Source organism: Streptomyces lanatus, from assembly GCF_014655715.1.
Classification (GTDB): Bacteria; Actinomycetota; Actinomycetes; order Streptomycetales; family Streptomycetaceae; genus Streptomyces; species Streptomyces lanatus.
In genome coordinates this window covers 95,570-153,240 of the sequence record NZ_BNBM01000010.1, presented here as the reverse complement: position 1 = coordinate 153,240, position 57,671 = coordinate 95,570, and the positions used below count along the sequence as shown (strand labels likewise).

Genomic DNA, 57,671 nt, shown 5'->3' with positions numbered 1-57,671 from the left:
ACCGTGCGCGCACTGGGTTCCATAGAGGCCCAGGTCATATCCGGGGACGCGTTCCGCCGCTATCTCGCCCTGCATCCCCGGGTGAGCGGTCTGGTGATACGCCAGCTCACCTTCCGGCTCCGCAGCGCCGACCAGGAGCGGTCCGCGCTCGCCTCGCTCACCGTGCTCCAACGCCTGGCCGGCCGCCTCGTCGAACTCTCCGGCCTCGACCCCTCCGTGCCCTACGCCTCCGGCCCCGTCGTCCATCTCGCCCAGGACGAACTCGCCGCCACGATAGGGGCCACCCGCGAAGCCGTGGCGAAAGCCCTACGGCTGCTGCGTACCCAGAACATCGTGCGCACCGGCAACCGGATGGTGGAGATCCTCGACCCCGGACTGCTCACCCTCCTCGCGGACGGGCATCAGGAGTAGACCCATGCCCCGCCGTGTGTAAACGGCTACAGACGTCCCTCGCCCAGGGCCCGAACCTGGGGGGACCAGCACCAGCACCTTCTCCGGGTGGTCGGGCATTCCCTCGAACCGCCTCTTCAGCAGCGAACAGAACACGCAGGGGGCACGGGTGAACCAACACGCGGCGGACGACGCGGCGGAACTCGCCGAAGCGCACTACGAGTTGGTGATCAGCGTCGACGCCAGACGTTCCGGCGAGTACGGCGACGTCGACAAGCCGCGCATGCGGGCCCGGATATATCGGGTGCTGGAGTCGGCGTTCAGCCACGCCAAGGTCCCCCGGGACGCCGTACATCTGGAGGACCGCGGCGACGGCGTGCTGGTGTCGGTCGCGGGACGGGTCGCCGTGACGCGGCTGCTCGGGCTGTGGATGGTCGAGGTGCACGAGAACCTGCGGGACGAGAACCGTGACCTCGCCGTCCCCCTCGGGCTGCGCATCGGCATGCACGTCGGACCCGTCCGGCACGACGCGCGGGGCATCAGCGGACGTGCCGTCGACCTCGCCTGCCGGCTCGCCGACTCCTCCGTCGCCCGCCGGCTCCTCGACACCGAGAAGGCCGACCTCGTGCTGGTGACCTCGCAGTCCTTGTACGAGGACGTGGTCGACGCGGGCGGCAAGTTCATCGAGCCCGCGCACTACGCGCCGGCCCGGCTGGAGCTCAAGGAGGGCGAGGTGACGGCCTGGTTCCGGCTGCCGGGGCGGCCCGCGCCGGAGATCGCGGGGGACGGGGCGGTGGCGGCGCCCGTCGGTGACGGTTTCGGCGGCGAGGGCGGCGAGGGCGACGAAGCCGATGACAACGACGAGTTCGAGGTCGTCGGCGATCAGATGTCCGGCCATCGGCCCGCCCACGGCGGGATTCATTACAACGTCATCGGCGACCTGTCCCATAACCACCACAACGACTACCGGGGTGACGTGCACATCGGCCGGAACACCGACCGCGACGCCGAGAAGGGAAGGGGCTGAGCCGGGTGAGCGACGACGAGCAGGCGGGCGGCGACGGCCCCGACGAGCCGCGTGGGGGACGGTCGTCCGACGACGGTCCGAAGGGCGCGGACGAGAGGAAGGCCGAGGGCGGCAAAGAGGACCGGGACGACCGGGAGCGCGACGACGAGAAGGAGCCGGGCGACGAGAAGGCCGACGAGGACGAGGAGGCGGACGAGCGGGAGAAGGAACGCGAGCGCGCCGCCGGGCGGTTCAAGGCCTACACCCGCGACCCCCTCGCTGAGGACGAGGGCGACGACTCGACCACCGACCTCGCCGCCGCCGCCCGCACCCGGCGGGCCACCCGGCTGCTGTTCGACGTCGGCGGGGACCTCAACCGCTTCGACCGCACCTACTTCAACCGCGCCCACATCGGCGACAACATCAACCTCCTGCTGGGCGCCCGCCGCCCCGGCGCCGGTATGCGCAGCGGGCCGGTGCCCGAGGAGGAACTGCGCAGGCTGCGCCGGGCGCATGTGGCGCCGGAGGGGTATGTACGGCTGCGCAACGCGCTGCGTGCCCGGCGGCTGCTGGTGCTGGGCGCCGCGCCCGGCACGGGACGTACGAGTACGGCGCTCTCGCTGCTCGACGAGGTCACCACCGCCGTGGCCGACGGCACCGGCACCGAGCCCGCCGCGCGGATCCGCCGGGTCGACTCGGACGGCGGGGTCCGGCAGCTCGCCGAGAGGCTGGACGGTGAGGGCGGTCAGGAGTGGCGGGGGGCCGGTCTGCTGCTGGAGCTGTCCCTGGACCGGGCCGACGCGTTGCCCCCGGACGAGATGGACCTCGATGAACTCGCCGCGGCCCTCGCCCGCCGCGAGGCCTTCGCGGTGATCGTCGTCACCGTCGGGTCGGCCGCGAACCCGCTGCTCGCCGGGCGCTACGGCATGCTCTGCCCGCCCGCGCCCACCGAGGAACTGCTCACCACCCGGCTGCGTGAGCGGCTGGAGGAACGTGCCGCGGAGGCACGGGAGGGCGATGCTCCCCTGGCCGAGTTGCTGGCCCGCGCCGAGGAACTCGCGGGCGGGTCCGAGGTCACGGACGCGGTCGGGCTCGACGATCTGCGGCCCGCCGAGGCCGAGTTGCTCGCCTCGCTGCTGGCCGGGCACGTCCTGGGCGACGTCTCCCGCGACGATCTGCTCTCCGGGTGCCGGAGCATCGCCGCCGAGCAGGCGCACGAATGGTTCGCCGGCGTGGACCGGGCGCTGACCGCGCTCACGGCCCGGCCGGACGCGGCCGAGCGGGGCGCGGTGCGGTCGGGGACGGCCACGCTGTTCCACCCCGTCGCCTTCCGGATCGCGCTCGCCGTCCTCGGCGGTGCCTCGCACAGTGCCGTGGCCGCCGCCGCGCACCTGCTGACCTGGGAACTGTCGGTGCAGTCCGACCCGGACCACACCCCGGCCCGCCCCCTGTTCTGCGACGACCCGGAAGCCGATGTGGCGCTCTCCCGCGCCGAGTTCACCGACGGCAAGGTCGAGGTCGACGGGCACGACGTGCCCGCGCGGCTGATCTACTACCGCGGCAGCGCCCTGCCCTCCGCCGTGCTGACCGAGCTGTGGGAACGGCACTTCCCCGTGCGGGCACCGGTGGTGCGCTGGCTGCGGCTGCTCGCCGACGACCCGCGCGACCAGGTGTGGATGCGCGCCGCGGTCGCCGCCGGGGAGCTGTGCGTACGGGACTTCGACCACGGTTACACCGAACTGATCCGCCCGCTCGCCGAGGCGACCACACACCGCCGGCTGCTCTTCGCCGCGACCACCCTCGACCAGGCCGCCGGTCATGACTCCCACCGCAAGGCGGTGCACCGGCTGATCGGCGACTGGAGCCGCAAGGGCACCCTGTCGCAGCGCTGGACCGCGGCCTGGGCGCTGGGCTACGGCAACGCCGCGGCCAGCACCGACGACACCCTGGACGCGCTGGCCCGCATCGGAGTCCGCGACGACGACGAAGGGCTCGGCAAGGTCGCCGCCTCCCACAACGCCGTACGGCTGCTGGCGCGGCCTGACGCGGCGGAGGTGCTGGCGCGGATGGCCGACTGGACCCACCACAAGCGTGAGCCGTACCAGGACCTGGGGCTCGCGGCGACGGTACGGCTCGCCGCGACGACGGTGGACGAGCTGCTGACGGACGATCCCGACGCGTTCCTCGACGGCGCCGACTCGCCGTGGGGTGACCGCGGCGACTGGCCGGTGGCGCTGGCGCTCGCCGCCGTCCGGCCCGAACTCGTCGAACCCATGGCCGACTTGATGTGGACCGCGCAGAACACGGCCCGCTCCAAGGACGTGGCGATGGACTCGCTGGAGGACCTGCTGCGCTCCGTCGAGCGCAAGAACGGCGACGAATGGACCCGGCCGGGGCTGGCGGCGCTGCTGCCCGCGCTGGCCACCGAGGAGCACGACCGGCGACGGCTGGACTGGCTGCTGCGCCGCATGATGAACGACCCCGAGAAGCCGCTCCCCGAGCCGAAGGCGCGCCAACTGTGGTGGCTCGCCGTCGAGCCGGAGGACAGGTCGCGCCGGTCAGGGCCGCGTCGGGTACGCACGCGCGAGGAGGAGAGGCATGGCTGAGAACGACGACGAGGCGGCGGGCGCGGAGGGCTCGGAGGGCGCGGAGGAGCAGTCCGAGCAGGAGCAGCCGGCGGGCGCCGAGTCGGACGCCCCCGCGGGGCCGTTCGTACGGGACTTCAACCCGATGACGGACGGGTATCCGCGGGTGAGTCCCCGTTCCGCGATGGTGCAGTTCTACCGGAACGGCGGCTATACGGTGACGCGGGCCACCGGGGTCCAGCACGTCGACAAGCCGATGCTGGCCCGGGCGCACAGCATCTGCGAGATCGCGCTGGGTACGTATGTCACCCCGCTCCAGATGGAGTTGCCCGCCGCCGGTGGCACGACCTTCTTCAAGGCCGAGGTGGACATCCAGTGGACCGTGACCGACCCGCACCTGGCGGCCCTGGAGGTCGTCACCGACGTCGCCAATAGGCTCACCGCGCCCGTCCTGGAGCGGCTGCGCGAGGTCACGACGACCTATCGGGTGACCGAGGCGGAGCAGGCGAACCGTGCCATCACGCGTGACTGCAGCGGGGGGCGGTGGGCCGACCTCGGCTCCGAACTCGGGCTGCGGGTACGGCTGTACGTGCGGCTGCGGGTGGACGACCGGACCATCGAGCACGCCGACGAGGAACGGGACGCGCACGCCCAGGCCAAGGTGATCCGGCTGCGGCAGGAGTCGTACCGGCGCATGCTCCAGGGCGGGGAACTGGAACAGCTCAGCTTCATGCTGGCGGCGGACCCCGAGGGCGCCAAGGACTTCCTGGAGAAGATCCGGCAGGAGGGCCGCCAGGACGAGAAGGAGCGCGTCGCCCGCCTCTTCGCCATGGCCGCACGCGGCGAACTCGCCACGGTGGATGTCGAGACCCAGGTCCTCAACCTCCTCAACCAGGGCGACGGCCGCCCCATGGTCGGCCCCATCGGCACGATCCCGGCCCGCCGCCCAAGTGAGCTGAGCGCGGGATCGGGCGCCGGCTTCAACCCGGACTGGGCATCGGACGAACCGCCTCGACGGCCGTCGCGGAGGGGGGAGAGGGCTCGGGGGGAGTCCGGGCGACGGGGGGAGCCGTACCCGGGGGACGACGCCGACTACGACGAGCCCCGCGCCCGTCGGCGGACGTATCGCTCGGATCATGACGATGAACCGCCGCGCCCTCGCGACGGACGTCGGGCGCACCGTCCGGAGTTGGATGCCTCGGGGTCGCCGGGGGCGTACCCGGATCGGGATCCGGAGCCGGATCCCGATGGCGAACCGCGCTCCCGTGACCGGCGGGAGGGGTTCGGCTCCTCGGGACCGGTCCCGGGTGGGGAGCGTGAGGATGGGGTTCGCTCCGGGGACCGGCCCCGGACCTACCGGCCGGAGCCGTACCACCCGGATGACGAGCGGGAGCGTCCGCGGCGTCGTAGACGGGGTGGGGACGAGGGCTGGTCCTGGGCGGAGGAGGACCGATGAGCGCCGATGGCGCGGCACGGACTTCCCCCGACCCGGTCGTTCCTGTGCCGGACGGGGGTCGGCACGACGATGACCGGGCGGGGGAGCGCATCGTCGCCGAGAGGTTGCTGGCGACGGTGCGGGAGGATCTCGGGCGCGCCGACTCCAAGGCGGCGGTACTGCTGTCGGGGACGCTCGCGCTGCCCGCGTTCCTCGCCGGATGGCGCGGCGCGCCCGGCTGGGACGGGCTCGCCGATGTGACGCTCGTACCGGCCGGGTTGCTGTGGGCCGTCGCGGTCGCCGCACTGGTCGCGGCGCTGATGCCGCGCACCGGCACGGTCCGCGGCGGGGACGGGGTGACGTACTTCGGTGACCTGGTGGCCTCCCACGACCTGGAGCGGCTGACCGCCCGGGTCGTGGAGGCCGGGCGCGACCCGGCCACATGGCTGCTGATCCAGGCCGTGGACGTCAGCTCGATCCTGTCCGCCAAGTACCGGGCCATCCGCTGGGGGGTGGGTTCGCTCGCCCCGTCCGCGGTGCTGGCCGTCGTCTGGGGTCTGACCTCGGGCTGATCCCGGACCGGCGCACGCGACATCGGCGTACCACCGCACACACGCCAACGCACCACCGCACAGCACAGGCGCACGCACCAGGCAGAACGCGGATGCGTCACCACCTACACGCCACACGCGCAGCAGCAACCTCAGGCACGCATGTCGAACACCAAGAAGACCAAGGGGACGGCCGTGGGACGAGTCACGGGAAGACGGCAGACAGGAAGGCCCCGGGTGCGCCGCGCCGTGGCCTCGGCCCTGGGCGGCGCCGCGGTGTTCGTGTCCCTGCTGGCACCGGCCGGTCAGGATCCGGTGCCCGCGGCGGACTCCGCACCCGCGTTCCCGGCCGTCAACTACGCGGTGGCCGTGGACGAGTCGGCCAGTCTCGCGCCCGCCGACATGAAGGCGGAGAAGGCCGCCGCCAAGCGGATCGCGCTCGGCGACGTCTCCTCGGCCTCGCACGTCACGGTGTTCGGCTTCGCCGCAGCCGAGGCCGACGACCAGCGCGCGGTGGATCCCGTGTGCCCGCGCACCACGCTGGACCGGGCAGGACGGGAGACCGTCGGCGACTGCGTCGACAAGCTGCGCAGCCGCAAGGAGAGCCAGGGCACCGGGACCGATCTGCCGAGCGCCATCCGGCAGGGCGTCCACGACCTGACCGATGGGTCGGATCCGTCGGAGCCCCGGGTGCTGTTCCTGCTGACCGACGGGAAGATGGACGTCGAGGACAGCCCCAAGTACGGCGATCCGGCGCACCGCAAGGCCGAGGGCGAGAAGCAGCTGAAGGAGGCGCTGAAGGACGCCGCCGCGCAGAACGTGCAGATCTGGCCGCTCGGCTTCGGTCCCGACCCGGACAAGCGGCAGCTCGACCAGATCGCCGCCGGCGGGTTCAGGAAGGGCTGTGTCGCACTGCCTTCCGCGACACCCCGGGCGCACAAGGTCTCCGGCGCCGACGACGTCGGCACCACGCTGGAGAAGATCTTCGCCGCCGCCCATTGTCTGCGGCATGAGGAGGGCCCGAGCAAGCGGCCCCCCGCCACCCTGGAGATCGGCATCTCCCCGCTCGCGACCGTCGGCAGCATCGTCGTCGACAAGGGCGACCCCGAGGTGAAGATCACCTACATCGACCCCAGCGGGGATGAAATCCCCGACACCTACGGGACGTTCAAGAAGTCCCGCTTCGAGCTCGCGGGCGGCTCCGGCACCGTCGAGGCGCTGAAGATCGTCGACCCGCTGCCCGGCGTCTGGAAGGTCAAGGCCGAGGCCCCGGAGGGCCATCGCTCGCTGCCCGTCGCCGTCAGCGTGCTGTGGCAGGGCGAACTGCGCGGCGCCCTCACCATGGACCCGCCCTCGCCGCAGGCCGGCGAGAAGGTCACGGTCACCATGCGGCTGCAGACCCGCGAGGGCTACGAGATCAAGGACCCCAGCGACTATGCGGGGCTGCGGGTGCGTGGCGAGCTGGCCGGGGACGGCTTCTCGCCGCTGCCCATCGATCTCGCCGACCGTGGCAAGGGCGCCGACCCCGAGGCCGGCGACGGCTCCTTCACCGGCACCGTCGAGGTCCCCGAGGACGCCGACGGGGCGCTCAAGGCCAGCGCCACGCTGACCGCTTCGGGCCTGCGCGCCGACACCCGCGACGAGGACGGCGTCGTGGCGCCCGGCGAACTGCCCGTCACCGCCGCCCTCGACCTGCCGGACGCTGACACCAACCCCGGCGACACGGTCACCGGCAGCCTCGCCGTCCACAACACCACCGACAGCGAGCACAAGCTGCGGCTGTCCCTCGCCGACGTCAAGGACGGGCTGCTGTCCGTCGAGCCCCACGAGATCACGCTGAAGCCGGGCGAGTCCGGCACCCGCGAGGTGAAGGTCCAGGTCGCGGCCGACGGCGCCTTCGGCGACCGGCTCGGCGACGACGGGCTCGACCTCGCCGGGACCGTCACCGTCACCGACACCACCGACGACGACCGCGCCCTCGAACGGGAGCCGCTGTCGGTGCGGGTCACGCCGGAGCCCGGTCTCTGGGAGAAGTACTGGTGGGTGGTCGTCGCCGCCGCCGTCGTGCTGGTGCTGGCCGGCGCGGCATTCGTCGCCTGGCGGCGGCTGCGGAACAAGCGCAAGGACCCGTACGGCCTGATGCTCCAGCTGCTCTCGGAGGACGGCCGCGTCGTCAACGAACATCCGGCCGGACACGGCAACAACAAGCAGTGGTACGAGTTCACCGTCGTCGAGGCCCATCGCAGCCCGCGCATCGAACGCCGCCCGCACGGCCAGTACGCCGTCCAGCGCAGCCGCGAGGGCGGGGCGGTGCTGCGCAGGAAGGGCAGCGGCCGTACACCGCTGGTCGCCGGTGGCCAGGTCCAGCTGACCGAGACCCTGAGCCTCGCCCTGGGCGAGGACACCAGGCCGAGCCGCAACAGCCGTGGCACCCGCCCCAGGCCGACGACCGTCGGCGCCGGCCCCGGTGACAGCGGCAACGACAGCCCCTTCACCCCATACCTGTGACGCACGAACCTGCGGCCGCCGCGGCCGTGTAGCGGGGAGGAACCCATGAAGATCTTCCAGCCGATGCTCTTCGTCGGCCTGGGCGGCACCGGCGGACTGGTCGGTGCCGAGCTGGAACGCAGACTGCGCGCCGAACTGTGCGGCCCGGACGGCATGGCGCTGCACCGGCAGAACGGACAGGCCCCGTTCCAGCTGCCCGACTGTTTGCAGTTCGTGTACGCGGACTACAGCGAGAGCGATCTGCAGCGGCTGCCGCAGTTCAACGTGGACCCGTCGCTGCGGGCGGCGTACGCCCGCACCTCCCGGGCCACCCACAATCTGCTGCCGAACTTCGACGCCTCCCCCGAGGTGACGAAGATGCTGCGGGCGGTGCTGCGCGACGAGGTCGCCGACTGGCTGCCGCCGCGCATCGACGAACCGAAGGTCACCCCGCTGCACACCGGCGCCGGCCAACTGCCCACCGTGGGACGCGCGGCACTGTTCGCCACGCTCCGGCACGGCCTCGCCCCCGTCCTGGAACCGCTGCTCCAGGCGATCGACGCCATCGCCAAGTCGGCCGGTGAGCTGAGCGAGCTGGGCGGCGGCAAGGTCAACGGCTGTGATGTGTTCGTCGCCTTCTCGGTGGCGGGCGGCACCGGCGCCGGGATCTTCCTGGACTACCTCCACCTCATCAACCACGCCTTCCAGCTGCGCCGCTTCGACGGCGTGAAGATCTACCCGCTGGTCGTCATGCCGTCGTCGTTCTCCGCGGCGACCGGCGGCGGACGCGAGGCGGAGCTCAACGCGGCCCGCTCCCTGGTCGACCTGTTCCGGCTGGTCGACACGCAGAACGCGCCCTCCGAGGGCCATGAGATCGGCGACCTCGACCAGGAGCTCGGGCTCGGCGTCCGCTACCCGGGCACCACCCCGATCCGGCTGCGCACCGGCATCCTGCCCACCGCGTTCCTGTTCAGCCCGACCGCCGGCATCCGCCCCGACGACCTGCGCCGCTCCATCGTCTCCCTGGTGATGTCGCTGATCGGCACCGAACTGGGCGACGGCGGCTCCCGGGGCCGGAAGATGGCCGCCGACGACGACTTCCAGACCTTCGCGGCCAGTTTCATCAACCGGGGTGTGCAACGCAGCGCCGTGTCCCCGACCGGCATCGGCCGCCAGGGAGTCTCCACCAGCCTCGTCGCCTCCATGACCGCGCCCATGGACCAACTGGCCGACCTGGTCGCCGGACGGCTGCTGCGGCTCGCGGTCACCGATCTGGTGGAGGCGCCCCGGGTGGCGCTGCGGGACGAGGCGGTGCCGATGATCCGGCAGCTGTTCGCCGACTCCCACCTCGAAGAGCTGTGGGAACGCAGGCAGTTGCCGGTACCCGAGCCCGATCCGCTGCCGCGCGGCGGCCGCAGCATCGAGCAGGCGCTCGGCGAGCGCATCGCCGACATGCAGCGGCTGCTGTCCGATCTGCGGGCCGAGGCCGAGCGCGCGGTCATCGCGATGGCCGACCGGTTCGCGCCGCGTCCCGCCATCGACAAACTGCTCCAGACCGTGGACCCCTTCCTCGCCGAACGCGTCGTCAGGGGCGTCCCCGACAGCGAGGAACCCATCGCCCGGCTCGGCTTCCTCGGCATGCTGGACCATCGTGCCCGCACCCCGCAGCGCCCGCCCGGGGTGACCGAGCTGCCGCCCAGGATCCCGCGCATCAAGGGCCAGTTGGGCGGTCTGGCGCCGGCCCGCTGGGGCGACGACGACGTACAGGCGGCCATCCAGGAGCAGGACGCCTGGTACCAGTGGCGCTGCCGGACGGTGTGGCACGAGGCCTGGCGCGAACAGCAGATGCACTGGCAGCCGCAGGCCGACGCCGCCGGAACCGACCTCGCGCGGCTGGTGGGCGCCTTCCGCCGGCACAGCGACCAGGAGAGCAAGACCGCCCAGCAGAAGGCGCACGAACTGTACGAGGACCGCACCGGAATCTCGTACCTGCTGCCGCCGCAGCGCACCCTCAACCATTTCTACGAGGACGTCGTCAACCGGCTGATCCGCCGCGAGGGCCTGCGCGACAACGACGACGAGGCGGCGCTGCTGCTCAAGCTGGTCGACGGTGACACCTGGCGCGGCGTCCACGCGCAGAGCCGGCGTGACCCGGAGGGCTCGGTCGCCCGGGTCAAGGGCCGGCTGGAGGCCCGTATCACCCGTCTGTTCGCGGAGAGCGGGGCACACCTGGAGGAGCGGCCGCTGCTGCCGTCCATGGGCACGCTGCTGGCCGCCGCGGCGGGCGACGGGGACGCCAAGGACCAGGTCAGCAAGGAGGCCCTCGACCTGTTCAGCCGCAAGCTGACCGGGCTGCTGCCGGTCGGGTTCACGCCGGAGGGCACGGGCCTGCTGCGCGTCCTGGTCACGCACCCCCGGGTGCAGGCCGTGGAGGAGGTGCAGGAATTCCTCGGCAAGACGCTGCGCCTGCCCGCCGACGCGAAGAACTCCGTCGAGTACCGGGGCGTGGAGAGCGACTCCATCACCGTCGTCCTCTTCCGCAGCGAGATGAGCCTCACCCAGGTGCCCGAGGCCCGCAAGGTGCTCCGCCAGTGGGCCCGCGCGAAGGACTCCGAGCAGGCCCAGGACGTACTGCGCTGGCGGCAGCGGCTCGGCTACCGGGACAGCTGGATGGTCAGCGGCGAGGAGGACCGGCGCGTCATCCTGCACCGACTGCTGTGCTGCATGTGGAACGGCCAGGTCGACATCGTGGACGGCGACCCGGCCTCCCCGGACCGCATCCGGCTGCGCCTGCACCCCGAGAAGGGCCCGAACGTGCCCGGCGTACGGCTGCGGCTCGGGGACTTCCCCGGGGGCGTGTCCAGCTGGGCCGAGCTGCTGCGGTCGTACGAACGCTGGACGGTCCTGGACGACGAGCGGATCGTCGAGGACTACTGCCGCGAACTGATGGGCGCCCAGCCGGAGGGCCTCGCCCGCGCCGGCAGCGAACCGCACCCGCTCTTCGTCGACCTCGTCGAGAAGGTCGCCCCACGCCAGCTGGAACTCCTCGCCGAACGCAGGCAACAGGGCGGCGAGCGCGTCGAGGGCTGGGTGCGCCCGCTCTGGGAGTTCTGGGCGGAGACCCTGCCCGCCGCCCTGGACACCGAGTTCGGCGACCAGCGCGCCATCCAGCCGACCCTGCGCACCCTGCTGGAACACATCCGAGGCGGCACCCCCACCGCCCCCCGCACCCGCGACGACTTCAGCCCGCCCCGCCGCCCGGCACCGGACGAGGACGACTGGGGGACGGCACCGGTGACACCGCGGGCGCGCGACGACGCGTACGAGAGGCCGTACGGCGACGAGCGTGGGGGGAGTGCGGCCGGGAGGCGTGAGGACTACGACGACTACGGCTCCGGCGGTCGGCGCGGTGACTACGACGACCACGTCGATCCCGACGCGGACGGCAACGGCGGTCGGCCGCGGGTGCCCTGGGACGGTGACGTGCAGTGAGCAGGGGTGAGTCCTTCGGGACCGTCATTCGGCTGGATCTGCGGGCCGGGGCCGCGGCGTTGCATGATGGGGCCGCTCTGCGGGGGCGGGTCGCGCAGGAGTTGGGGCGGGCCGGGTTGCCGGATCCGGATGATCCGCTGTTTCTCGTGGTCGACACCCCGGCGGGGCTCAACGACCACCAGACGCAGTACGAACTGCTCACCGGTTACCGGGCGGTGGGCGAGGTCAGGGTGCTGGTGCTGCTGGTGGGCAGCGCGCCGGGGGCGTTCGCCGGTGAGGAGGGGGACTTCCAGCCCGACCGCCGGCTGCTGCGGCCGTCCGTGCTGCGGGGCACCGGCACCGGGCTGCTGTGGGCCGGCGATCTGCGGTCCGCCCGCACCGCGCTGGAGCAGCCCGCGCCCGACGACCCGGACGCGCTGGCCGTCCTGGTGGACGTGCTGTCGGTCCCGGACGTCTACCTCAGCGTGCTGGACACCGTCCAGGCGCTGCCCGGGTCCGTCGCCGCGCCCGGCGTGCGGCTGCTGGAGCAGGACCTGCCGGCGGAGGTGCGCGACCGGGCCTGGCGCGACGCGCTCACCCGGTTCGCGGGCGCGGACGACGAGCTGGCGCCGGACGTGGTGCTGACCGCCTCCTCCGGCGCCGATCTGCCGGAGCCGCTGCGCGGGTTGGTGGCGGGCCGGTCCGGCCGGGACCTCGGGCACCGCGAGCCCGGCGGCATCGCCGACGACGCCTACCGTGCCTGCGCGAACGCCCTCGACTACGCCGACGACGCGATGACCGGGCTGCGCACCCTGCCCGGTCTGCTGCGGCCCTCCCGCCGGGAGGCGTTCGAGGCGGAGGTCGAGCAGGCACGCGAGTCGCTCGACGAGTACCGGGACCTCGTCGCCACCGCCCTGCGCAGCGGCGGCGGCACCGCACCGTCCGCCGCCGAGTCGGCGACCCGGCTCGCGGCCCTCGGACTGCGGGTGCCCTCGGCGGAGGGCATGGGGGAGCGGATCGGGGAGGGGCTGCGGGAGTTCGCCCTGAAGCTGTTGGGCCAGGGGCTCGCCCTCCGGTCCGTCGCCCAGCGTTTCACCGGGCTCGCCGGGCGGGTGGAGCCCGTGCCGGGTACGGCGTTGCAGCGCAGACTCGCCCCCTACTCCGCCGAGTCCGTGGCCCGGCAGACGGCGGGCGCGGCGGACGCCGAGGTGCCCGGGCTGCCGGTGACCGGACCGCTGGCGGCGGCCGGGGCGGGGCTGCTGGGCGCGCTCTGGTCGGGCCCGTTCCTCGCCCTCGGGCTGCTCGTGCCGCTGCTGTTCGTCGGCATGGCGGCGCTCGGCGCGGCCCGGCTGCGGGGCGCGGGACGCCCCGGCCGCTGGGCCGTGGCCCCGAGGGTCGCGGCGTTCTGCGGCGCCGCCGTGGGGGCGGGCGTGGGGTATGCGACCGACTCGCCGGTCTGGGCGGGCACGGTCTGTCTGCTGGTCGGCCTGGGGATCGCCGTCGAGACGGTACGCCGGCTGTGGCGGGCGGCGGCCGCGTCCTGGGCGCCGGGCCACACCATCGCCGTACTGCGTCAGGCACTTGAGGGTCTGGACGCCCTGCTGGCCGAGGCGGTGCGTGAGCACTGGGCCGTCGAGGAGCGGCTGTACTGCGCCGACGCCGCCCGTTCCGTCGCCGGCATGCTGCGGGCGACGGCGCACGCGGCGGAGGCGGAGGCCCTGCCCGAGCCCGCGCGGCTCGCGACGCCCGGGGCGGCGGTCGACGCCGAGGACGACTGGCTCTCCAGCGACCCGGACCTGGAGTCCGACGACGGCCACGCCGGGTCCGACGACTCGGAGAGCGACTGGGCGAGCGTGTACGCCTGGGAGGACGGCGACGGCTGGGACGAGCCCGCCGAGGAGAAGGTCCGTGAGCCGGAGCGCGCCGGGAGTGCTTCGGCGAACCGGCCCAAGGCCGTGCCGCGCTGGCTGGAGCGGGAGAACGGTGAGGGCGGGCCCGAGCTGGTCGCCACCCTGTCCGCCGATCTGACGGACGCCGCCCTCGAAGCCATGAAGCACTACTGGGGCGCCGTCGAGCGCGGCCAGGCCGGCGCGCGTGCCGTCCGCCGCACCGAGGAGCGGGTCCACGAGCTGCTGTCCGCGGCCCGGCATCACCTCCAGCACAACGGAGTTCTGGCCCCGCCGCCCTTCGCCGCCCCGCACCGCCTCCGCGCCACCTCGGCGAACCTCCTCGGCACCGACCCTTACGGACTGGCCGAACTGGTCGGGGCGGACGCCGACCGGCAGGCCGTGGTGCAGTTGTCCACACCCGAGCAGGGCACGCTGCTCAGCCGCGACCCGGCGGCCGCGGTGTGGCTCAGGTTCGCGCCCAGGGCCGTACGCGATGAGGTCGAGAAGTCCTGGCGGGCGAGCGGTTCGGTCCACCCGGACGAGGTCCTGTGGACCTCCACGGGCCGCTATGCCGGGCTGGTGCGGCTCACCCCGCTGCGGATGGGCGTGGTCCACACGATCCGGGCCCGGCACGGCTCCGAGTCCGGGTTCGAGGGCGCGGACGCGATCGCGTACGACCGGGCCGACGCCGACGACTGGGCGGCCTCCGACTACCGGGCGGACGGCGACCGCTGGTGATGGGCACCTGCCGTACGGGCTCGCCGCACAAGTACGAACGAAAGGACCGCCGGTGACCAGCACCACGCACTCCCGTCCGCCGGGGCCGGGCGGGCCGGGCCCGGACAAGCTCGCCTTCACCGTGCCGTCGGGGCGGCGGCGCGTCACCCCGGTGCGGTTCGGCCGGGAGTTCCGGCGCGACAAGCTGCTGCCCCAACTGCTGCGCAAGGCCGTGCTCGACGACGAGGGACAGCAGTGCGTCCAGGTCCGGCTGGGCGCCAAGGACGCGGCGAACCCGGCGGCCCGCGCCCTGCTGGACACCGAGGCCGGCACCGCCGTACACCTGAACCAGGTGCTCGGGGACACGGAGTACGCCGCGCTGTTCCCCCGCCTCATCGGCTACGAACTCGACACGGCCGAGCCGTTCCTGCTGTACGACCCGCCGCGCGGCACCGCCGTCTCCCGCATCCATGTGATGGGCGCCGCCGACCAGGAGATCTTCACCCGGGATCTGATGCAGGCCCTGTGCGTGCTCCAGGGGCAGGGCCTGGTGCCGCGCGGCATCTCGCCCGGGACCGTGCTCTGGGACGGTGCCCGGGTCCAGCTGTGGGGTCTTGAGTCGATGACCCGGATCGGCCGGCCGAGGCGCCCCTGGGGCCGGTCCCCCTACTGCCCGCCAGAACAGCGCGGCGGCGAGGGGCTCACCGATCCCCGGGACGCGGTGTGGAGCGCCGCGCAGGTGCTGTACCGGCTGGCGACCGGACGGCCCGGCCCCGCCGACCGGCCGCCCCCGGATCTGGGTGAACACCGCAAGCTGGACCAGACGTTGCGCGACGCCTTCGCCCCGGAAGCGGCCGGTCGGCCCACGCCCGCGCAGGTGCTCGACCTGGTCGCGCCGGGTGCCGCCCGCCGTGTCCGCCTCGCCGTGCCGCCCGACGAGACCCGCCCGCACCACGAGGCCTTCGAGGAGGCGCTGCGGCTCAAACGGCAGGCACCGGCCGGGACCCGGGCCGAGCAGACGGACGGCGGGGTGCTCTGCCCGTACTGCCTGGAGACGATCCAGCTCGACCTCTCCAAGCTGTTCGTCACCGACAGCCGTATGCAGTACAAGTCGCTCGACGTGGGCGGCATCAACAACCCGGTGCGCCGCGCCGACGTCATGCGCGGCGCCGTCCAGCGGTGCACGGCGGACCCGGAGTTCCCCGCGCACCACATCCCGGTGCCCTATCTGACGTACGGCCGCCCGCTGACCGTGGCGATGGTCGGTCAGTCCTCCACCGGCAAGAGCCATCTGCTGACCCAGATGATCGCGGCGATCACCGACGGCGGTCTGGAGCCGTACGGTCTGAAGTGGCAGTCCGTCAATCCCGAGCAGCACGCGCGGTTCGTACGGGACCGGGTGCAGCCGCTGCGGGGCGGCAAGGTCCTCGACCACACGGCGGCGCTGGGCATGGACGACTTCGCGCGTTTCGTGGAGTCGCTGCTGATCACCGACGCACGGGGGCAGGTGCGGCCGGTCGCCTTCTTCGACCTCGGCGGCGAGGACCTGGTGCGGACCGATGCCGCGCTGCGGTTCCTGCTCGGTGTCGACGCCCTGGTGTTCGTCGTCGATCCGGCGCTGGCCCTGCCGCTGCCGCAGCTCGACCACGCCAGGCAGCGCTGGGGCGTGGAGGTGAACCGGGACGGCGACCTCGCCTTCGGCACGGTCCTCGACCGGCTGCCGAAGAACGGCGGCTATCTGGACGTGCCGGCCGCGATGGTGCTCGGCAAGGCCGACCTCCTGCGCTTCCAGCCGCCCGTCGACCGCTGGCTGACCCGGCCGCCGTCCGCCGCCCCGGACCCGGCGCTGACCCGCGAGGAGAGCCGGGACGTGTACGGGCTGCTGCGCCGGCACGCGGGCCAGGCATGGCTGCGGCCCTTCGACGCGATCCGCCGCTGCACCCTGCACATCGCGTCCGCCACCGGCGGCCAGGAGGACCAGGGCCGCTACCCGGCGGGTGCGGGACCCCGAAGGGTCCTGGAGCCGCTGCTGTCGCTGTTCGCCATGCACGGGCTGATCGAAGTGCCGGGCGGCGCCGACGCGTTGGCGCTGGGGGAGGCGCCCGCGCTGGAGGCGGTGCCGTGGAGCGGGGACGAGGAATTCGTCGGGCCGGAAGGGGCCGAGGAGCCCGAGGAAGCCGAGGGAGGGGAAGTCCGGTGAACGACTTCGAGAGCCGGGGACCGGTGCAGCAGGTCGTCTACCGCTGGGACGGCAACCACGGCCGCCAGGGCACCGGCATGAACGCGGTCGCCCACTCCTGCGACGCCGAACGCGCCGAGGAGATCGGCCGGGAGCTGGGCCCGCTGCTGTGGGTGTCGGGCGCGGCGGCCGCCCGCCCGAGCGTCGTGCGCACACTGTCCCGCGACGGCGACGTCCTGCTCGTCCAGCGCTGGCCCACCGTCGACCGGGGCGGGCGGCCCAGCACCGTCAGCCATGTCCTGGTCGGGAACCGGGCCACGCTGAAGGTCCGGCAGTGCCTCGGGCTCGCCGACGGCGGCTGGCGCCGGCAGGAGAAGGCCGAGCAGGCGTCGGGGCGGCTGCCCGAGTTCGACGGCGCGTTCCTCGACGAGCTGGCGTACGACCGGCTGCCCGGCATGCTGGACCGGCTGCCGCAGGTCGAGCACGCGCTGATCCTCGCCACGGCGGAGCTGCTCCGCGATCCGACACAGCGGGTGTCCCTCCTCCTGGAGGACGAGGCCCCGCGCGACTGGCCCGACCGGGACGCGGTGCCGGTGGTCTACCTCGGGCTGTTCCTGCTCTTCGGTGACTGGCTGGGCCAGGAGTGGACCTTCGCCACCTGCGACACCCTCGACACCCATCCGCTGCGGCTGATGGCCGTGCCGCGCTGGGAACCGGACACGGGCGGCTCCGGCCCACTGGCCCGGGTCATGGGCCGCAGGCAGGCCCGCCCCCGGTTCGAGCACCGAGCGGCGGCCCAACTGGTCAAGCACCTCCTCGCCCACCGCAAGGCCCGCCCCGGAGTACCGCAACTGACCGAGGCCCTCCCCGGCGGAGCGACCCTGGACTGGGAGCACCGCCGGGCCCTCCTCCAGCAGACCCTCGGCACGGACCGGACACCTCCGGCGGGGACGCGGCTGCCGGATGCCGGGATCGGCCCGATGGACGCGGGGGTGACTGCCGGGCGGGACGCGGAGCCCGAGCCCGAACCGGCCCGTACGGCGGTGACCTCGGAGCCGTATCCGGCGGCGCATACGGACCCGTACCCGGAGCGCCACGGAAGCCCCCCGCCCCCTCCGCGCCCCCTCTTCGCGCCTCCCCAGCAACAACCCACCCCCGCCCTGCACCAGCACCTCCGTGGTCACCGGCGCGGTGACGTCATGGGGCAGAGCGTTCTGCTGGCGGAGTTGCGCAGACAGCCCGACGAACTGCTGCTGCGGGAGCTGCGGTCGGGTGAACTCCCGGCGGAGGCGCTGGAGTTGCTGCTGGACGAGTTGGGGTCAGCGCACCGGGTCCAGGTGCGTTCGCCGGAGGTGCGGCATGAGTTGTGTGCGGAGGTGTTGCGCAACGACCTGTACTTCACGCCGCACGGACCGGGCGTCGACGGCCGCTCGGGAGCCGACCGTGCCTCGCGTGCGGCACGCCTGTTCACCTGGGCCGTCGCGCCGCTGGCCCGGGACGAGCGTCATCAGCTCCAACTCCAGGAACTGCTGTACCGGATGAGCCGCGACCCCCACCCCACCACCGGCAACTGGCTCCGGCAGAGCATCATCGAGCCGCCGAACGGCCAGGTCCCCGACCTGCCCCCGGTGGTGTGGAGCCGGCTGCTGGCGAACGCGCTGGTGGGGAACGGCAAGCCGACGCAACCCCAGACCACCCAGCCGACGCCTCACAGCACCCCGGCCACTCCCCAGGTCCTGCCGAGGCCCCACACCTCCCCGGCCCCCATGACATCGCCCCCGCCGAGGTCGTTCGCGGCGAGGCTCACCGGCCGGCACGGCGCCGCGGGCTGTCTGCTCGCGGGAGGCCTCGGCTTCTGTGTCGTCGTCATGGGCATCGTGATCGTGTGGTTCGTCAGCTGACGGGGCGGTCCCCCCGGGGCGCCAGCCGCTTCTCGAACCAGTGGCTGGCGTAGACGTTGTCCTCGTACGCCGGGATGGCGGTGTATCCGCAGGCCCGGTACATCGCCTGTGCCTCGGTGAGGACGGCGTGCGTGTCGAGGCGTACGACGGTCAGGTCGCGGGCGAGGGCCTCCTGTTCGAGCGCGGCGAGGAGCCGTCGGGCCAGGCCGAGGCGGCGGGCGGCAGGGTGCACCCAGACATGGCGGATCTCGCCGACGCCGTCCGCCAGGCGCCGCAGCGCGCCACAGCCCACCGGGCGCCCCTCCTCGTACGCGACGAAGAACGCGCCGGCCTCGCCGGACACCTCCCTCGGCCGCACCAGGTCGGCCTTGTCGAACCCCTCGGGGAACCGCTCGTCGATGTCGGCCGCGTAGGCGTCGAGACAGGCGCGGGCGTCCGGTGCGGCGCCGTCGACGAGGTCGACGGTGATGCCCGCGAGGCGCAGCAGGCGGTGCGCGGTGGCCATCGCGCCGGTCAGTTCGGCGCGCTGCGGCTCGCTGAGGCCGTCGAGGACGTCGGACACGACGACGTTCGCCCGCCGGTTCTGCTCCTCGACCTCCGCCCGTCCGGCCGGGGTCAGCCCGATCATGCGCAGCCGGTTGTCCCGCGGGTGCGCGCTCAGCCGGACCAGGCCCTGGGCCTGGAGCGCCTTGGCCATCCGGCTCAGATACCCGGCGTCGAGACCGAGCCGGCTCCTGAGCTCACGCAGGGACGCGCCGTCCCCGACCTCGAACAGCAGCCGTGCCTCACCGAGCGGGCGGTCCTGGCCGAGGTAGTGGTCGTCCAGGACGCCGATACGGCGGGTGAAGTAGCGGTTGAAGCGACGGAAGGCACTGACATGGTCCTGCTGGTCGGTCGATACCTGCTCCATAATCTTTGACTTTAGTCAAAGGTGTCGGGGGAGTCCATGGTTCCGGCCGCCCCTGCCAGCCGTCTCCCCAGCGCCAGCGCGGCGTCCCGCAGCTCCGGTGGTCCGACGATGCGGAACGGTGCCCGGATCGCCGTGAGCCGCTCGGCGTACCAGTCGGGTTCGTCGGTGGTGGCGAGCAGCCGGGTGGTGCGGTCGTCGATCGGTTCGGGGCGGCCGAGGCTGCGGGGGAGCCACTCGGTCACCTGCGAGACGGGCGCGTCGATCACGATCTCCACCTCGTGGCTCCAGCCCTGGGAGAGGTGCTCCTCAAGGGTCTCCAGGGGGCGCAGTCCGTTCGGCGGCTCGAAGGTGTCGGCGAGCACCGCCACCGTCGTGACCCGGTCCACGCGCAGGACCCGGCGTGCGTCGCGGGTGTGCGACCAGCACAGCAGATACCAGCGGCCGTGGTGGACGACGACCGCCCACGGGTCGACCTCCATGGTGCGTTCGCCGCGCGGGCCGAGCCGGTACCCGAGGCGCAGCCTCCGGCGCTCGGCGGCGGCCTGGACGAGGGTGGCCGTGGTGTCGGGGTCGGGGCGCGCGGCGTCGCCGGGTCCGCCGCGGGCGCTGACCCTGCGCACCGCCTCGGCGGGATGGGCGACCGGTTCGGGCAGGGCGCGCAGCAGCTTGCCGAGCGCGCCGCCGACCGGGCCGGACGGGTCGGCCGCGTCGTGATGGCCGTCCAGTACGGCCATGACCAGGCCCAGCGCCTCGGTCGGTGTGAACATCAGCGGCGGCAGGCGCAGCCCCCGGCCGATGCGGTAGCCGCCGTACGGACCCCGGGTGGACTCCACCGGGATGCCGGCCTCGCGCAGGATGCCGACGTAACGGCGGGCGGCCCGCTCGGAGACGCCGAGGCGACCGGCCAGGCGCTCGGCGGTGATGCCGGGGCTGCCCTGGAGCAGCTCCAGGAGCAGGAGGGCGCGGGCGGTGGGGCTCTCGTCGTGCCGCTTCATGGACGCACCGCACCTTCGGCTCCGTATTCCGGAAGCAGATCGACCGGAATGGTTCCTAGTCTGCCGCCATGACTGACGACATCGAAGAGCCGGTCCCCACCGAGCCACCCGTCGCGGGCAGCGAGGTCGACACCCTCGTCGGCTCGCTGGAGCGGCAGCGCAGGATCTTCGCCTGGAAGTGCGAGGGGCTGGACGCGGTGGGCCTGGGCGCGCGGCTCGCGCCGTCCGCGCTCACGCTCGGCGGCCTGCTCAACCATCTGGCCCTCGTCGAGGACGAGTACCTCACCCGGCGGCTGCTCGGGTTTGAGTTGCCGCCGCCGTGGGACGTGGTGGACTGGGATGCCGACCCCGACTGGGAGTGGCGGTCGGTTGCGGGGAACGAGCCGGAGCAGTTGTACGCACAGTGGAAGGAGTCCGTGGCCCGCTCCCGGGCGAATCTGCGGAAGGCGCTGTCCGAGGGAGGTGTGGACCAGCCCGTCCGCCTGACCTGGCCCGATGGCCGGACGCCCAGTGTGCGGCGCGTCCTGATCGACCTCGTGGAGGAGTACGCCCGCCATGCCGGGCAGGCCGACCTGATCCGCGAGTCCATCGACGGCCGGGTGGGCGAGGATCCGCCGGCCGATTTCCGAACCCCCTGATCCCTCCCCGTAGTCGTGACCGTTCCGTCCGGTTTGTTCGCATGTTCAGTGACACAGCCCACTTTCGGCCATGGATCGCGCATGCATCCGCAGGCCGGGGGCAGGCGCACTCGGTCCCCTGGGTGACACACGTGTGACACAGGGGCTCTGAACAGGAACGGAAGGCAACACCGATCATGGCGGAAAGTACGGAACTCAAGGCGCGCGGCACCATCCACGTGGGAGGGGAATGGCGGGCGGCCGTCTCCGGCGCGACGCGTGAAATCCTCGACCCCGCGGACGCGGCGCCGTTCGTCGTGGTCGCCGAGGGTGACGAGAAGGACACCGATCTGGCCGTCGAGGCCGCCCGCCGTGCCTTCGACGGCGGCCAGGGCGAGTGGCCCCGCACCCCCGTCGCCGAGCGCGCCGCCCTGCTGCGCCGTGTCGCCGATCTGCTGGTGCGCGACCGCGAGGAACTCGGCCTGCTGGAGAGCCGCGACGCAGGCAAGACCCTCGAAGAGGGCCGCGTCGACATCGACTGCGTCGCCGACGCCTTCCGCTACTTCGCCGACCTCGTCGCCGCCGAGGCCCCGGGCCGGGTCGTCGATGCCGGGTCGACCGACATCCACAGCGTCGTCGTCCATGAGCCGGTCGGCGTGTGCGCGCTGATCACCCCCTGGAACTACCCCCTCCTCCAGGCCAGTTGGAAGATCGCGCCCGCGCTCGCCGCCGGCAACACCTTCGTCGTCAAGCCCAGCGAGATCACCCCGCTGACGACCATCGCGCTCATCGACCTGCTCGTCGAGGCGGGCCTGCCGGCCGGCGTCGCCAATATCGTCACCGGCCCCGGCCACTCCGTGGGCGCCCGTCTCTCCGAGCACCCCGACGTCGACCTCGTCTCCTTCACCGGCGGTCTGATCAGCGGCACCAAGGTCGCCCAGGCCGCCGCGCCCACCGTGAAGAAGGTCGCCCTCGAACTCGGCGGCAAGAACCCCAACGTCGTCTTCGCCGACGCCTGCGCCACCGACGAGGCCTTCGACACCGCCGTCGACCAGGCCCTCAACGCCGCCTTCATCCACAGCGGGCAGGTCTGCTCGGCGGGCGGCCGCCTGATCATCGAGGAGTCGGTCAGGGACCGTTTCGTCGCCGAACTGTCGCGCCGGGCCTCCCGCATCAGCCTGGGCCGCGGCACCGAGGACGGCGTCGAATGCGGGCCGCTCGTCTCCGAGCAGCAGCGCGCCAAGGTCGAGGCGTACGTCGAGTCCGCGCTCAAGGAGGGCGCGGTGCTGCGCTCCGGCGGCAAGCGCCCCGAGGCCGACCGCACCCGGCCCGCCACCGGCTACTTCTACGAGCCGACGGTCCTCGACCACTGCCACCGCGAGATGCGCGTCGTACGGGAAGAGGTCTTCGGGCCGGTCCTCACCGTCGAGACCTTCCGCACCGAGGACGAGGCGATCGCCCTCGCCAACGACACCGAGTACGGCCTCGCAGGCGCCGTCTGGACCGCCGACGCGGGCCGCGCCCGCCGCGTCGCCGGCCGGCTGCGGCACGGCACCGTCTGGATCAACGACTTCCACCCCTACCTCCCCCAGGCGGAGTGGGGCGGCTTCGGCAAGAGCGGCGTGGGCCGCGAACTCGGGCCCGCCGGCCTCGCCGAATACCGCGAGGCCAAGCACGTCTACCAGAACCTCGCACCGAAGCCGGTGCGCTGGTTCACCGGCTGATCCGGCTCCCCAGCCCCTCTCTCGCAAGACTTTCCCTGGAGTACCTCCCCATGTCCCAGAACCCCCCTGTCTACGACTACGTCGTCATCGGCGGCGGCACCGCGGGCTCCGTCATCGCCTCCCGGCTGACGGAGAACCCCGACACCACGGTCGCCGTCATCGAGGGCGGCCCCAGCGACGTCGGACGCGACGACGTCCTCACCCTGCGCCGCTGGATGGGCCTGCTCGGCGGCGAGCTGGACTACGACTACCCGACCACCGAACAGCCCCGCGGCAACTCCCACATCCGGCACAGCCGCGCCCGGGTCCTCGGCGGGTGTTCGAGCCACAACACGCTCATCGCCTTCAAGCCGCTGCCGTCCGACTGGGACGAGTGGGAGGACGCGGGCGCCAAGGGCTGGGGCCCGGTGCCGATGGAGGCGTATTACGCACGCCTGAAGAACAACATCGTCCCGGTCGACGAGAAGGACCGGAACGCCATCGCCCGCGACTTCGTCGACGCCGCGCAGGAGGCGCTCGACGTCCCGCGCGTCGACGGCTTCAACAAGCAGCCCTTCACCGAGGGCGTCGGCTTCTTCGACCTCGCCTACCACCCCGAGAACAACAAGCGCTCCTCGGCGTCGGTGGCGTATCTGCACCCCGTGATGGACGAGCGCGAGAACCTCACGATCCTGCTGGAGACCTGGGCGTACCGGCTGGAGCTGAACGGCACCCGCGCCGAGGGCGTGCACGTGCGCACCAAGGACGGCGAGGAGATCCTGATCCGCGCCCGGCGCGAGGTCGTCCTGTGCGCGGGCGCCGTCGACTCGCCCCGCCTGCTGATGCACTCCGGCGTCGGTCCCAAGGCCGACCTGGAGGCCCTCGGCATCCCGGTCGTGCACGATCTGCCGGGCGTCGGCGAGAACCTCCTCGACCACCCCGAGTCGGTGATCGTCTGGGAGACCGACGGCCCGATCCCCGACAACTCCGCGATGGACTCGGACGCCGGTCTCTTCGTGCGCCGGGACCCCGAACACCAGGGCCCGGACCTGATGTTCCACTTCTACCAGATCCCCTTCACGGACAATCCGGAGCGACTGGGCTACGAACGCCCGGAGTTCGGCGTCTCCATGACCCCGAACATCCCCAAGCCGAAGAGCCGCGGCCGGCTGTACCTGACCAGCGCCGACCCGTCCGTGAAGCCGGCGCTGGACTTCCGCTACTTCACCGACGAGGACGACTACGACGGCCGCACCCTCGTCGACGGCATCCGCATCGCCCGCGAGATCGCCAAGGCCGAACCGCTCGCGGGCTGGCTCAAGCGCGAGGTGTGCCCCGGCCCCGAAGTCACCGGTGACGAGGAGCTCGGCGAGTACGCGCGCAAGGTCGCGCACACCGTGTACCACCCGGCGGGCACCTGCCGTATGGGTGCCGCCGACGACGAACTGGCCGTGGTGGACCCGCAGCTGCGGATCCGCGGCCTGCAAGGAATTCGCATCGCCGACGCCTCCGTCTTCCCGACGATGACCGCCGTGAACCCGATGATCGGGGTGCTCATGGTCGGTGAGAAGGCCGTCGACCTTATTGGAGGTGAGGCGTGATGAGCACGACGACCAGCACCGCGACCCCTGAGACCCGCAAGCCGCCGACCGAGAACCCGGTCTTCTCCGTCGAGAACCTGTGGAAGGTCTTCGGCCCCAAGGCGCACACCGTCCCCGCCGACCCGGACCTGGCCGCCCTCGACCCCGCCGGGCTGCGTGAGCGCACCGGCTGCACGGCCGCCGTCCGCGACGTCTCCTTCGACGTCCGCAAGGGCGAGGTCTTCGTGGTGATGGGCCTGTCCGGCTCGGGCAAGTCCACCCTGGTCCGCTGTCTGACCCGCCTCATCGAGCCGACCGCCGGCACCATCGCCATCGACGGCGAGGACGTCCGCGCCATGGACAAGACCCGGCTGCGCGAACTGCGCCGGCACCGCGCCGCGATGGTCTTCCAGCACTTCGGCCTGCTCCCGCACCGCACGGTCCTCGACAACGTGGCGTACGGCCTGGAGATCCAGGGCGTCGGCAAGGCGGAGCGCCGTGAGCGGGCCGCCGAAGTGGTGGCCAAGGTCGGCCTGGAGGGCATGGAGCACCGCAGGCCGGGCCAGCTCTCCGGCGGCCAGCGCCAGCGCGTCGGCCTGGCCCGCGCCCTGGCGGTGGACCCGGAGGTCCTCCTCTTCGACGAGCCGTTCAGCGCGCTCGACCCGCTGATCCGGCGGGACATGCAGGAGGAGGTCGTGCGCCTGCACCACGAGGAGGGCCGCACGATGGTCTTCATCACCCATGACCTCAGCGAGGCGCTGAAGCTCGGCGACCGTATCGCCCTGATGCGCGACGGCGCCGTCGTCCAGCTCGGCACCCCCGAGGAGATCGTCGGCTCCCCGGCCGACGACTACGTCCGCGAGTTCGTCCGCGACGTCCCCCGCGAACAGGTCCTCACCGTCCGTACGGCCATGCGCACCGCGTCGGCCGACGAGGCGGGCAGCGGGCCGGCGCTGGCGCCGGAGGCGACCGTCTCCGAGGCCATCGAGGCGGTGGCGCGCAGTGGTGCCCCGGCCCGGGTCATGGAGAACGGACGCTGCCTGGGCGTGGTCGACCACGAGCGGCTCATCGGCGTCGTGGCGGGGACGGAGCGGCCCGTCGCAGCGGGGACGGAGCAGGCCAAGGAGGTCGTGTGATGGCCACCGTCACCGCTGCCGCCCCGCGCACGGTCGTGCCCGGCTTCCTCAAACGCCCGGGCGCGCGCAAGCTCCTTGCGCTCGCCCTGTTCGCCGCGATCCTCGTCCCCCTGGCCGACGCCCACTGGGCCAGCGGCACCTGGCCGGGCGCCCTCACCGTCGACGTCTCCGAGCCGCTGACCAAGGTCAGCGACTGGATCATCGACAACCGCGACAGCCACCCGCTGTTCCTGTACTTCTTCGGGCACATCAGCAACGCGGTCGTGCTCTGCGTACGCGCCGTGTACCTGGTGCTGCTCGCGGCCGGATGGGCGGGCGTCACCGCCGCCGCGTCCCTGGTCGCCTGGCGCGTCGCGGGCTGGAGACTGGCCGCCGGTACCGGCGTCGCGTTCCTCGCCTGCGGGCTCCTCGGCATGTGGGTGCCGACGATGCAGACCCTCGCGCTCATGGTCGTGGCGGTGCTCGCCTCGGTCGTCGTCGGCGCCCTGCTGGGTCTCGCCGCCGGCCTGTCCGACCGTATGGACCGGATACTGCGCCCCGTACTCGACACCATGCAGGTGCTCCCGGCCTTCGCCTACCTGCTGCCCGTCGTGCTGGTCTTCGGCATCGGCGTGCCCGCGGCCGTCCTCGCCACCGTCGTCTACGCCGCCCCGCCGATGGCCCGCCTCACCGCCCTCGGACTGCGCGGCGCCGACAAGGAGGTGCTGGAGGCCGTCGAGTCGCTCGGCACCACGGCACGGCAGCGCCTGCTGACCGCCCGTATCCCGCTGGCCCGCAAGGAACTCCTCCTCGGCCTCAACCAGACGATCATGATGGCGCTGTCCATGGCCGTGATCGCGTCGGTCATCGGCGCCGGCGGCCTCGGTGACCGCGTCTACCAGGCGCTCGCCTCGGTCGACGTCGGCGCGGCCCTCGCGGCCGGCATCCCGATCGTGCTGCTCGCCGTCGTACTGGACCGGGTGACCGGCGCGGCGGGGGAGAAGCTCGGCGAGGAACCGCAGCCGAACAACCGGACGCTGTGGCTGTACGCCCTCGGCGGCACCGTCGCCGTGGCCGTCGCCGGACGTCTCGCGGGCCGCCTCGACTGGCCCGACGCCTGGACCGTGAACTTCGCCGAGCCGGTCAACCGCGGCGTCGACTGGATGACCGACCACCTCTACTCCGGCGTCCCCGTCGTGGGCGGCACCGCCGACTGGGCGGGCCACTTCACCACCTGGGTCCTCGACCCCCTGCGCGACGGCCTGCAGTGGCTGCCCTGGTGGTCGGTGCTGCTGATCGTGGCCACCCTGGCGTGGCTGATCGGCACCTGGCGCACGGCCCTGACCGCCGTACTGGCGATGGCGGCGATCGGCGTACTCGGTGTCTGGAAGCCGTCCCTCGACACCCTCTCCCAGGTCCTGGCGGCCGTCGCCGTCACCCTGGTCCTGGGCTTCGCGACGGGCATCGCCGCCGCGCGCAGCGACCGCGTCGAACGCCTGCTCCGCCCCGTCCTGGACGTCTTCCAGACGATGCCGCAGTTCGTGTACCTCATCCCGGTCGTGGCGCTGTTCGGCGTCGGCCGTGCCCCGGCCGCCGCGGCAGCCGTGGTCTACGCCCTGCCCGCCGTCGTCCGCATCACCACCCAGGGCCTGCGCCAGGTCGACCCGGCGGCCCTGGAGTCGTCCCGCTCGCTCGGCGCGACCCCCTTCCAGCAGCTGCGGCAGGTCCAACTCCCGCTCGCCCGCCCGGCGTTGCTGCTCGCCGTCAACCAGGGCGTCGTCCTGGTCCTCGCCGTCGTCATCATCGGCGGCCTGGTCGGCGGTGGCGCGCTCGGCTACGACGTCGTCGCCGGCCTCGCGCGCGGCGACCTGGCCACCGGTCTGGTCGCGGGTGCCGCGATCGTCTGCCTCGGCCTGATGCTGGACCGGGTGACGCAGCCGACGGAACGCCGTACGAAGAAGGGAGCGTGACATGCGTATCCGCACCACCACCGCTGTAGTGGCCGGCGTGTCCTCCCTGGCCCTGCTGACCGGCTGCGGCGCGGCCGACATGACCAAGCAGTCCTCGCCGTTCGCCAACGCGCAGGGCGCCAAGACCGTGACGCTCTCCATCCAGTCCTGGGTCGGCGCCCAGGCCAACGTCGCCGTCGCCCAGTACCTCCTGGAGCACGAGCTCGGCTACCGCGTCGACACCGTCCAGGTCGACGAGATCCCCGCCTGGGACGCGCTCAGCCAGGGCCGGGTCGACGCGATCATGGAGGACTGGGGCCACCCCGACCAGGAGCAGCGCTACGTCAAGGACAAGAAGACGATCGTGGCGGGCGGCGACCTCGGGGTCACCGGGCACATCGGCTGGTACGTCCCGACGTACTTCGCCAAGGCCCACCCCGACGTCACCGACTGGAAGAACCTCAACAAGTACGCCGACCAGCTCCGCACCGCGGAGAGCGGCGGCAAGGGCCAGCTGATGGACGGCTCGCCGTCCTACGTCACCAACGACAAGGCGCTGGTGACCAATCTGGACCTGGACTACCAGGTGGTGTTCGCCGGTTCGGAGGCCGCGCAGATCACGCAGATCAAACAGTTCGCCAAGGAGAAGAAGCCCTTCCTGACGTACTGGTACGAGCCGCAGTGGCTGTTCAAGAAGGTCCCCATGACCGAGGTGAAACTGCCCGCCTACAAGGAGGGCTGCGACGCGGACCCCGAAAAGGTCGCCTGCGCCTACCCCCACACCCCCCTCCAGAAGTACCTCAACGCCGACTTCGCACGCAGCGGCGGCGAGGCGGCCTCCCTGCTGAAGAACTTCAAGTGGACGACCGAGGACCAGAACGAGGTCTCCCTGATGATCGCCGAACAGCGGATGGCGCCGGAGGAGGCCGCGAAGAAGTGGGCCGACAGCCACGAGTCGACGTGGAAGGCGTGGCTGTCGTGACCCCTTAGTTCAGGTGGGCGGCGATCTCCCGCAGCGCCTCGGTGGCCCTGCGCTGGAGTCCCGGCCCGAACGTGATCCGGGTGGCCCCGAGCCCGCCGAGCGCGGTGGGCGAGGGGTCCCCGGTGACGGTGCCGTGCATGTTGATCGGACCTTGGATGCCGGACCGCAGCAGGGGCAGTACGTCGACGGGGGCGCCGATCGGGTACACACAGTCGGCGCCCGCGGCGACGTACAGCGCGGCCCGCTCGATGGCCCGTCCGGGGTCGGGGACGCCGCGGACGAACGTGTCGACGCGGGCGTTGACGAAGAGCTGGTCCCCGGCCGCGTACCGCACCTCGGCGAGCCAGTCGGCGTGACGGCGCGGATCCGTGAGCACCCCGGCCTCGGAGTCCTCCAGGTTGCAGCCCACGGCCCCCGTCTCCAGGAGCCGCTCGACGAGTTCCTTCGGCGCCAGCCCGTAGCCGCCCTCGATGTCCGCCGACACCGGCACGTCCACGGCACGCGCGATCCGTGCCACCGCCGCGAACATCTCGTCGGCCGGCGTCCGCCCGTCCTCGTACCCCAGCGCCGCGGCCACCCCAGCGCTGGGCGTGGCGAGCGCCGGGAACCCGGCTTCCTCCAGCACCCGCGCACTGGCCGCGTCCCAAGGACCGGGGAGGACGAGGGGATCGTCGGGGGAAGGCCTCCGGTGCAGGGTCCGGAATGTCTGGATCTTGCTCATGGTGTGTAACCCCCCGGCGGGATCCGGCGGCCGACCATCACCCGGTTCCAGTTGTTGATGGCGACGATCAGCCCGATGAGATGGGCGAGTCGCGTCGCGTCGAAGTGCGCGGCGGCACGGTCGTACACGTCGTCGGGCACGAACCCGTCCGTGAGTACGGTGACGGCCTCGGTCAGCGCGAGCGCGGCCCGCTCCCGCTCGTCGAAGACCTCCTCGGCCTCCTCCCAGGCGGCCAGCAGATCGAGCCGACGTTCGTCCACCCCGTGGCCGCGGGCGATGCCGAGATGCATGTCGAGGCAGAACGCGCAGTGGTTGAGCTGCGAGGCCCGGATCACCACCAGCTCGGCGAGCGCCGGATCGCCGAGCCCCTTCTTCGCGGCGGCGCTGACCGCCGACATGGCCCGCGCGACGGCCGGGTCGAGCAGCCGGGTCCGCACGGTCACAGATGCCGCCCCGGCTGGTAGTGCCCCGGCGTCCGCCGACACGTCACCCCGAACCTGTTCCACGCGTTGATCACGCTGATCGCGGCGATCAGCTGCGCCAGCTCGGCCTCCTCGAACTGCCCGGCGGCCCGCTCGTACACCTCGTCCGGCACGAAACCGTCGGTCAGCACGGTCACCGCGTCCGTCAGCTCCAGCGCCGCCAGCTCCCTCTCGGTGTAGAAATGCCGCGACTCCTCCCACGCGCTCAGCTGCACGATCCGCTCCACGCTCTCCCCCGCCGCGAGCGCGTCCTTGGTGTGCATGTCGAGGCAGAACGCGCAGTGGTTGAGCTGCGAGGCCCGTATCCTCACCAGCTCACGCAACGCCGGATCGAGCCCTCGCCCGGCCGCCGCGTCGAGCCGGACCATGGCCTTGAAGACATCGGGGGCGAGGGCGGCCCAGTCCAGGCGCGGGGTCGGTTCGGTCGCGTAGGTCACGGTCGTCGCCGTGCTCTCTTCGGTGGTCGTCATGAGCTCGACCCTAGAAGCGAAGCAGCCCAGGGGTATGGTCCACTCCCATGGCAAAACCCTGGGCCACTTTCGCCGTCGACCTCCATCTCGAACCGGCCGGACCGGGCCTGCGCCGGGGCCTGACCGACGCCCTGCGCGAGGCGGTGCGCACCGGACGCCTCGCCCCCGGCACCCGACTGCCGTCCTCCCGCTCCCTCGCCGCCGACCTGGGCATCGCCCGCAACACGGTCGCCGAGGCCTACGCCGAACTCGTCGCCGAGGGCTGGCTCACCGCCCGCCAGGGCTCCGGCACCCGGGTCGCCGACCGCATGGTGACCCCGCCGAAGGGCCGAGCCCCCACCCCGCCCCTGGAGCGCCCCCGCCCCGTCCACGACCTGGTCCCCGGCACCCCCGACCTCGCCGCCTTCCCCCGCGCGGAGTGGCTCAAGGCGGCCCGCCGCGCCTTCCTCGCCGCCCCGAACCAGGCCCTCGGCTACGGCGACCCGCGCGGCCACGCCGCCCTGCGCACCGCCCTCGCCGGCTACCTCGCCCGCGCCCGGGGCGTGCGCGCCGACCCCGAGCGCGTGGTGGTGTGCGCGGGCTTCGTACACGGCCTTCAACTCCTGGCCAGGGTGCTGCGGGCGCGCGGCACACGCACGGTGGCGGTGGAGTCGTACGGCCTGAGACCGCACTGGCACCAACTGACGGCGGCGGGCCTGACCACCGAGCCCCTCCCCTTCGACGAACTGGGCACGAACCCCGCGGAGTTGACCACCCAGGGAGCCGTCCTCCTCACCCCCGCCCACCAGTTCCCCATGGGCGTGCCCCTGCACCGCGACCGCCGGGCCACGGTGGTGGACTGGGCCCGCCGCACCGGGGGACTGGTCCTGGAGGACGACTACGACGGCGAGTTCCGCTACGACCGCCAGCCCGTCGGCGCGCTCCAGGGCCTGGACCCCGACAACGTCGTCCACCTCGGCACCGCCAGCAAGTCCCTCGCCCCCGGCCTGCGCCTGGCCTGGATGGTCCTCCCCCCGACGCTGGTCGACGAGGTCACGGAGGCCAAGGGCGGCTCCGACACCTGCAGCGTCCTGGACCAGCTGACCCTGGCGGAATTCCTCTCCTCCGGCGCCTACGACCGCCACGTCCGCGCCGCCCGCCTGCGCTACCGGCGCCGCCGGGACGCCCTGGTCCACGCCGTGTCCACCCACGCCCCCCACCTCCAGGTCACCGGCATCGCCGCAGGCCTCCACGCGGTCCTACGCCTCCCACCCGACACGGAACACTCAGTACTCCACGCAGCGACCTGGCAGGGCCTGGCCCTGCACGGCCTCACCTCCTACCGCCACGAGAAGGCGACGACGGATCCACTGGACGCCCTGGTCGTGGGGTACGGGACACCGGCGGACCATGCTTGGGCGGGGGCGTTGGAGGCGCTTTGCAGGGTGTTGCCGTGAGGGGGCCTTTCAGCCCGTCCGGCGTTTGAGGACAAGGCCCGTTCAGGGCCGGCAGCGGGAGTCCGGGGGCGCAGCCCCCGGGGACGGGACGGGTAGGGGCGGCGGGGGCGACCTCCCCCCACCTCAGCCACGACGAACCCTCACCCACCCTCCCCACCCGGCGCCTCCCCGAACCGAGCCAACGCCAACGCCCCCGCCACCGAAACCACAAACCCCAGCACCGCCAACCACGCCAACCCCTCCCGCGTACGGTCCCCCAACCACACCACCCCCACCACCGCAGGCCCCACCGTCTCCCCGATCACCATCGCCGCGGTGGCCACCGTCACCGACCCCCGCTGCAACGCCGAAGTCAACGCCAGAAACGCCGCCCCACCCCCCACCAGCAACGCATACGTCGCCGGATTCCCCAACAACGACGTCACACCCACCGAATCGATCAGCCGAACCGCCACCTCCACCACCCCGAACCCCAACCCCGCGGCCAGCCCGAGCATCAGCCCCCGCCCCCGCTCCGGCAACCGCCCACCCGCCAGCCCCACCCCCAGCACAACCACCGCCACCCCGAGCATCGAGAACTTCAACGCGTCCGACCCCCCGGTGTCCCCCTCCGTCCCCGCCGAGACCCCGAGCATCGCCAACCCGGCGCACACCACCCCCACCGCGCCCCACTCCCGCCGCCGCAACCGCACCCCCAGCAGCCGCGCCGCGACCACCGCGGTCACCGCGAGACTGGACGCCAACGCCGCTCCCACGGCGTAGATGGGAATCGACCGCAGGGCGAGCACCTGGAACACGAACCCCAGCCCGTCCAGCCCCAGTCCGGCGAGATACCGCCACTGCCGCAACGCCCGCAGCAGCACCCCCGCCTCACCACCCCGTCCCCCCTGCGCACCCGCCGCCCGCGCGGCCATCGCCTGCAACACGGTCGCCGCACCGAAACAGACCGCCGCACCCAGCGCACACAACATCCCAAACAACACAAAGCGACTGTAGGTGAGCGGAGGGACACCGGCCCCGCCGACAACCGCACTCACACCGATCTCTAGGCTGGGCGCCTGACGAACCACGGACAATCAGCTCACCGGAACCACCAGTTTCAACGGGGGAGACACAGAATGGCGGCGCCCGAAACCCGACGCAGGCTGCGCTCGAGCACGGTCGTGCTCGGCGGCATGGGAGTCATCGCCGCCGCCCTGACCTCGTGCAGCTCCGACCCCGACCGCCGCTGCGTCGACCGCGACAGCTACACCTACGAGGGCTACAAGATCATCGCGGACAAGAACTGCAAGTCCGGCAGCAGCACCGGCTCCTCGTACGGCGGCTCCTCCTACGGCAAGGGCGGCAAGAAGAAGACCAGCGGCTCCGACGCCGCCTGGTACTACGACGCCGACACCGACGACGGCCGCGCCGACTACGGCACCTTCACCCGCAGCGAGGCCGTCGACCGGGGCGGCTTCGGCTGCTCGGGCTCCGGCAGCAGCGGCGGCTGAACGGGACCGTAGGACATGGAGCGCCACACGATCGACCCCCGCCCCGGCTGGCAGCAGACCGTCGAGGAGCAGGGGCTCATCTACCCCCTCACCCGCTATCCCGACGACTCCCTGCGCCCCTACTGGGACGAGAGCGCGTACTACGCCTTCTCGCTCCCGGAGGTCGAGGCCCTGGAGGAGGTCGTCGAGGAACTCCACGCCATGTGTCTGACGGCGGCCGAGCACATCGTCACCGCCGACCGCTTCGCCGACCTCGGCATCACCGACCCGCGCATCGCGAAGGCCGTCGCCGAGGCGTGGCACCGCCGCGCCGAACTCCCCTCCGTCTACGGCCGCTTCGACCTGCGCTACGACGGCACCGGCCCTGCCAAGCTCCTCGAATACAACGCCGACACCCCCACCTCCCTCGTCGAGGCCGCCTCCCCCCAGTGGTTCTGGATGGAGGAACGCTTCCCGGGCGCCGACCAGTGGAACTCCCTCCACGAACGCCTCGTCGCCGCCTGGAAGAAGCAGTCCGCCCTGCTCCCGCCCGGCAGTCCCCTCTACTTCGCCTACTCCTCGGCCGACGAACTCGGCGAGGACCTCATGACCGTCGCCTACCTTCAGGAGACGGCCGACCAGGCGGGCCTGGACACCGCCTGGATCTCCATGGAGGAGATCGGCTGGGACCGCCTCTCCGGCCGCTTCGTCGACACCCAACTCCGCTTCATCCGCAGCTGCTTCAAGCTCTACCCCTGGGAGTGGCTGACCACCGACCGCTTCGCCGACCACGTCCTGGCCACCCTCGACAACGGCGGCGGCACGGGAACGACCCTGTGGATCGAACCCGCCTGGAAGATGCTCCTCAGCAACAAGGCCCTCCTCGCCATCCTCTGGGAGCTCTACCCGGACCACCCGAACCTCCTCCCCGTCCACCTCGACGGCCCACGGGAACTCGCGGACACGACCGGCTATGTCGCCAAGCCCCTGCTGGGCCGCGAGGGCGCGGGCGTGACCGTCCACGAGAAGGGCACCGCCGCCGTCGTACGCGACGAGCCCTGCTGCTACCAGCAGCTGGCCCCCCTCCCCACGTTCGACGGCAACCACGTCGTCCTCGGCGCATGGGTCGTCGAGGACGAGTCGGCGGGCCTCGGCATCCGAGAGTCGTCCGGCCTGATCACCGACGAGTACGCACGCTTCGTACCGCACGTGATCCTTTAACGGCTGTACGGCTGTACGGCTGTACGGCTGTACGGCGAAGGGGAGTCGGCGAGCCCTGTCGGCTCACACCCCGAGCACACCCCGCAACTGGGCGAGCCCCCAGTCCAGATCCTCCTTCCCGATCACCAGGGGCGGCGCCATACGGATCGTCGCCCTGGAGACGCCGCCCGAGCCCCTGAGGCTGTGGGGGAGGGTGTCCTTCACCAGCACACCCCGGTCCATCAACTGCTCGGCCACCTCCCGCCCTGTGCCGTACGCCCGCGCGATGTCGACCCCGGCCCACAGCCCACGCCCCCGCACCTCCGTCACCCGCCCGGTCCCGGCCAACTGCCCCAGCTCCCGGTGCAGATGCTCGCCCAGCTGCGCCGCCCGCTCCTGGAACTCGCCCGTCCGCAGCATCGCCATCACCTCCAGCGCCACCGCACACGCCAGCGGATTCCCCCCGAACGTCGACCCGTGCTCCCCGGGCCGGAACACCCCGAGCACCTCGGCCGACGACACCACCGCCGACACCGGCACGATCCCGCCCCCGAGCGACTTGCCCAGGATGTACATGTCCGGCACCACACCCTCGTGCTCGCACGCGAAGGTGCGCCCCGTACGGCCGAGCCCCGACTGGATCTCGTCCGCCACGAACAGCACGTCCCGCTCCCGCGTCAGCTCCCGCACCGCCGGCAGATAGCCCGCCGGAGGAACGAGCACCCCCGCCTCGCCCTGGATCGGCTCCAGCAGCACGGCCACCGTGTTCTCCGTCAACGCCTCCCGCATCGCCGTCAGATCCCCGTACGGCACGATCGCGAAGCCCGGTGTGTACGGCCCGAAGTCCGCCCGCGCCTCCGGGTCGGTGGAGAAACTGATGACCGTCGTCGTACGGCCGTGGAAGTTGTTGCCGGCCACCACGATCTTCGCCATCTCCGCCGGGACGCCCTTGACCCGGTACCCCCACTTCCGGGCCGTCTTCACGGCCGTCTCCACCGCCTCCGTCCCCGTGTTCATCGGCAGCACCATCTCCATCCCGCACAGCTCCGCCAGCTGCGCGCAGAACGCCGCGAACCGGTCGTGATGAAACGCCCGTGACGTCAGCGTCACCCGCTCCAGCTGCGCCTTCGCCGCCGCCAGGAGCCGCCGGTTGCCGTGCCCGAAATTGAGCGCCGAATACCCGGCCAGCAGATCCAGATACCGCCGCCCCTCCACGTCCGTCATCCAGGCCCCGTCCGCCGTCGCCACCACGACCGGCAACGGGTGATAGTTGTGCGCGCTGTGCGCGTCGATCGCGGCGATCAGGGATTTGTTGGTGCTCGACGTACTCACGGGGCTCTCCGTTTCCGCCACCGCGAGGGCTCGTGTCCGGGCGGTCACGAGGCTCACGGCCACTGTCCATTTCCTGCCTCACGCGTGCGGTACCGCCTCCTCCTATCGTGGCTCGCATGGTGGACGCACGGCCATGGCGGGCCGACCTGCCCGGTAGGCTGATCGACGGGCCGTGACTGGCGCGCTGGGATGGACGAACCATCGGGGAGCGGCCCCTGGACCGAGTCCAGACCGAGTGCCGTGCGCCTGGGCCGTACCGTGATCGCTGCACACGACGTCCGGAGGTCCCCATGTCAGCCGAGCCCCTCTCCACCGAGTCCACCGCCTTCCGTTCCGCCCTCGACGTGATCCGCGCCGTCGAGCCGCGCGTGGCCGATGCCATCGGCCAGGAGGTCGCCGACCAGCGCGAGATGCTCAAACTGATCGCCTCCGAGAACTACGCCTCCCCGGCCACCCTCCTCGCGATGGGCAACTGGTTCAGCGACAAGTACGCCGAGGGCACCATCGGCCGCCGCTTCTACGCCGGCTGCCGCAATGTCGACACCGTCGAGTCCCTCGCCGCCGAGCACGCCCGCGAGCTCTTCGGCGCCCGCCACGCCTACGTCCAGCCCCACTCCGGCATCGACGCCAACCTCGTCGCCTTCTGGGCCGTCCTCGCCCAGCGCGTCGAGGCCCCCGCCCTGGAGAAGGCCGGTGTCCGCCAGGTCAACGACCTCTCCGAGGCCGACTGGGCCGAGCTGCGCCGCGCCTTCGGCAACCAGCGCATGCTCGGCATGTCCCTGGACGCCGGCGGCCACCTCACCCACGGCTTCCGCCCGAACATCTCCGGCAAGATGTTCGACCAGCGCTCCTACGGCACCGACCCCACCACGGGCCTCATCGACTACGAGGCGCTGCGCGCCTCCGCCCGCGAGTTCAAGCCGCTGATCATCGTCGCCGGCTACTCCGCCTACCCCCGTCTCGTGAACTTCCGGATCATGCGCGAGATCGCCGACGAGGTCGGCGCCACGCTCATGGTCGACATGGCCCACTTCGCGGGTCTCGTCGCCGGCAAGGTCCTCACCGGCGACTTCGACCCGGTCCCGCACGCCCAGATCGTCACCACCACCACCCATAAGTCGCTGCGCGGCCCGCGCGGCGGCATGGTCCTGTGCGACGACTCCCTCAAGGACCAGGTCGACCGCGGCTGCCCGATGGTCCTCGGCGGCCCGCTCCCGCACGTCATGGCCGCCAAGGCCGTCGCCCTGGCCGAGGCCCGGCAGCCCTCCTTCCAGGACTACGCCCAGCGCATCGTCGACAACTCCCGCGCGCTGGCCGAGGGCCTGATGCGCCGGGGCGCGACCCTGGTGACCGGCGGTACCGACAACCACCTCAACCTGATCGACGTCGCCTCCTCCTACGGCCTCACCGGCCGCCAGGCCGAGGCCGCGCTCCTCGACTCCGGCATCGTCACCAACCGCAACGCCATCCCCGCCGACCCCAACGGCGCCTGGTACACCTCCGGCATCCGCATCGGCACCCCCGCCCTGACCACCCGTGGCCTGGGCACCGCCGAGATGGACGAGGTCGCCGCCCTCATGGACCGCGTCCTCACCACCACCGAGCCCGGCACGACCAAGTCGGGGGCCCCGTCCAAGGCCGCTCACGTCCTCGACCCGAAGGTCGCCGACGAGATCTCCCACCGCGCCACCGACCTCGTCGCCGGCTTCCCGCTGTACCCGGAGATCGACCTGGGCTGACGCCCACCACGATCGCCAAGGGCCTCACCGGTCCAGATCGATCAACTCCTGTCGTGGCTCCTCCCGCGGCGGTCCGGCTTCCGGCCGGGCCGCCGCGCGGCGTATCCACAGCGTCCCGCCCACCCCGGCCGCGACCCCGACGGCCAGCCCCGCCAACGCCCACCCGGCATCACCCGGCACCGAGCCGGACCAGGCGCCCCCGGCTGCCCTGTTCCCGGCGCCCTCGGTGAGCTGATCCTCCGCATCACCGAGCAGCCCAGCCTGGTCCAGCCGCTCGAAGACCGCGCGCGGGGCCCGATGCCAGCGGATGTCGTCGTCCACCACGTCCGGCGCCAGATCCGAACGCACCCAGGGTGTGCCGTCCTCGGCCACGAAGAGCTGGTCCTGCCGCTGGACGGCCACATCCCCTCCCGGCGCCCGATGTGTCTGTGGCCAGCCGCCGACTCCCGTCAGTCCCCAGATCACGGTGATCCGTATCGGCGGATGGCGCCCCTCGACCCAGTCCTCCGGCACCCGCTGCGTCCCCACGTACATCGGCTCCAGCAGCTGCCAGAGCCCGGCGAAGGCCGTCTCGCCGGAGCGCAGTGTCCTCGTCTGCCCCGTGCCGCCCGCGATGACCATCGCCACGTCGGGGACGTCCCGCTGCTGCGCCGGGACGGCCGCGGCCGTCGTGGCCGAGCCCCACAGAGCCAGCGTCGCCGAGATCACGACCGCCACCGACGCGAGCAGGGTGAGCCGCAGTCGTCCACCCAGGTCAGCCGTCATACGTCCCGCAGCTCCTGCCTCGGTCCCGGCTCGCCCCGCAGACGGTCAATCGGCAGTCGCGCGGCGAAGGGGCGCAGCACCAGTGCGAGCACCGCTCCGGCCGCCGCGCCGGGCAGCGCCCACCACCAGTCGGTGCCGTCATCCGACCCTGACCCCGGCCGGGCCGGGGATGCCTCCTGCGCATCGTCGTCCGATCCGGCCACCTCGTCCGAGGGCGGGAAGATCGCCGCATGCCCCTCGGACGATGCCTTGCCCATCAGGCCCAGCTTCGTGAGCAGAGCGCGCAGACGGGTGGGGTGCTCGCTGCGGTGCCAGGTGCCGTTCGTCGTGCTGTCCAGGTGCGCCGCCGTGTGTATCCAGACGTCCTTCCCGTCGTCCATCGGGTAGACCTGGTCCAGGCGCCACGGCGACACGTCATGGACCATCCAAGTGACATTGATCTGCCGGGCCGCGGTCAGGCCGGCCTCGGGCGGCTTGGTGCGGGTGCCGCTGCCCGGTGTGCCGAGCAGCCGATCCAGCTCGCCGTACTCCTTGTCGGAGTAGTACAGCGAAGCTGTCTCCGTGCTCTCCGGGGAGACCAGGAGCACGCTCGTCGGGCCGCCGGCCGACGCGGGTGCTGCCGCGCCCCACAGCAACAGGGCCAGCGCCGCCGTCAACGCCCCGGTCAGCGCCGTGAGTTCACGACACCGGCCCCTCCAACCGCGCCGCCCGTCTCCCCAGCGGCCGATCTCATGTCCGCACATCCGAACCCCCAACCCGAACGATCCCCGTGCGGCCCGTCCCCGAGCCGCTTGTCACTTCTGGTACACCGCTCGACCCACCTGGGTTCCCATCCCGATCCCACGAATTTCCGGTCTCTGCCGACTACCGCGACAGCGCCCCGGAAGCCCCCTCGACCGACCGCGCGACATCCATCGCCCGCTCCTTGGACGCCACCCCTTCCAAACGCAGCGTGACGGTCTCGCCCTGCTCCGTTCTGTGCGTCCACAGCAGCGTGGGACCGGCTGTCCGCTCCTCGCGGGTGTAGCGGTCTCCGTTCCCGTCCACCAGCCAGAACGTCAGCAGGTGGGGTCGGGCGAACCACAGGGCCGGGTCGGAGGTGGCGCCGCCCGCCGCGTCGGGGCCCGGCGAGATCCACTCCGGTGGTTCGCGCACCGTCTTGGCGAAGCCGATGTCGAGGCTCGCCCGGCGCTCGTCCAGCCGTATCGTGCGCCCGTCCTCGCGCCAGCACAGGCTGACCACGGACCGTCCCTGTGGCTCACCCGTCACCGCCACGGTGTCCGGTGCACCGAGCTCCCGCGGGACCAGTGGTTCGAAGCGGGCCCGGCGCTCGGCCTGGGCGAGCGACATCGAGTGGCCGCAGCCGGGGACCTCGGCACCCGGTGACGGCACCGCCGACGGGTCGTACCGCACCTCGACCCCGGCGAAGTCGAACCAGTCGAAGACCGCCGCCCGCACCGGGGGCGTGAGCACGAGCACCGTCAACAGGCCGCACAGCGCAGCCGTCAGCGAACGCCACCGGACCCGTGTCCAGCGCCGCACCGCCCGTAGTCGCTCGGCCGCACCCGGCGGCTCGGCCACCGGTACGGGCACCTGCTCGGCGAGAAGCCGGCCCAGCACCCGCTCGACCATCGTCTCGGCGCCGTCCGCCGCGTGCGCCGCATCCGGCGTGTCGAGGGAGCGCCCGAGCGCCCGCAGCTCCTCGGCCAGCCCTGCCGGATCGCCACGTCGCCCCTGATCACCGGCGCGTCCGCCGCCGACGCGCCCACCTTGCCGATCGGTGCCTTCGCCGCCCCCGGCGCGCTCACGCCCGTACGCCTGCGGTCCGTCGCTCTCGTACGCCCCCCGGCCGTCATCGTCGTAGGGCTGGTGTCCGTCACTCACGCTCATCACCCCCTTCCCGAGGCTCGAAGTCCGGCAGCAGTCGGCCCAGCTTCCGCAGGGCGCGGTTCAGCCGGGATTTCACCGTGCCCCGGGGCCAGCCCAGGGCCTGGGCCGTCTCGGACTCGTCCATTTCCAGGAGATAGCGGTAGGTGACGACCAGGCGGTGCTCCTCGCTCAGCTTCTCCAGGGCGGCCTGGAGCGCGGCACGGCGCTCTATCTCCAGCGCGGCCACCGCCGGGTCCGCCGATTCCGGTATCAGCGGCTCGGCCTCCACGAACGCCGCCTCGCGCCCGGCGAGGGTGCGCTGGCGGGCCGCCGTACGCACTGTGTTCCTCGTCTCATTGGTCACGATCGCCAGCAGCCATGGCTTGAACGCCGAGCCGTCCTTGAACCGGCCCAGCGAGCAGTACGCCTTGACGAAGGCCTGCTGCACCACGTCCTCCGCGTCCGCACCCGCCCCGAGCGCGGTGGCCGCCCTGAGTGCGATGCCCGTATGGGCCCGCACCAGCTGCGCATACGCCTCCGGCTCCCCGGCGCGTACGCGTGCGATCACCGCGGCCTCATCGACGATGCGGCCCCCCTCCCGCGTTCTCACACTCTTGTTACACCGCGGAAGACGGATCGGTTCCCATCTGTTTCCCACCAGTTCCGGACCGGACCCCGAGACCTGAGAGAATGGTGAGCATGGCCTCTGACCGACCCCGCGTGCTCTCCGGAATCCAGCCCACCGCAGGCTCGTTCCACCTCGGCAACTACCTCGGCGCCGTCCGCCAGTGGGTGGCTCTGCAGGAGACCCACGACGCGTTCTACATGGTCGTCGACCTGCACGCGATCACGATCCCGCAGGACCCGGCCGAGCTGCGCGCCAACACCCGGCTCGCCGCCGCCCAGCTCCTCGCCGCCGGTCTCGACCCCGAGCGCTGCACGCTCTTCGTCCAGAGCCATGTCCCCGAGCACGCCCAGCTCGCCTGGATCATGAACTGCCTCACCGGCTTCGGCGAGGCCTCCCGCATGACCCAGTTCAAGGACAAGTCCGCCAAGCAGGGTGCCGACCGGGCCTCCGTCGGCCTGTTCACGTACCCGATCCTCCAGGTCGCGGACATCCTGCTGTACCAGGCCAACGAGGTCCCGGTCGGCGAGGACCAGCGCCAGCACATCGAGCTCACCCGCGACCTCGCCGAGCGCTTCAACGGCCGTTTCGGCCAGACCTTCACCGTCCCGAAGCCGTACATCCTCAAGGAGACGGCGAAGATCTACGACCTTCAGGACCCGTCGATCAAGATGAGCAAGTCGGCGTCCACGCCGAAGGGCCTCATCAACCTCCTCGACGAGCCCAAGGCCACGGCCAAGAAGGTCAAGAGCGCGGTCACCGACACCGACACCGTCATCCGCTACGACGCCGCGGAGAAGCCGGGCGTCAGCAACCTGCTCACCATCTACTCGACCCTCACGGGGACGGGAATCGCGGAACTGGAGCAGAAGTACGACGGCAAGGGCTACGGTGCGCTCAAGACGGACCTCGCCGAGGTCATGGTCGAGTTCGTGACGCCGTTCCGGGAGCGCACCCAGCAGTATCTGGACGATCCGGAGACGTTGGACTCGATCCTGGCCAAGGGCGCGGAGAAGGCGCGCGCGGTCGCGGCGGAAACGCTCTCCCAGGCGTACGACAAGGTGGGCTTCCTGCCCGCCAAGCACTGAGCCCGTACAGCGCTGCATATCACTACGGTTGCGCCTGCCCGCAGCCCGGCCGTAGCCGTACAGTCGATAGCCGAGTGGCTGCCACGGCGGCCACTCATGCTCACCAACAGACGACAGGAGACGACGTGGGGACCGTAACGATCGGCGTGTCGATCGCGGTCCCGGAGCCTCACGGCAGCCTGCTCCAGGAGCGGCGCGCGGGCTTCGGCGACGCCGCGGCTCACGGCATCCCCACGCATGTCACGCTGCTGCCGCCGACCGAGGTCGACTCCTCGCTGCTGCCCGCGATCGAGGCGCATCTCGTGGAGGTCGCGGCCGCCGGGCGGCCCTTCCCGATGCGGCTGTCCGGCACGGGCACCTTCCGGCCGCTGTCGCCGGTCGTCTTCGTGCAGGTCGTCGAGGGTGCCGAGGCGTGCACCTGGTTGCAGAAGCAGGTGCGGGACGCCTCGGGGCCCGTCGCTCGTGAGCTGCAGTTCCCGTACCACCCGCATGTCACGGTCGCCCATGGCATCGACGAGGAGTCGATGGACCGTGCCTTCGAGGAGCTCGCCGATTATGAGGCGGGCTGGCCCTGCACCGGGTTCGCTCTGTATGAGCAGGGCGCGGACGGGGTGTGGCGCAGGTTGCGGGACTTCGCGTTCGGGGGATCGGTGGTGCCGCCGCAGGGCGGTCATGTGGAGCGTTGGGGCGCGGCCACAGAAGTGCCGTAGGGCGCTGCCCGCGGTCCCTGGACCGTCCTTAGACCGGCAGGCGTCGGAACACACTCCTCGGTACGTGGCGCAGGGCTGACATCACCAGCCTGAGCCTGCCCGGGACCCACACCGTCTCCGAGCGGCGGCGCAGGCCGAGCTCGATCGCCGTCGCCACTGCCTCCGGGGTGGTCGCCAGCGGAGCCTCTTCCAGGTCGGTGGTCATTTTGGAGCGTACGAATCCGGGGCGTACGACCATGACGTGGACGCCGGTGCCGTGCAGGGCGTCGCCGAGGCCCTGGGTGAAGGTGTCGAGGCCGGCCTTGCTGGAGCCGTAGATGAAGTTGGCGCGGCGGGCCCGCTCGCCGGCGACCGAGGAGAGGACCACCAGGGAGCCATGGCCCTGGGACTGGAGTGCGCCGGCGCCGACCAGGGCGGCGGACACGGCGCCCGTGTAGTTGGTCTGCGCGACCCGTACCGCGTTCAGGGGCTCGCGCTCGTCGCGCGCCTGGTCGCCGAGGATGCCGAAGGCGAGCAGCACCATGTCGATGTCGCCCTCCGCGAAGACCTTGCCGAGCACCGTCTCGTGGGACTCGGGGTCGAGCGCGTCGAAGGCCACCGTACGTACGTCGGCCCCCAGGGCGCGCAGGTCGGCCGCCGACTGCTCCAGGGCGGGCGACGGGCGGCCCGCCAGCCAGACCGTGCGGGTGCGGCGCGCGATCAGGCGGCGTGCGGTGGCCAGCGCGATCTCGGACGTACCGCCGAGGACGAGCAGGGACTGGGGGATGCCGAAGGCGTCCTTCACGACAGCTCCTAGAGACGTGGCTGGTGGGTCAGAGGGAGAGACGGCGGGCCAGGTCCGACACGAACACCCCGCGCGGGTCGACCTCCGCGCGCAGGGCGCGGAACTCCTCCAGACGCGGGTACATCGCGGCGAGCAGTTCGGGCCGCAGCCGGGAGTCCTTGGCGAGGTAGACGCGTCCGCCCGCGGTGGCCACGTCCTCGTCGAGCGCGTCCAGGAAGGCACCGAGACCGGGCAGGGCGGCGGGGATGTCCAGGGCCAGCGTCCAGCCGGGCACGGGGAAGGACAGCCAGCCCGGGTCGGCGTCACCGAAGCGCTTGAGGACCGCCAGGAAGGACGGGCAGCGGTGCTCGGAGACGCGCCGCACGATCCGGCGCAGGGTCTCCTCCTGGCCGTGTCCGACGACGAACTGGTACTGCACGAAGCCGCCCCGGCCGTAGATCCGGTTCCAGTGCGGCACGCCGTCCAGCGGGTGGAAGAAGGCGGCGAGCCGCTGGAGTTCGCCGGTACGCGCGCGTGGGGCCTTGCGGTACCAGAGCTCGTTGAACAGGGCCACGCCACGGCGGTTCAGGAGCCTTTCCGGGAGGAAGGAGGGCGGGGCGGGCAGGCGGGAGGGGTGGAAGGCGAACGGGTCCCTACGCGCGCGTGTGCCCTCGCGCAGCGCCTCCAGTGGTGTGTGGTCGCCTCGGGTGAGTACGGCCCGCCCGGTCGCCGTGCCGCGCGCAAGCAGGTCGATCCACGCGACCGAGTAGCGGTAGTGGTCGTCCGTGGCGGTCAGGCGGGCCATGAGGTCGTCCAGGTCCCGCGCGCGCTCCGTGTCGACCGTCATCAGCGAGGTCTCCACCGGCTGGAGCTGGAGCGTCGCGGTGAGGATCACTCCGGTCAGGCCCATGCCGCCGGTGGTCGCGTCGAACAGGGGCGTGTCACGGCCCACGGTGTGGATCTCACCGTCGGCGGTGAGGAGTTCGAGCGACAGCACATGGCGGGAGAACGAGCCCGACACATGGTGGTTCTTGCCGTGGATGTCGGCGCCGATCGCGCCGCCGACCGTCACCTGGCGGGTGCCGGGTGTGACCGGTACGAACCAGCCGAGCGGGAGCAGCACCTCGATCAGCCGGTGCAGGGAGACGCCCGCGTCGCACAGCACGATGCCGTTGTCGGCGTCGATCGCGTGCACACGGTCCAGGCCCGTCATGTCCAGCACCGTGCCGCCGGCGTTCTGCGCCGCGTCCCCGTAGGCCCGCCCCAGGCCCCTCGGGATGCTCCCGCGGGTCCCGCAGCCCCGGACGGCCGTCACGGCTTCCTCGTACGTCCTGGGGCGGATCAGACGGGCGTTGGTGGGGGCGGTGCGGCCCCATCCCGAGACGGAGACGGTGTCGGCAGACATGTCGGCGACCGTAGCGCCCCTGTGCGGGCGATCAGTTATGAAACATCACCGCTCTCCCCGAAATGGGTGATTAATGGGATGTCGCCCAATATTGTCGTAGTTCTGGCTGTGTCGGCGTGAACAGTGAGTCCACATGGACCACCTCGACGACATGGACCATCGACGGCTCAGGGGCGCGGATCGTCGCATCCTCTCGGTGGTGCACGCGCGTGGCCGTGATCCACGCGTCGCCACCGCCGCGCGCGCCCTGTCCCGGGCGGGCGAGCACGGTGCGCTGTGGCTGGCGGCGGGCCTCGCCGGGGCCGCCGTGGACGGTGCGCGACGAGGTGCCTGGTTGCGCGGCACGGCGCTCACGGCGGGTGCGCACCTCGCCAGCATGGGTGTGAAGAGGGTGGTGCGCCGCCCGCGCCCGGCGCATGTCGAGCCCCTGGTGTGCACCCTCGGCCGGCACTCCTTCCCCAGCTCCCACGCGGCCTCCGCGGCGGCCGCCGCCGTCGCCTACGGCGCGCTCGGCGCGTACGCGATCACGCCGCTCGCCACCGCGATGTGCCTGTCCCGTCTGGTCGTCGGGGTGCACTACCCCTCGGACGTGGCGGCGGGCGCGGCGCTCGGGGCGCTCACCGCGCGCGTCGGGACGGGCTGGATGCGAGAAGGGGGCGCCCATGCCTGAGGCCGCGCCCCTCACCAGCGCCGCGCGCACCAGGGAAGCGGCGCTCCACGGGCAGCGCACGCCCCCGCGAGCTCCCGCACCACTGCCCCGCAAGCGCGGTCTCCGCGCGCTGCTGCGAGGCATCGTCACGACCGCGCGTCCCAAGCAGTGGGTCAAGAACATCCTGGTCATCGCCGCCCCGGCCGCCGCCGGACGGCTCTTCTCGATCCACGCCCTGCTCCAACTCGCCCTCGTCTTCGCGCTGTTCACCGCCTGCGCCGCCGCCGTCTATCTCATCAACGACGCCCGCGACGTCGAGGCGGACCGGGCCCACCCGACCAAGCGGCACCGACCGGTCGCCGCCGGGCAGGTCCCCGTGCCCGTCGCGTACGGCGTCGGAGGCGTCCTGGCCGTCCTCGCGCCGGTCGTCGCGGCCTGGCTCACCTCACCCCTCGTCGCGGCCCTGCTCACGGCGTACATCGGCATGCAACTGGCGTACTGCGTCTGCCTCAAGCACGTCCTGGTCGTCGACCTCGCCGTCGTCACCACGGGATTCCTGATGCGGGCCATGGCCGGCGGGCTCGCGCTCGGCATCCCGCTCTCGCGCTGGTTCCTGATCACGACCGGGTTCGGGGCGCTGTTCATGGTCTCGGCCAAGCGCTACTCCGAGGCCGTGCAGATGGCGGGGAAAGCGGGCGCCACGCGCGCGTTGCTCACCGAGTACACGACCGGCTATCTGCGCTTCGTCTGGCAGCTGGCGGCCGGGGTCGCCGTCCTCGGCTACTGCCTGTGGGCACTGGAGGAGGGCAGCGCTCCGCACACCGGCCTGCTGCCCTGGCGCCAACTCTCCGTGGTCGCCTTCATCCTCGCGATCCTGCGCTACGCCGTCTTCGCCGACCGCGGCACGGCGGGCGAGCCGGAGGACGTCGTACTGCGCGACCGCGCGCTCGCCGTCATCGGGATGGTGTGGCTGGCGATGTACGGGTTGGCGGTGGCCAATTGGTAGCCACACGGAGCGACCCCGCCACCCCGAGACCCACCCCCCAAGAACTCCTCGCCTTCGCCACCGTCGGCCTCCTCGCCTACGCCGTCGACCTCGCCCTGTTCACCTGGCTGCGCGGCCCCGCCGCACTCGGCCCCCTCACCGCCAAGGCCCTCTCCTTCGCCGCCGGCTGCACGGTCGCCTACGCCGGCAACGCCCTCGGGACCTACCGCCGCACCCGGCCGAGCGGCCTGCGCCCGTACGCCGTGTTCCTCGTCGTCAACGTCGTCGGAGCCGTCGTACAGCTGCTCTGCCTCGCCGTGAGCCACTACGGCCTCGGGTTCACCTCGCAGCGCGCGGACACCATCTCCGGGGCCGGAATCGGTATGGCGCTGGCTACCGTCCTGCGGTTTTGGGGCACTCGGACATTGGTCTTCCGTGTGGAGGGCAGAGTCGGATCATGGACTGGCTGAAAAAAATCCCCGTCGTCGGGTCCGCGGTGGCCTGGCTGATGACCACGCACGCGTGGCGGTCGTACGAGCGCATGGACCGCGTGAAGTGGACACGGCTGGCCGCAGCGATGACGTTCACCAGTTTCATCGCGCTGTTCCCGCTGCTCACCCTGGCCGCTGCGATCGCCGCCGCGACGCTCAGCAAGGAGCAGCAGAACAAGCTGGAGGACAAGATCGCCGACCAGGTGCCCGGCATCGCCGATGAGCTGAACATCGGCACCCTGGTCCAGAACGCCGGCACCGTGGGTCTCATCGCCGGCGCCCTCCTGCTGTTCACCGGCATCGGCTGGGTGACCTCCATGCGCGAGTGCCTGCGGGCCGTGTGGGAGCTGCCCGACCCGGAGGAGAACCCGGTCCTGCGCAAGGCCAAGGACGCCGGTGTCCTGGTCGGCTTCGGCGGCGCCGTCCTGGTGACGCTCGCCGCCTCCACGGTCGCCTCCGCCCTGGTCGGCTGGATCACCCGGCAGATGGGCATCGACGAGGGCGGCTGGGGCGGGATCCTGCTCCAGATCGCCGCGTTCCTCGTGGCCGTGTTCGCCGACTTCCTGCTGCTGCTCTACGTCCTGACCCTGCTGCCCGGCGTCGAACCGCCCCGGCGCCGGCTGATGGAGGCCGCGCTGATCGGCGCGATCGGGTTCGAACTGCTGAAGCTGCTGCTCAGCGGCTATATGCAGGGCGTGGCCACGAAGAGCATGTACGGCGCGTTCGGGGTGCCCGTCGCCCTGCTGCTGTGGATCAACTTCACCGCGAAGCTGGTGGTGTTCTGCGCCGCCTGGACGGCGACGCAGAGCAAGGAGGACACCGTCGAGCCCGTCAGGAACGGCCCCGACGCCGCACCAGGTCCGGCAGCGGCCAGCGGCGGTTGATCAGGAACGCGCCCGCCGCCAGCAGCACCAGCACCCCGCCCGTGATCCCGATCGCCACCCCGACGCCGCTCGAACCACCCGCGGCCGCGGCACCCACGGCCGCCTTGGAGGACTTCCCGGAGTCCCCGGCGCCCCCGGCCTCCCCGGAGTCGTTCGCACCCGGCTGGGAGCTGGCCTGCGCCGCGCTCCTCGGCGGCACCAGCTCACCCACCGGCTGCACCTTGCCGGCCGCCTGGAAGCCCCAGTCGAAGAGCCGAGCGGTCTCCTTGTAGACCTCGTTGTGCTCGCTCTTCTCCGGATTCATGACCGTGACGAGCAGCACCTTGCCGTTCCGCTCGGCCACTCCGGTGAAGGTGGCTCCGGCGTTCGTGGTGTTGCCGTTCTTGACGCCCGCGATGCCCTGGTAGACGGGGATGTCGCTGTCACCGGCCAGCAGCCGGTTGGTGTTCTGGATCTCGAAGGAGTCGCGGACCGACTTGCCCTTCTTGTTCTTCGCCGTCGCACCCGGGAATTTCGCCGTCACGGTCGAGCAGTACTCGCGGAAGTCCTTCTTCTGCAGCCCCGAACGGGCGATCAGCGTCAGGTCGTACGCCGACGACACCTGGTGCGGAGCGTCGTAGCCGTCCGGCGACACCACGTTCGTGTCGAGGGCCTGGAGCTCCTCGGCGTGCTCGTTCATCTCCTTGACCGTGTTGTCGATGCCGTCGTTCATCTTCGACAGCACATGCACGGCGTCGTTGCCGGAGCGAAGGAAGACCCCCAGCCACAGGTCGTGGACCGAGTAGGTCTCGCCCTCCTTTATCCCGACCAGGCTGGAGCCGGACCCGACGTCCGCCAGGTCGGACGGCACGACCTTGTGCTTCGTGCTCTTCGGGAACTTCGGCAGCACGGTGTCGGCGAACAGCATCTTCATGGTGCTCGCGGGCGGTAGCCGCCAGTGCGCGTTGTGCGCGGCGAGCACATCGCCGGACTCGGCGTCGGCGACGATCCAGGAACGGGCGGTCAGATCCTTGGGCAGCACCGGGACGCCGCTCGCGAGGTTCGCCTGGGTGCCGGCCTGCCCCAGCCGCTCGCCGCCCACGGTCGACATGTTCGCCGGGGGAGTGGCCGACGGGCTCGTGCTCGGTGTCGGCTTGGGGGCCGCGTGGGAGACGGGCACGGTCAGCGCGAGGGACGACACGACGGCGGAAGCGACCAGCAGGGCTCGCCTGGAGGTCTTCTTGGGTGCGGGCACGACGGAGAACGTACATGCCGTTGCCATGGAAGTCCCGCTTCTGTCCCCACCCCGCCCGGAGGACCGGATACGCGACGGCGATACTGAACTCATGAAGCTCAGCCGCCCCGTCTCCTGGTTCCTGCTCGCCTTCGGGGTGTGGAGCTGGGTCATCTGGGTCACTTTCGTCAAAAACCTGATCAAGGACAGCAGCGGGCTCGCGTTCGACGACGGCCACCCCACGGCGTACTTCTGGGTGCACCTGCTGCTCGCCGTCGTCTCCTTCGTATTGGGGACGGTCGTCGGCGTCATCGGGTTGCGTTCAGTGCGCGCACTGCGCCGGACGTCATAGGAACTCGGCCAGGTCCCGGGACGTTCACTCGTCACGCAAGGGAAAGGGAACGTCCGCGTGGTCATCGTCTTCGCGCTCGTCGCGCTGCTCGTGCTGTCCGTCGTGGTGGCGGGCAACTGGTGGGTGTGGCGCCGTCTGTTCCGCGACACGACCCGCGGTCCTGGGTTCGTGCGCCGCGCGGGCGTGGTGGTGATCGCCGGTGGCTGGGCGCTGACGGTCGGCGCCCTCGTCGCCGAGCGCTCGGGCGCGCCGTTCTGGCTCCAGCAGGTCCTGGCCTGGCCGGGCTTCCTGTGGCTCGCGCTCGCGCTGTACCTGCTGCTGGGAGTGCTGGCAGGTGAGCTCGTACGGCCCCTGCTGCGCCGGTGGCTCGACCGGCGGGCGGGCGCCCAGGAGACCGTGGCCGAACCGGAGCCAGAGCCGGAGCTGATGTCGGCGGGAGTGACACCCGCCACATCACCGGCACCGACGACCGCCGGGCCGACGACGACCACCCCGGACTCCGCACCCCCCACGCCCCCCGAGCGCCCCCTCGCCACCCCCACCCGCCGTCTCTTCGTCTCCAGAGTCCTCGCCGGCGGCGCCGCCGCTGCCGCCGTGGGGACCGTCGGCTACGGCACCTACGGCGTGCTGAACGGGCCGACGGTGAAGCGAGTCACCGTCCCGCTGGCCAAGCTCCCGCGCGCGGCGCACGGCTACCGGATCGCGGTCGTCAGCGACATCCATCTGGGCCCGGTTCTCGGCCGCAGCTTCGCGCAGAAGGTCGTCGACACCATCAACGGCACCCAGCCCGACCTCATCGCCGTGGTCGGCGACCTGGTGGACGGCAGCGTGAAGGATCTCGGCCCGGCGGCGGCCCCGCTCGCCGGGCTCCGCGCACGGCACGGCGCGTACTTCGTCACCGGCAACCACGAGTACTTCTCGGGCGCCGAGCAGTGGGTCGAGGAGGTGCGCCGCCTGGGCCTGCGCCCGCTGGAGAACGCCCGCACCGAACTGCCCCACTTCGACCTCGCCGGTGTCAACGACGTCTCGGGCGAGAGCGAGGGCCAGGGCCCCGACTTCGGCAAGGCCCTCGGCGACCGGGACAAGGCACGCGCGTGCGTGCTCCTCGCCCACCAGCCGGTCCAGATCCACGACGCCGTCGACCACGGCGTCGACCTCCAGCTCTCCGGCCACACCCACGGCGGCCAGCTCTGGCCCGGCAACCTCGTCGCCGGCCTGGCGAACCCCACCGTGGCCGGTCTGGAGCGGTACGGCGACACGCAGCTGTACGTCAGCCGGGGCGCGGGCGCCTGGGGCCCGCCCACGCGCGTGGGCGCGGAGTCCGACATCACGGTGATAGAGCTGGCGTCCCGTCAGGCCTGAGAGCGTGCCCCCCGACTCTGTGAACGGCCTGTGAAACCTGCCGGAAACACCCGTAGGTAAGTTCTTTCCCATGTCGCCAGAATCCTCTTCCCCCTGATGAAACCCGTGTGATTAGGTGTGGCCGCCACTTAGGGGAGTGGCGGAAAACCAATGGGAAAAATCCATTGCTCATGCGGGGGCCCTTCGCGGGCCTGGGGAGAGGGCACACCCATGCGTTCGGTTCGCATGCGGATTCTCGCGACGCTGCTGGTGCTGGCGGCCGTGGGAGTGGGCGGCTGGCAGCTGTTGCCGTCGCAGCAGGACGACGACAGCACCATCACGGTCGGCACGACGGACGCCGTGACATCGCTCGATCCGGCGGGCGCCTATGACGCCGGTTCCTGGGCGTTGTTCAACAATGTCTTCCAGTCGCTGATGACCTTCGAGCCGGGCGGCGTCACACCGGTGCCCGACGCGGCGCAGAACTGTGGCTTCGACGGCACCGATCTGCGCACCTACCGCTGCGAGTTGCGGGAGGGACTCGCCTTCCCCAGCGGGCGCGCCATGACCGCCCAGGATGTGAAGTTCTCCTTCGACCGGGTCAAGCGGATCAAGTCGGACGTCGGCCCGTCCGCTCTGCTGGACACCCTCGCCTCGGTGAGCGCGAGCGGCCGGACGGTCACGTTCCATCTGACGTCGGCGGACGCCACGTTCCCGCTGAAGGTCGCCACCGGGGCGGGCGCCATCGTGGACCGGGAGAAATATCCGGCCAATGCCCTGCGGTCCGACAACGCTGTCGATGGCACCGGCCCGTACACCCTGACCTCGTACACGAAGGACGAGAAGGCGGTCCTCGCCCCCAACCCGCAGTACAAGGGGGCCGTGGGCACCGGTCATCCCGTCGAACTGCGGTACTACGGCGACGCGGACGCCCTCGACGAGGCCTGGAAGGCGAAGCGGATCGATGTCGCCACCCGTACGCTGCCGCCCGAGGTCCTCGCCGGTCTGAACGCCGCCGACCCGGGCCAGCGCGTCTCCGAGGCCGACAGCTCCGAGATCCGCAATCTGTACTTCGACACCCGCGCGAACTCGCCGCTGCACGACGTCCGGGTCCGGCAGGCCATGGCCTGGCTGATCGACCGCGAGAGGCTGGCCGCCACCGTGTACAAGGGCACGGTCGACCCGCTGTATTCGCTGATCCCGACCGGCATCACCGGCCACACCACGTCGTTCTTCGACGCGTACCCCAAGCTGAGCGCCGCCAAGGCCCGCGTCCTGCTCTCCGAGGCCGGTGTGAGCCTGCCCGTCCGCTTCACCTACGGCTATGGCACCGGACGAGGCGCCGCGGCCGCCGAGGAGGCCACGGAGCTCAAGCGGCAACTGGAGGCGAGCGGCCTGTTCAAGGTCACCGTCAAGGGCTACGAATGGACCGACTTCCAGAAGCGCTGGGCCGGCGGCAAGCTCGACGCGTACGCCGTCGGCTGGGTCGCCGACTTCCCCGACCCGGACACCTACGGCGGCCCTCTGGTCGGGAAGGGCGCCACCATGAACACCGGGTACAGCGACAAGGCCGTGGACCAACTGATCACCTCCAGCCAGCAGTACGCCGACCGCAGCCAGGCCACGAAGGACTTCCGCTCGCTTCAGGCGGCCGTCGCCCGCGATGTGCCGGTGATCCCGTTGTGGCAGGCCAAGGAGTACGTCGTCGCCAGCGAGGCGGTGGGCGGTGGGCAGTACCTCTCCGACGGCACCGGTGTCTTCCGCCTCTGGCGCCTCACCCGTATCTGACGCGATCTCGCGGCCTTGACAATCCCCCTGGTGATGCAAGGGGGGCGCCCCGCGCTGCACCATGTGACGGAGGTGTGCGTGGGGTGAGGAGCAAACGTGTTGAGACGCAACGCCTTCCGGCTGCCCCGGCATCCGGCGTCGGTCGGGCTCGCCCGGCGCCGGGTCCGGGACCACCTGGCCGACTGGGGGCACGGGCCACGGGATGCGGCGCTTCAGGACGCGGTGCTGCTCGTCTCCGAGCTGGCCACCAACGTCGTACGCCACGGCCCGCTGCTGGAGCGTGAGTTCGAGGTCGCCGTGACCGCGCTCGCCGACGGCTCCTGTCTGATCGAGGTGTCGGACGAGGGCCAACTGGAGCCGCGGCTACGGGTGGTGGGGGAGTGGGAGGAGGCCGGGCGGGGTCTGCATCTGGTGGAGAACCTGGCCGCCGCTTGGGGGGTGTGGAGCAGGGGACGGCACGGGAAGACGGTGTGGGTACTGGTGCTCGCCGAGGCCTGAGAGGGGGCCCGGCCGTTACGACCGTGAAGCCGTAGGCAGCGTCACCGTCACCGCCAGCCCCTCACCCGGCGCGGTCCGCACCGCCACCTCCCCGCCGTGCGCCTCCACCACCCCCTGCACGATCGCCATCCCCAGCCCGCTGCCCGCACCCCCGCCGGCCCGGAAGAACCGGTCGAAGACCCGCCCCGCGTCCTCCTCGCACAGCCCCGGCCCCTTGTCCTCGACCCACAGCCGTACGGCAGCGTCGACCCGCTCCACGCCCAGCCGCACCGGCACATCGGCGGGGGTGTGGGTGCGGACGTTGCTCAGCAGATTGCCCAGCACCTGGCGCAGCCCCGACTCGTCGGCGCGCACGAGCAGGGTGCCCTCGGCGCCGACCGTGAGGGGCCGCTCCGGCTGCTGCACCCGAAGATCCTCGGCGGCGTCGCGCACCAGCCGGCTCAGGTCGACGTTGCGGAAACGCAGTTCGGGCCGCTGGTCGAGCCGGGCCAGGGTGAGCAGCTCGTCGACGAGGCGCCCCATGCGGTCGACCTCGCCGTTCATCCGGTCCCAGGCCCGCTTGCGCTCGGCGGGCTCCGTCAGCATCCCCCGTTCGTACAGCTGGAGATAGCCGCGTATCGCGGCCAGTGGGGTGCGCAGTTCGTGCGAGGCGTCGCCGACGAAGCGGCGCAGCTGGGACGCGCTGCGCTCGCGCGTGCGGTGCGCCGACTCCACCTGGTGGAGCATGGTGTTGAGGGCGACCCGGAGCTGTTCCACCTCAAGGGTCGAGTCGCGGCTGAACGGGATCCGCCGGGTCAGATCGCCGTCGGCGATGGCCGACGAGGTCTCCACCATGTCCTCCAGCGGCCGCATCCAGCGGAGCACACTGATCATGGTCAGACAGGCGAGCAGCGCCAGCAGCAGGGTGCCGACGGCCAGGTCCATCTTGAGCGCCTTGCCCATGCCCTCGTGCAGCCCCTCGGTCGGCACGGCGATCAGCACGATGGTGCCGTCCGACAACTGCGCGCCGACCATGCGGTAGCGGTCGCCCTCGACCCGTACGTCCCTCGGGTCCTCGGCCGCCGCGAGGGCCACCGGGTCCTTCGCGGCGGCGGCCAGGGCGTGCTGGCGGGGTGTCGGCGTCAGCGGGCCCAGGGCCACCGGCTGCCCGGCGGAGTCGACCGCGACGTACACCATGCTCGGGCTCGGCAGCGGATCGGTGTCGCGGGCGCCGCCGTCGGTGAACTTGTCCAGCGCGACGCCCAGTTCGCTCAGCGACTCGATCTGGCGCAGGGTGAAGCCCGCGTGCCCCAGGGTGGAGCGCGCGCTCTTCAATTCGCTGTCGACCTTGTCGAGCAGATAGAACCGCGCGGTCATCAGGCTGACCGCGGTCGCCACGACGATGCCCAGGGCCAGCAGCGCCACGTTCGCCAGGGTCAGCTTGCCGCGCAGGGAGTGGATGCCACGGCGGCGGCCGACGCGGGAGAGCCAGGGGAGCCTCATGCCAGCCCGTATCCGACGCCGCGCCGCGTGGTGATCACCGGCGGCCCCAGGGCGTCCAGCTTGCGCCGCAGATAGCTGATGTAGGTCTCCACGACGGTCGACTCGGGCGGTGTGTGCTCGTACTGCCAGACATGGCGCAGGAGTTGCTCCTTGGGCACGATCCGGCCGCCGTTGCGCACCAGGAAGCGCAGCAGGGCGTACTCGGTGGGGGTGAGCTCGACGGTGCGGCCCGCGCGGCGCACCGAATACGTCGTCTCGTCCAGCTCCAGGTCGCCGTAGCTGAGCGGCGGTCGCTGTGTCAGTACGTCGGCGGGGCGCGTGCGGCGCAGGACGGCCGTCAGCCGGGCGATGACCACGTCGACGTCGAACGGCTTGGTGATGTAGTCGTCGCCGAAGCCGAGGGCGCCGACGATCTCGGCGGGCGCGTCGCGTGCGGTGAGGAAGACCAGCGCCAGATCCGGGCGGCGCTCGCGCAGTTCACGCCCGAGGGCGCGGCCGTCGCCGTCCGGGAGCATGACGTCGAGCAGCGCCGCGTCCGGGCGTGTGCGCTCAGCCAGGGAGAGCGCCTCGCGGACGGTGCCCGCCGTCATGACCTCGAACCGGTGGTAGCGCAGGGCGATGGAGAGGACGTCGGCGATGCTCTCCTCGTCCTCCACGACCAGCACGGTGCCAGAACCCGTCGTCATGCCCCCAGTATCGGCGGGCCCACTGACAACGGGGTGGGCCCGCGCTTTGGAGTTCCTTGAGAGTCATGGCCCGCGCATGCCCACGCGTGCGTGCCGACGCCAATGCTGTTGCCCAGGACCTGGGGGACCATCCGAACCGAATAAGGAGCGTTGAGCGTGGCGGCATTGGCACGGTGGTGCTATCGGCACCGGCTGGTGGTCCTGTTGCTGTGGTTGGGGGCACTGTTCGGCCTGGGCGCGGCGAGTTCGAGCGCCGGGACGAACTACGCGAACGACTTCTCCCTCCCGGACACCGACTCGGCCACCGCGTACGCCCTGATGGAGAAGGCCTTCCCGGAGCGCGCGGGCGACACCGACATGGTGGTGTGGAAGGTGGACGAGGGGTCCGTACGGGACGACTCCGTGCGGACCCGGATCGAGCCCGCCCTGCGGGAGATCGGGCGGATGAAGGGGGTCGGTGAGGTCACCGACCCGTACGCGGCACAAGGGGCCGCGCAGATCAGCCGGGACGGGCGGATCGCGTACGCCCAGGTCACGTTCACCGAGCAGGCGAACGCGATCCCCAAGGAACTGATCGAGGACGTCGTCGACAGGGCGCAGGCCGCGGAACAGGGCGGACTCCAGGTCGAGCTGGGCGGCCAGGCCGTCGCGCGCACCCAGGAGCCGCCGCAGGGCATCGCGGAGGCGGTCGGCATCCTCGCGGCGGCGGTCGTGCTGTTCCTCGCGTTCGGGTCGCTGTTCGCGATGCTGCTGCCGATCGTCGTGGCGATCGCGGGCGTCGGCACCGGCATGATCGCGACGATGCTGATGAGCCATGTCACCGACGTGCCCGAAGTGGCCCCGTTGCTCGGCTCACTGATCGGCCTCGGCGTCGGCATCGACTACGCCCTGTTCATCGTCACCCGGCATCGGCGCGGCATCCTGCGCGGGATGAAGCCGGAGGAGGCGGCCGTGACCGCCCTCAACACCTCGGGGCGCGCGGTGCTGTTCGCGGGCGGCACGGTGTGCATCGCCCTCGCCGGCATGCTGGTGATGAACATGCGGTTCCTGGACGGCGTGGTCGTCGCCACCTCGCTCACCGTCGTCCTCAGCGTGCTGGCCGCGATCACCCTGCTGCCGGCCCTCCTCGGCCTGCTCGGGATGCGGGTGCTCAGCCGCCGGCAGCGGCACCGGCTCGCCGTGGCGGGACCGGAACCGGCGGAGGCGAGCGGGCTCGCGGCGCGCTGGTCGTCGTACGTCCAAAGGCGCCCGCGTCCGGTCGCGGCGCTGGCCGTCGTCGTCATGGCGATCCTCGCGATCCCCGTGCTGTCGCTGCGCCTGGGCGCCACCGACCAGGGCAACCACCAGGAGTCGACCACCACCCGCCAGGCCTACGACCTGCTCGCCGAGGGCTTCGGGCCCGGCTTCAACGGGCCCCTCCAGGTTGTCGTGGAGGGCGACGCGCCCGCCGGTCTGGTCGACGGCATCCGGACGACCGAGGGTGTCGCCCAGGCGGTCGCCCTGCCGCCCGCCAACGACGTCACGGTCATCCAGGTCGTCCCGACGACCTCACCCCAGTCCGAACAGACCGACCAGCTCATCGACCGGCTGCGCGACGACGTGATCCCGCGGGCCGGGGCCGCCGAGGCCCATGTCGGCGGAGTGACGGCCGTCTTCAAGGACTTCGCGGCGGTGACGGCGGACCGGCTGCCGTACTTCGTCGCGACGATCATCGCCCTCGGCTTCCTGCTGCTGATGGTGGCCTTCCGCTCGCTGGTGGTGCCGCTGACGGCCGCCCTGATGAACCTCATCGCGGCCGCCGCGTCCTTCGGTGTCCTGGTGGCGATCTTCCAGTGGGGCTGGGGCACGGAGCTGATCGGCGTCGGCAAGGAGGGCCCGATCACCTCCTTCCTGCCGGTCATCATGCTGTCCCTGCTGTTCGGCCTCTCCATGGACTACCAGGTGTTCCTGGTCAGCCGGATGCACGAGGAATGGGTGCACACGAAGGACAACGCGCGCGCGGTGCGCGTCGGCCTCGCCGAGACCAGCCGGGTCATCAACTCCGCCGCCCTGATCATGATCTGCGTGTTCAGCGCGTTCGTGCTGAGCGGCGACATGGAGGGCGCGATGGCGGGCATCGGACTCGCGGCGGCCGTCGCCCTGGACGCCTTCATCCTGCGTACGGCACTGGTGCCGGCCGCGATGCACATGCTCGGCAGGTCCAACTGGTGGCTGCCGGACTGGCTGGAGAAGCGGCTGCCGCATCTCGCGGTCGAGCCGAAGGAGGAGGCGCCGGCGGCCGAGGAGGAACCGGTCGGCGAGGGCCGCTCCTCCGTCGTCCACGGCTTCATCCGCACCCCCGACGGCGAACCGGTCGAGGGCGCCGCCGTAACGCTGCTGACGCAGGGCGGGCGCCGCCTCGACGGGGTGTCGTCCCTGGCCGACGGCTCGTACATCGTCTCGGTGCCGGCGCCGGGCACCTATCTGCTGGCGACGAGCGCCGAGTCGTACGGGTCCCGGGCCGGGCAGGTGGTGGTGACGGACGGGCCGCTGGTGCACGACGTGGAGCTGGCCGAGGGAGAGGTGGACGCCGTCAACTGAAGGGCGCCGGAGGCGGTTTCAGGGGCGCTCGTCCTCGGCGGACGCCCCCTTGCCGGAAGGCCCCTTCTTCTTGGCCGGGTCCGGGATGGCGTTCGTCATCCCCGGCAGGAAGTCCGTGAACAGCTCATGCACCTCGCGCACCAGGGGCCGCAGCACCCGGAACCGTGCCAGGGACACGCCCCG

The 57,671-nt window shown here is 72.0% G+C and carries 48 protein-coding genes and 1 riboswitch (2 of these 49 running past the window's edge); of the genes, 31 read left to right on the top strand and 17 right to left on the bottom strand.

The genetic code is table 11. The features are described 5' to 3' along the window. The 10 genes from IE325_RS25930 to IE325_RS25885 all read left to right on the top strand — a co-directional run. Window positions 1–411, top strand: partial view of a Crp/Fnr family transcriptional regulator gene (locus tag IE325_RS25930; protein ID WP_190072459.1) — the 3' portion only. The gene continues 276 nt to the left of window position 1, outside the view; 411 of the gene's 687 nt are visible here — the last part of the coding sequence; its start codon lies beyond the left edge, outside the window; its stop codon occupies window positions 409–411. Between the two features lie 148 nt (window positions 412–559). Continuing rightward, window positions 560–1,417, top strand: a complete 858-nt coding sequence (locus IE325_RS25925; RefSeq protein WP_190072458.1) for a nucleotidyl cyclase domain-containing protein — start codon at window positions 560–562, stop codon at window positions 1,415–1,417. A gap of 5 nt (window positions 1,418–1,422) precedes the next feature. Next, window positions 1,423–4,002 carry a hypothetical protein gene (locus IE325_RS25920; RefSeq protein WP_229912031.1) on the top strand — a complete coding sequence of 860 codons (2,580 nt, stop codon included), beginning with the start codon at window positions 1,423–1,425 and terminating at the stop codon, window positions 4,000–4,002. Beyond that, window positions 3,995–5,437, top strand: coding sequence for a hypothetical protein (locus IE325_RS25915; RefSeq protein ID WP_190072457.1), 1,443 nt, complete (start codon window positions 3,995–3,997; stop codon window positions 5,435–5,437). The genes IE325_RS25920 and IE325_RS25915 overlap by 8 nt, the downstream gene beginning before the upstream one ends. After that, entirely contained in the window at window positions 5,434–5,988 is a 555-nt protein-coding gene (locus IE325_RS25910; RefSeq protein WP_190072456.1) for a Pycsar system effector family protein, read from the top strand. The genes IE325_RS25915 and IE325_RS25910 overlap by 4 nt, the downstream gene beginning before the upstream one ends. Before the next feature lie 216 nt (window positions 5,989–6,204). Then, the gene (locus IE325_RS25905) at window positions 6,205–8,475 is read left to right on the top strand and encodes a VWA domain-containing protein (protein ID WP_229912029.1); all 2,271 of its coding nucleotides are present in this window, start codon (window positions 6,205–6,207) and stop codon (window positions 8,473–8,475) included. 45 nt (window positions 8,476–8,520) lie between these two features. Then, window positions 8,521–11,946 carry a tubulin-like doman-containing protein gene (locus IE325_RS25900; RefSeq protein WP_229912027.1) on the top strand — a complete coding sequence of 1,142 codons (3,426 nt, stop codon included), beginning with the start codon at window positions 8,521–8,523 and terminating at the stop codon, window positions 11,944–11,946. Beyond that, on the top strand, window positions 11,943–14,552 hold the full coding sequence (locus IE325_RS25895) for a hypothetical protein (RefSeq protein WP_190072454.1): 2,610 nt from the start codon (window positions 11,943–11,945) through the stop codon (window positions 14,550–14,552). The genes IE325_RS25900 and IE325_RS25895 overlap by 4 nt, the downstream gene beginning before the upstream one ends. 52 nt (window positions 14,553–14,604) lie before the next feature. Next, a complete protein-coding gene (locus IE325_RS25890) occupies window positions 14,605–16,731 on the top strand; it encodes a protein kinase family protein (protein WP_229912025.1) in 2,127 nt (708 codons plus the stop codon). After that, on the top strand, window positions 16,728–18,611 hold the full coding sequence (locus IE325_RS25885; protein ID WP_190072453.1) for a hypothetical protein: 1,884 nt from the start codon (window positions 16,728–16,730) through the stop codon (window positions 18,609–18,611). Before IE325_RS25890 ends, IE325_RS25885 begins: the two co-directional genes overlap by 4 nt. Here IE325_RS25885 and IE325_RS25880 read toward each other — a convergent pair. Continuing rightward, a complete protein-coding gene (locus IE325_RS25880; protein ID WP_190072452.1) occupies window positions 18,604–19,521 on the bottom strand; it encodes a bifunctional helix-turn-helix transcriptional regulator/GNAT family N-acetyltransferase in 918 nt (305 codons plus the stop codon). The two genes, IE325_RS25885 and IE325_RS25880, sit on opposite strands and share 8 nt — an antisense overlap. Window positions 19,522–19,532: 11 nt before the next feature. Further along, window positions 19,533–20,516 carry a helix-turn-helix transcriptional regulator gene (locus IE325_RS25875; RefSeq protein WP_190072451.1) on the bottom strand — a complete coding sequence of 328 codons (984 nt, stop codon included), beginning with the start codon at window positions 20,514–20,516 and terminating at the stop codon, window positions 19,533–19,535. 68 nt (window positions 20,517–20,584) lie between these two features. Here IE325_RS25875 and IE325_RS25870 point away from each other — a divergent pair, with 68 nt between their 5' ends. The 6 genes from IE325_RS25870 to IE325_RS25845 all read left to right on the top strand — a co-directional run bounded on the left by IE325_RS25870 (window position 20,585) and on the right by IE325_RS25845 (window position 28,462). Next, window positions 20,585–21,154: a DinB family protein gene (locus tag IE325_RS25870; protein ID WP_190072450.1), complete on the top strand. Its 570-nt coding sequence runs from the start codon at window positions 20,585–20,587 to the stop codon at window positions 21,152–21,154. 176 nt (window positions 21,155–21,330) lie between these two features. Further along, a complete protein-coding gene (locus IE325_RS25865) occupies window positions 21,331–22,857 on the top strand; it encodes an aldehyde dehydrogenase family protein (protein WP_190072449.1) in 1,527 nt (508 codons plus the stop codon). A 50-nt stretch (window positions 22,858–22,907) separates the two neighbouring features. Next, entirely contained in the window at window positions 22,908–24,437 is a 1,530-nt protein-coding gene (locus tag IE325_RS25860) for a GMC family oxidoreductase (RefSeq protein ID WP_190072448.1), read from the top strand. After that, the gene (locus IE325_RS25855; RefSeq protein WP_190072447.1) at window positions 24,437–25,552 is read left to right on the top strand and encodes a quaternary amine ABC transporter ATP-binding protein; all 1,116 of its coding nucleotides are present in this window, start codon (window positions 24,437–24,439) and stop codon (window positions 25,550–25,552) included. The genes IE325_RS25860 and IE325_RS25855 overlap by 1 nt, the downstream gene beginning before the upstream one ends. Continuing rightward, on the top strand, window positions 25,552–27,501 hold the full coding sequence (locus IE325_RS25850; RefSeq protein WP_190072446.1) for an ABC transporter permease: 1,950 nt from the start codon (window positions 25,552–25,554) through the stop codon (window positions 27,499–27,501). Before IE325_RS25855 ends, IE325_RS25850 begins: the two co-directional genes overlap by 1 nt. Window position 27,502: 1 nt before the next feature. Next, window positions 27,503–28,462: an ABC transporter substrate-binding protein gene (locus tag IE325_RS25845; RefSeq protein WP_190072445.1), complete on the top strand. Its 960-nt coding sequence runs from the start codon at window positions 27,503–27,505 to the stop codon at window positions 28,460–28,462. A gap of 4 nt (window positions 28,463–28,466) precedes the next feature. Here the strand turns inward: IE325_RS25845 and IE325_RS25840 are convergent, their stop codons facing one another. From IE325_RS25840 to IE325_RS25830, 3 genes are read right to left on the bottom strand one after another with little or no spacing between them, the layout of a single operon-like run. Beyond that, entirely contained in the window at window positions 28,467–29,183 is a 717-nt protein-coding gene (locus IE325_RS25840; protein ID WP_190072444.1) for an isocitrate lyase/PEP mutase family protein, read from the bottom strand. Next, window positions 29,180–29,626, bottom strand: a complete 447-nt coding sequence (locus IE325_RS25835) for a carboxymuconolactone decarboxylase family protein (protein WP_190072443.1) — start codon at window positions 29,624–29,626, stop codon at window positions 29,180–29,182. Before IE325_RS25835 ends, IE325_RS25840 begins: the two co-directional genes overlap by 4 nt. Beyond that, on the bottom strand, window positions 29,623–30,135 hold the full coding sequence (locus tag IE325_RS25830; protein WP_190072442.1) for a carboxymuconolactone decarboxylase family protein: 513 nt from the start codon (window positions 30,133–30,135) through the stop codon (window positions 29,623–29,625). Before IE325_RS25830 ends, IE325_RS25835 begins: the two co-directional genes overlap by 4 nt. A gap of 47 nt (window positions 30,136–30,182) precedes the next feature. Here IE325_RS25830 and pdxR point away from each other — a divergent pair, with 47 nt between their 5' ends. Continuing rightward, window positions 30,183–31,571: a MocR-like pyridoxine biosynthesis transcription factor PdxR gene (gene pdxR / locus IE325_RS25825; RefSeq protein WP_190072441.1), complete on the top strand. Its 1,389-nt coding sequence runs from the start codon at window positions 30,183–30,185 to the stop codon at window positions 31,569–31,571. A gap of 140 nt (window positions 31,572–31,711) precedes the next feature. Here the strand turns inward: pdxR and IE325_RS25820 are convergent, their stop codons facing one another. Beyond that, window positions 31,712–32,542 (bottom strand): hypothetical protein, encoded by an 831-nt coding sequence (locus IE325_RS25820; RefSeq protein ID WP_190072604.1) that lies wholly within the window; start codon window positions 32,540–32,542, stop codon window positions 31,712–31,714. 147 nt (window positions 32,543–32,689) lie between these two features. On the opposite strand from IE325_RS25820, the gene IE325_RS25815 reads away from it, so the two are divergent. Beyond that, window positions 32,690–33,064 (top strand): hypothetical protein, encoded by a 375-nt coding sequence (locus tag IE325_RS25815; RefSeq protein ID WP_190072440.1) that lies wholly within the window; start codon window positions 32,690–32,692, stop codon window positions 33,062–33,064. Window positions 33,065–33,079: 15 nt separating this feature from the next. Beyond that, window positions 33,080–34,264, top strand: coding sequence for a glutathionylspermidine synthase family protein (locus IE325_RS25810; protein ID WP_190072439.1), 1,185 nt, complete (start codon window positions 33,080–33,082; stop codon window positions 34,262–34,264). A gap of 63 nt (window positions 34,265–34,327) precedes the next feature. Here IE325_RS25810 and rocD read toward each other — a convergent pair whose 3' ends face one another. Then, window positions 34,328–35,575, bottom strand: coding sequence for an ornithine--oxo-acid transaminase (gene rocD, locus IE325_RS25805; protein WP_190072438.1), 1,248 nt, complete (start codon window positions 35,573–35,575; stop codon window positions 34,328–34,330). 162 nt (window positions 35,576–35,737) lie between these two features. Continuing rightward, window positions 35,738–35,834: riboswitch (ZMP/ZTP riboswitch) on the top strand. A 31-nt stretch (window positions 35,835–35,865) separates the two neighbouring features. Between rocD and IE325_RS25800 the strand changes: the two genes are divergently transcribed. After that, on the top strand, window positions 35,866–37,314 hold the full coding sequence (locus IE325_RS25800; protein WP_190072437.1) for a glycine hydroxymethyltransferase: 1,449 nt from the start codon (window positions 35,866–35,868) through the stop codon (window positions 37,312–37,314). A 24-nt stretch (window positions 37,315–37,338) separates the two neighbouring features. Here IE325_RS25800 and IE325_RS25795 read toward each other — a convergent pair whose 3' ends face one another. The 4 genes from IE325_RS25795 to IE325_RS25780 all read right to left on the bottom strand — a co-directional run bounded on the left by IE325_RS25795 (window position 37,339) and on the right by IE325_RS25780 (window position 40,558). Then, window positions 37,339–38,079, bottom strand: a complete 741-nt coding sequence (locus tag IE325_RS25795; RefSeq protein WP_229912023.1) for a hypothetical protein — start codon at window positions 38,077–38,079, stop codon at window positions 37,339–37,341. Continuing rightward, window positions 38,076–38,822: a hypothetical protein gene (locus IE325_RS25790; protein WP_229912021.1), complete on the bottom strand. Its 747-nt coding sequence runs from the start codon at window positions 38,820–38,822 to the stop codon at window positions 38,076–38,078. The genes IE325_RS25795 and IE325_RS25790 overlap by 4 nt, the downstream gene beginning before the upstream one ends. A gap of 121 nt (window positions 38,823–38,943) precedes the next feature. Then, on the bottom strand, window positions 38,944–39,969 hold the full coding sequence (locus IE325_RS25785) for a hypothetical protein (RefSeq protein ID WP_373315213.1): 1,026 nt from the start codon (window positions 39,967–39,969) through the stop codon (window positions 38,944–38,946). After that, window positions 39,956–40,558, bottom strand: coding sequence for an RNA polymerase sigma factor (locus tag IE325_RS25780; protein WP_190072436.1), 603 nt, complete (start codon window positions 40,556–40,558; stop codon window positions 39,956–39,958). The genes IE325_RS25785 and IE325_RS25780 overlap by 14 nt, the downstream gene beginning before the upstream one ends. Before the next feature lie 89 nt (window positions 40,559–40,647). Between IE325_RS25780 and trpS the strand changes: the two genes are divergently transcribed. Together trpS and IE325_RS25770 are read left to right on the top strand one after the other, a co-directional pair. After that, window positions 40,648–41,661 (top strand): tryptophan--tRNA ligase, encoded by a 1,014-nt coding sequence (gene trpS / locus IE325_RS25775; RefSeq protein WP_190072435.1) that lies wholly within the window; start codon window positions 40,648–40,650, stop codon window positions 41,659–41,661. Window positions 41,662–41,786: 125 nt separating this feature from the next. Next, window positions 41,787–42,371, top strand: a complete 585-nt coding sequence (locus IE325_RS25770; protein ID WP_190072434.1) for a 2'-5' RNA ligase family protein — start codon at window positions 41,787–41,789, stop codon at window positions 42,369–42,371. A gap of 28 nt (window positions 42,372–42,399) precedes the next feature. On the opposite strand, the gene dprE2 is transcribed toward IE325_RS25770, so the two are convergent. Next, window positions 42,400–43,155, bottom strand: a complete 756-nt coding sequence (gene dprE2, locus IE325_RS25765) for a decaprenylphospho-beta-D-erythro-pentofuranosid-2-ulose 2-reductase (protein ID WP_190072433.1) — start codon at window positions 43,153–43,155, stop codon at window positions 42,400–42,402. Between the two features lie 28 nt (window positions 43,156–43,183). After that, on the bottom strand, window positions 43,184–44,539 hold the full coding sequence (gene dprE1, locus IE325_RS25760; RefSeq protein ID WP_190072432.1) for a decaprenylphosphoryl-beta-D-ribose oxidase: 1,356 nt from the start codon (window positions 44,537–44,539) through the stop codon (window positions 43,184–43,186). Between the two features lie 133 nt (window positions 44,540–44,672). Here dprE1 and IE325_RS25755 point away from each other — a divergent pair, with 133 nt between their 5' ends. Genes IE325_RS25755 through IE325_RS25740 form a run of 4 tightly spaced genes read left to right on the top strand, consistent with a single transcriptional unit; the run spans window position 44,673 to window position 47,548 of the window. Beyond that, on the top strand, window positions 44,673–45,209 hold the full coding sequence (locus tag IE325_RS25755; protein ID WP_190072431.1) for a phosphatase PAP2 family protein: 537 nt from the start codon (window positions 44,673–44,675) through the stop codon (window positions 45,207–45,209). Next, a complete protein-coding gene (locus IE325_RS25750; protein WP_190072430.1) occupies window positions 45,202–46,194 on the top strand; it encodes a decaprenyl-phosphate phosphoribosyltransferase in 993 nt (330 codons plus the stop codon). The genes IE325_RS25755 and IE325_RS25750 overlap by 8 nt, the downstream gene beginning before the upstream one ends. Then, entirely contained in the window at window positions 46,188–46,643 is a 456-nt protein-coding gene (locus tag IE325_RS25745) for a GtrA family protein (RefSeq protein ID WP_229912018.1), read from the top strand. The genes IE325_RS25750 and IE325_RS25745 overlap by 7 nt, the downstream gene beginning before the upstream one ends. Then, complete coding sequence (locus IE325_RS25740) at window positions 46,631–47,548, top strand: YihY/virulence factor BrkB family protein (RefSeq protein WP_190072428.1); 918 nt, start codon at window positions 46,631–46,633, stop codon at window positions 47,546–47,548. Before IE325_RS25745 ends, IE325_RS25740 begins: the two co-directional genes overlap by 13 nt. Here the strand turns inward: IE325_RS25740 and IE325_RS25735 are convergent. Next, window positions 47,496–48,782 (bottom strand): D-alanyl-D-alanine carboxypeptidase family protein, encoded by a 1,287-nt coding sequence (locus tag IE325_RS25735; RefSeq protein WP_350895611.1) that lies wholly within the window; start codon window positions 48,780–48,782, stop codon window positions 47,496–47,498. The two genes, IE325_RS25740 and IE325_RS25735, sit on opposite strands and share 53 nt — an antisense overlap. A gap of 25 nt (window positions 48,783–48,807) precedes the next feature. Here IE325_RS25735 and IE325_RS25730 point away from each other — a divergent pair, with 25 nt between their 5' ends. From IE325_RS25730 to IE325_RS25715, 4 genes are all read left to right on the top strand, one after another. Further along, window positions 48,808–49,113 carry an SCO4848 family membrane protein gene (locus tag IE325_RS25730; protein WP_506005355.1) on the top strand — a complete coding sequence of 102 codons (306 nt, stop codon included), beginning with the start codon at window positions 48,808–48,810 and terminating at the stop codon, window positions 49,111–49,113. A 57-nt stretch (window positions 49,114–49,170) separates the two neighbouring features. Next, window positions 49,171–50,475: a metallophosphoesterase gene (locus IE325_RS25725; RefSeq protein ID WP_190072425.1), complete on the top strand. Its 1,305-nt coding sequence runs from the start codon at window positions 49,171–49,173 to the stop codon at window positions 50,473–50,475. A 210-nt stretch (window positions 50,476–50,685) separates the two neighbouring features. Next, a complete protein-coding gene (locus IE325_RS25720; protein WP_190072424.1) occupies window positions 50,686–52,242 on the top strand; it encodes an ABC transporter substrate-binding protein in 1,557 nt (518 codons plus the stop codon). A gap of 96 nt (window positions 52,243–52,338) precedes the next feature. Beyond that, window positions 52,339–52,740, top strand: coding sequence for an ATP-binding protein (locus IE325_RS25715; protein WP_190072423.1), 402 nt, complete (start codon window positions 52,339–52,341; stop codon window positions 52,738–52,740). 15 nt (window positions 52,741–52,755) lie between these two features. Here the strand turns inward: IE325_RS25715 and IE325_RS25710 are convergent, their stop codons facing one another. Together IE325_RS25710 and IE325_RS25705 are read right to left on the bottom strand one after the other, a co-directional pair. Next, window positions 52,756–54,222: a sensor histidine kinase gene (locus tag IE325_RS25710; RefSeq protein WP_190072422.1), complete on the bottom strand. Its 1,467-nt coding sequence runs from the start codon at window positions 54,220–54,222 to the stop codon at window positions 52,756–52,758. Then, entirely contained in the window at window positions 54,219–54,908 is a 690-nt protein-coding gene (locus IE325_RS25705) for a response regulator transcription factor (RefSeq protein ID WP_190072421.1), read from the bottom strand. The genes IE325_RS25710 and IE325_RS25705 overlap by 4 nt, the downstream gene beginning before the upstream one ends. 165 nt (window positions 54,909–55,073) lie before the next feature. Here IE325_RS25705 and IE325_RS25700 point away from each other — a divergent pair, with 165 nt between their 5' ends. Then, the gene (locus IE325_RS25700) at window positions 55,074–57,488 is read left to right on the top strand and encodes an MMPL family transporter (protein ID WP_190072600.1); all 2,415 of its coding nucleotides are present in this window, start codon (window positions 55,074–55,076) and stop codon (window positions 57,486–57,488) included. A gap of 18 nt (window positions 57,489–57,506) precedes the next feature. Here IE325_RS25700 and IE325_RS25695 read toward each other — a convergent pair whose 3' ends face one another. After that, window positions 57,507–57,671, bottom strand: the final stretch of a protein-coding gene (locus IE325_RS25695) for a TetR family transcriptional regulator (RefSeq protein ID WP_190072420.1). Its footprint extends 612 nt past the window's final position; only the last 165 of its 777 coding nucleotides appear in the window; its start codon lies off the right edge, out of view — the gene reads right to left on this strand; it ends in the stop codon at window positions 57,507–57,509.

Excerpts from the sequence above, each read along its gene's own strand:
- IE325_RS25850 (WP_190072446.1), top strand. The coding sequence starts at position 25,552 with ATGGCCACCGTCACCGCTGCCGCCCCGCGCACGGTCGTGCCCGGCTTC.
- dprE1 (WP_190072432.1), bottom strand. The coding sequence starts at position 44,539 with ATGTCTGCCGACACCGTCTCCGTCTCGGGATGGGGCCGCACCGCCCCC.
- IE325_RS25750 (WP_190072430.1), top strand. The coding sequence starts at position 45,202 with ATGCCTGAGGCCGCGCCCCTCACCAGCGCCGCGCGCACCAGGGAAGCG.
- IE325_RS25720 (WP_190072424.1), top strand. The coding sequence starts at position 50,686 with ATGCGTTCGGTTCGCATGCGGATTCTCGCGACGCTGCTGGTGCTGGCG.
- IE325_RS25860 (WP_190072448.1), top strand. The coding sequence starts at position 22,908 with ATGTCCCAGAACCCCCCTGTCTACGACTACGTCGTCATCGGCGGCGGC.
- IE325_RS25815 (WP_190072440.1), top strand. The coding sequence starts at position 32,690 with ATGGCGGCGCCCGAAACCCGACGCAGGCTGCGCTCGAGCACGGTCGTG.
- trpS (WP_190072435.1), top strand. The coding sequence starts at position 40,648 with ATGGCCTCTGACCGACCCCGCGTGCTCTCCGGAATCCAGCCCACCGCA.
- IE325_RS25865 (WP_190072449.1), top strand. The coding sequence starts at position 21,331 with ATGGCGGAAAGTACGGAACTCAAGGCGCGCGGCACCATCCACGTGGGA.
- IE325_RS25830 (WP_190072442.1), bottom strand. The coding sequence starts at position 30,135 with ATGACGACCACCGAAGAGAGCACGGCGACGACCGTGACCTACGCGACC.
- IE325_RS25795 (WP_229912023.1), bottom strand. The coding sequence starts at position 38,079 with ATGACGGCTGACCTGGGTGGACGACTGCGGCTCACCCTGCTCGCGTCG.
- IE325_RS25800 (WP_190072437.1), top strand. The coding sequence starts at position 35,866 with ATGTCAGCCGAGCCCCTCTCCACCGAGTCCACCGCCTTCCGTTCCGCC.
- IE325_RS25910 (WP_190072456.1), top strand. The coding sequence starts at position 5,434 with ATGAGCGCCGATGGCGCGGCACGGACTTCCCCCGACCCGGTCGTTCCT.
- IE325_RS25710 (WP_190072422.1), bottom strand. The coding sequence starts at position 54,222 with ATGAGGCTCCCCTGGCTCTCCCGCGTCGGCCGCCGCCGTGGCATCCAC.
- IE325_RS25820 (WP_190072604.1), bottom strand. The coding sequence starts at position 32,542 with ATGTTGTGTGCGCTGGGTGCGGCGGTCTGTTTCGGTGCGGCGACCGTG.
- IE325_RS25740 (WP_190072428.1), top strand. The coding sequence starts at position 46,631 with ATGGACTGGCTGAAAAAAATCCCCGTCGTCGGGTCCGCGGTGGCCTGG.
- IE325_RS25730 (WP_506005355.1), top strand. The coding sequence starts at position 48,808 with ATGGAAGTCCCGCTTCTGTCCCCACCCCGCCCGGAGGACCGGATACGC.
- IE325_RS25785 (WP_373315213.1), bottom strand. The coding sequence starts at position 39,969 with ATGAGCGTGAGTGACGGACACCAGCCCTACGACGATGACGGCCGGGGG.
- IE325_RS25855 (WP_190072447.1), top strand. The coding sequence starts at position 24,437 with ATGAGCACGACGACCAGCACCGCGACCCCTGAGACCCGCAAGCCGCCG.
- IE325_RS25810 (WP_190072439.1), top strand. The coding sequence starts at position 33,080 with ATGGAGCGCCACACGATCGACCCCCGCCCCGGCTGGCAGCAGACCGTC.
- IE325_RS25840 (WP_190072444.1), bottom strand. The coding sequence starts at position 29,183 with ATGAGCAAGATCCAGACATTCCGGACCCTGCACCGGAGGCCTTCCCCC.
- IE325_RS25875 (WP_190072451.1), bottom strand. The coding sequence starts at position 20,516 with ATGAAGCGGCACGACGAGAGCCCCACCGCCCGCGCCCTCCTGCTCCTG.
- IE325_RS25755 (WP_190072431.1), top strand. The coding sequence starts at position 44,673 with ATGGACCACCTCGACGACATGGACCATCGACGGCTCAGGGGCGCGGAT.
- pdxR (WP_190072441.1), top strand. The coding sequence starts at position 30,183 with ATGGCAAAACCCTGGGCCACTTTCGCCGTCGACCTCCATCTCGAACCG.
- IE325_RS25915 (WP_190072457.1), top strand. The coding sequence starts at position 3,995 with ATGGCTGAGAACGACGACGAGGCGGCGGGCGCGGAGGGCTCGGAGGGC.
- IE325_RS25880 (WP_190072452.1), bottom strand. The coding sequence starts at position 19,521 with ATGGAGCAGGTATCGACCGACCAGCAGGACCATGTCAGTGCCTTCCGT.
- IE325_RS25845 (WP_190072445.1), top strand. The coding sequence starts at position 27,503 with ATGCGTATCCGCACCACCACCGCTGTAGTGGCCGGCGTGTCCTCCCTG.
- IE325_RS25900 (WP_229912027.1), top strand. The coding sequence starts at position 8,521 with ATGAAGATCTTCCAGCCGATGCTCTTCGTCGGCCTGGGCGGCACCGGC.
- IE325_RS25705 (WP_190072421.1), bottom strand. The coding sequence starts at position 54,908 with ATGACGACGGGTTCTGGCACCGTGCTGGTCGTGGAGGACGAGGAGAGC.
- IE325_RS25870 (WP_190072450.1), top strand. The coding sequence starts at position 20,585 with ATGACTGACGACATCGAAGAGCCGGTCCCCACCGAGCCACCCGTCGCG.
- IE325_RS25790 (WP_229912021.1), bottom strand. The coding sequence starts at position 38,822 with ATGTGCGGACATGAGATCGGCCGCTGGGGAGACGGGCGGCGCGGTTGG.